General features: G+C 63.4%; 32 protein-coding genes. 12 read left to right on the top strand and 20 right to left on the bottom strand.

The annotated features are described in order from the left end of the window. Positions 1-239: 239 nt before the first annotated feature. Both GE027_RS17000 and GE027_RS16995 read right to left on the bottom strand, forming a co-directional pair. A complete protein-coding gene (locus GE027_RS17000; protein ID WP_202617446.1) occupies positions 240-1,682 on the bottom strand; it encodes a DUF1501 domain-containing protein in 1,443 nt (480 codons plus the stop codon). Further along, the gene (locus tag GE027_RS16995; RefSeq protein WP_153558414.1) at positions 1,679-4,780 is read right to left on the bottom strand and encodes a DUF1553 domain-containing protein; all 3,102 of its coding nucleotides are present in this window, start codon (positions 4,778-4,780) and stop codon (positions 1,679-1,681) included. Before GE027_RS16995 ends, GE027_RS17000 begins: the two co-directional genes overlap by 4 nt. A gap of 276 nt (positions 4,781-5,056) precedes the next feature. Here GE027_RS16995 and GE027_RS16990 point away from each other — a divergent pair, with 276 nt between their 5' ends. Then, the gene (locus GE027_RS16990) at positions 5,057-7,150 is read left to right on the top strand and encodes an FAD-dependent oxidoreductase (protein WP_153558416.1); all 2,094 of its coding nucleotides are present in this window, start codon (positions 5,057-5,059) and stop codon (positions 7,148-7,150) included. A gap of 47 nt (positions 7,151-7,197) precedes the next feature. Next, positions 7,198-8,772 (top strand): alkaline phosphatase D family protein, encoded by a 1,575-nt coding sequence (locus tag GE027_RS16985; RefSeq protein ID WP_153558413.1) that lies wholly within the window; start codon positions 7,198-7,200, stop codon positions 8,770-8,772. Between the two features lie 12 nt (positions 8,773-8,784). Here GE027_RS16985 and mnmA read toward each other — a convergent pair whose 3' ends face one another. Continuing rightward, positions 8,785-9,942 (bottom strand): tRNA 2-thiouridine(34) synthase MnmA, encoded by a 1,158-nt coding sequence (mnmA, locus tag GE027_RS16980; RefSeq protein WP_153558412.1) that lies wholly within the window; start codon positions 9,940-9,942, stop codon positions 8,785-8,787. A gap of 146 nt (positions 9,943-10,088) precedes the next feature. Between mnmA and prfB the strand changes: the two genes are divergently transcribed. Then, positions 10,089-11,199 (top strand): peptide chain release factor 2 gene (gene prfB / locus GE027_RS16975; protein ID WP_390621606.1). Its coding sequence is split into 2 segments (ribosomal slippage): positions 10,089-10,157 and positions 10,159-11,199, totalling 1,110 coding nucleotides; the frame shifts between segments, so codons are not numbered across the junction. A gap of 197 nt (positions 11,200-11,396) precedes the next feature. Here the strand turns inward: prfB and GE027_RS16970 are convergent. Both GE027_RS16970 and GE027_RS16965 read right to left on the bottom strand, forming a co-directional pair. Next, a complete protein-coding gene (locus tag GE027_RS16970) occupies positions 11,397-12,893 on the bottom strand; it encodes a hypothetical protein (protein ID WP_153558410.1) in 1,497 nt (498 codons plus the stop codon). Between the two features lie 192 nt (positions 12,894-13,085). Then, positions 13,086-14,558: a sigma-54-dependent transcriptional regulator gene (locus GE027_RS16965; protein WP_153558409.1), complete on the bottom strand. Its 1,473-nt coding sequence runs from the start codon at positions 14,556-14,558 to the stop codon at positions 13,086-13,088. A gap of 542 nt (positions 14,559-15,100) precedes the next feature. Here GE027_RS16965 and GE027_RS16960 point away from each other — a divergent pair. The 3 genes from GE027_RS16960 (at position 15,101) to tkt (ending at position 19,069) form a co-directional block, all read left to right on the top strand. After that, on the top strand, positions 15,101-16,333 hold the full coding sequence (locus GE027_RS16960) for a sulfatase family protein (protein WP_237607605.1): 1,233 nt from the start codon (positions 15,101-15,103) through the stop codon (positions 16,331-16,333). Positions 16,334-16,346: 13 nt separating this feature from the next. Then, entirely contained in the window at positions 16,347-16,913 is a 567-nt protein-coding gene (locus GE027_RS16955) for an NfeD family protein (RefSeq protein WP_153558407.1), read from the top strand. A 104-nt stretch (positions 16,914-17,017) separates the two neighbouring features. Then, the gene (gene tkt, locus GE027_RS16950; protein ID WP_153558406.1) at positions 17,018-19,069 is read left to right on the top strand and encodes a transketolase; all 2,052 of its coding nucleotides are present in this window, start codon (positions 17,018-17,020) and stop codon (positions 19,067-19,069) included. Between the two features lie 138 nt (positions 19,070-19,207). Here the strand turns inward: tkt and GE027_RS16945 are convergent, their stop codons facing one another. The 9 genes from GE027_RS16945 to GE027_RS16905 all read right to left on the bottom strand — a co-directional run bounded on the left by GE027_RS16945 (position 19,208) and on the right by GE027_RS16905 (position 34,681). Continuing rightward, positions 19,208-20,305 (bottom strand): hypothetical protein, encoded by a 1,098-nt coding sequence (locus GE027_RS16945; RefSeq protein ID WP_153558405.1) that lies wholly within the window; start codon positions 20,303-20,305, stop codon positions 19,208-19,210. After that, positions 20,305-22,143 carry a hypothetical protein gene (locus GE027_RS16940; RefSeq protein WP_153558404.1) on the bottom strand — a complete coding sequence of 613 codons (1,839 nt, stop codon included), beginning with the start codon at positions 22,141-22,143 and terminating at the stop codon, positions 20,305-20,307. The genes GE027_RS16945 and GE027_RS16940 overlap by 1 nt, the downstream gene beginning before the upstream one ends. Before the next feature lie 211 nt (positions 22,144-22,354). Next, complete coding sequence (locus GE027_RS16935; protein ID WP_237607604.1) at positions 22,355-24,655, bottom strand: alpha/beta hydrolase family protein; 2,301 nt, start codon at positions 24,653-24,655, stop codon at positions 22,355-22,357. A gap of 98 nt (positions 24,656-24,753) precedes the next feature. Continuing rightward, positions 24,754-25,629, bottom strand: a complete 876-nt coding sequence (gene lptB, locus GE027_RS16930; RefSeq protein ID WP_153558403.1) for an LPS export ABC transporter ATP-binding protein — start codon at positions 25,627-25,629, stop codon at positions 24,754-24,756. A gap of 30 nt (positions 25,630-25,659) precedes the next feature. Beyond that, positions 25,660-27,450 carry a signal peptidase I gene (gene lepB / locus GE027_RS16925; protein ID WP_153558402.1) on the bottom strand — a complete coding sequence of 597 codons (1,791 nt, stop codon included), beginning with the start codon at positions 27,448-27,450 and terminating at the stop codon, positions 25,660-25,662. Positions 27,451-27,702: 252 nt separating this feature from the next. Next, positions 27,703-28,290: a hypothetical protein gene (locus tag GE027_RS16920; RefSeq protein WP_153558401.1), complete on the bottom strand. Its 588-nt coding sequence runs from the start codon at positions 28,288-28,290 to the stop codon at positions 27,703-27,705. 250 nt (positions 28,291-28,540) lie between these two features. Next, positions 28,541-33,604, bottom strand: a complete 5,064-nt coding sequence (locus GE027_RS16915; protein WP_153558400.1) for an MG2 domain-containing protein — start codon at positions 33,602-33,604, stop codon at positions 28,541-28,543. Then, the gene (locus GE027_RS16910) at positions 33,601-34,209 is read right to left on the bottom strand and encodes an RNA polymerase sigma factor (RefSeq protein WP_153558399.1); all 609 of its coding nucleotides are present in this window, start codon (positions 34,207-34,209) and stop codon (positions 33,601-33,603) included. Before GE027_RS16910 ends, GE027_RS16915 begins: the two co-directional genes overlap by 4 nt. Positions 34,210-34,372: 163 nt before the next feature. Continuing rightward, entirely contained in the window at positions 34,373-34,681 is a 309-nt protein-coding gene (locus GE027_RS16905; RefSeq protein WP_162006776.1) for a hypothetical protein, read from the bottom strand. A gap of 252 nt (positions 34,682-34,933) precedes the next feature. On the opposite strand from GE027_RS16905, the gene GE027_RS16900 reads away from it, so the two are divergent. From GE027_RS16900 to GE027_RS16885, 4 genes are all read left to right on the top strand, one after another. Continuing rightward, entirely contained in the window at positions 34,934-36,730 is a 1,797-nt protein-coding gene (locus GE027_RS16900) for a hypothetical protein (protein WP_153558397.1), read from the top strand. Beyond that, on the top strand, positions 36,727-37,905 hold the full coding sequence (locus GE027_RS16895) for a cadherin repeat domain-containing protein (protein ID WP_153558396.1): 1,179 nt from the start codon (positions 36,727-36,729) through the stop codon (positions 37,903-37,905). The genes GE027_RS16900 and GE027_RS16895 overlap by 4 nt, the downstream gene beginning before the upstream one ends. Before the next feature lie 57 nt (positions 37,906-37,962). Continuing rightward, positions 37,963-38,490: a molybdopterin adenylyltransferase gene (gene mog, locus GE027_RS16890; RefSeq protein ID WP_153558395.1), complete on the top strand. Its 528-nt coding sequence runs from the start codon at positions 37,963-37,965 to the stop codon at positions 38,488-38,490. A 228-nt stretch (positions 38,491-38,718) separates the two neighbouring features. Next, positions 38,719-39,420 (top strand): PAS and helix-turn-helix domain-containing protein, encoded by a 702-nt coding sequence (locus tag GE027_RS16885; protein ID WP_162006775.1) that lies wholly within the window; start codon positions 38,719-38,721, stop codon positions 39,418-39,420. Between the two features lie 66 nt (positions 39,421-39,486). On the opposite strand, the gene GE027_RS16880 is transcribed toward GE027_RS16885, so the two are convergent. Genes GE027_RS16880 through GE027_RS16855 form a run of 6 tightly spaced genes read right to left on the bottom strand, consistent with a single transcriptional unit; the run spans position 39,487 to position 45,777 of the window. Next, positions 39,487-40,485: an AAA family ATPase gene (locus GE027_RS16880; RefSeq protein ID WP_153558393.1), complete on the bottom strand. Its 999-nt coding sequence runs from the start codon at positions 40,483-40,485 to the stop codon at positions 39,487-39,489. Further along, entirely contained in the window at positions 40,482-41,969 is a 1,488-nt protein-coding gene (locus GE027_RS16875) for a hypothetical protein (RefSeq protein ID WP_153558392.1), read from the bottom strand. The genes GE027_RS16880 and GE027_RS16875 overlap by 4 nt, the downstream gene beginning before the upstream one ends. Then, positions 41,966-42,832, bottom strand: a complete 867-nt coding sequence (locus tag GE027_RS16870; protein ID WP_153558391.1) for a DUF4129 domain-containing protein — start codon at positions 42,830-42,832, stop codon at positions 41,966-41,968. Before GE027_RS16870 ends, GE027_RS16875 begins: the two co-directional genes overlap by 4 nt. Next, a complete protein-coding gene (locus GE027_RS16865) occupies positions 42,829-43,809 on the bottom strand; it encodes a hypothetical protein (RefSeq protein WP_153558390.1) in 981 nt (326 codons plus the stop codon). The genes GE027_RS16870 and GE027_RS16865 overlap by 4 nt, the downstream gene beginning before the upstream one ends. 4 nt (positions 43,810-43,813) lie before the next feature. After that, positions 43,814-44,767: a stage II sporulation protein M gene (locus GE027_RS16860; protein WP_153558389.1), complete on the bottom strand. Its 954-nt coding sequence runs from the start codon at positions 44,765-44,767 to the stop codon at positions 43,814-43,816. After that, on the bottom strand, positions 44,764-45,777 hold the full coding sequence (locus GE027_RS16855) for an RDD family protein (RefSeq protein WP_153558388.1): 1,014 nt from the start codon (positions 45,775-45,777) through the stop codon (positions 44,764-44,766). The genes GE027_RS16860 and GE027_RS16855 overlap by 4 nt, the downstream gene beginning before the upstream one ends. 309 nt (positions 45,778-46,086) lie before the next feature. Here GE027_RS16855 and GE027_RS16850 point away from each other — a divergent pair, with 309 nt between their 5' ends. Both GE027_RS16850 and GE027_RS16845 read left to right on the top strand, forming a co-directional pair. Beyond that, on the top strand, positions 46,087-49,755 hold the full coding sequence (locus GE027_RS16850) for a family 16 glycoside hydrolase (protein ID WP_153558387.1): 3,669 nt from the start codon (positions 46,087-46,089) through the stop codon (positions 49,753-49,755). 60 nt (positions 49,756-49,815) lie between these two features. After that, positions 49,816-51,417 (top strand): DUF7133 domain-containing protein, encoded by a 1,602-nt coding sequence (locus GE027_RS16845; RefSeq protein ID WP_153558386.1) that lies wholly within the window; start codon positions 49,816-49,818, stop codon positions 51,415-51,417. Positions 51,418-52,215 lie beyond the last annotated feature (798 nt).

The raw sequence follows: 52,215 nt of genomic DNA, 5'->3' as shown, positions 1-52,215 counted from the left end.
CTGTGGCATAGGCTTCCAGCCTGTGAAACCAGTTTGCTCTCGGCTGGGACAGCCGAGCTACTCTGTGGCATAGGCTTCCAGCCTGTGTAGAACAGCCACGCCAGTGGCGACATGTGGTAGCCCCAGGCGCGAGTCTGGGGTGCAGACACCTGCTCGATTCGATGCGGTTTGGGTTCGCCAACAACCCGGCGAATCGAGTACGAGAATCGCATCCGCCTGCCAGGTGGCTTCGCATCGCATCAGGCTAGGATGTCTCTTAAAACGTGTCCGTGGACGTTGGTCAAGCGGCGTTGGATGCCGTTGTGATAGTGCGTCAAACGCGTGTGGTCGATGCCGAACAGGTGCAGGATGGTGGCGTGCAGGTCATGCCAAGCCACGGGATGCTCGACCGCTTTCCAGCCCAGTTCGTCGGTGCTGCCATAGGTGGTGCCGGGTCGCAGTCCCGCGCCGGCCATCCAACAACTGAACCCGTACCGGTTGTGGTCTCGGCCCGGCCCCACTTCGGTGGCGGCGGACTGGGCAAACGGTGTACGACCGAATTCGGTGGTGAACAGGACCAACGTGTCTTCCAACATGCCACGTTGTTTCAGATCCTTCAGCAGCGCCGCGACCGGTTGGTCGATCCTCGCCGCTTCGACCGTATGGTTCTGCTTGACGTTCTCGTGCGCGTCCCAACTGCTGCGAGGATTGCCCGCGACGGGGCCGCCGGAGAACAGCTGCACGAAGCGCACGCCGCGTTGCAGCAATCGCCGCCCCAGCAGGCAGCGCCGCGCCATATCGGTAGTGACCGGATTGTCGATGCCGTATTCGGCCATGGTCGCGGCCGATTCACCATCGATCCGAGCGACTTCGGGAACCGCCAACTGCATCCGCGCGGCCAATTCATAGCTCTTCATTCGCGACTGCATGAAGCGATTGTCCGGGTCCGCATCCAGGGCTTGGCGATTGACCTGTTGGATGAAATCCAGCACCGCCTGGTCGCCGGCGCGGCGATCGGCGAAGGCCGGGAACAGGTCGCGCACCGGCCGCTCGGCTGCTCCCAGCACGACGCCCTGGTTGGATGAGGGCAGGAAGGCACTGCTCCACGTACTGGCGCCCGTGTTGGGGGCGCCGCGAGCGTCGTTCATCACGACGTAGGTCGGCAGCGAATCGTTCTCGCTGCCCAGCCCATAAGAGATCCAGCTGCCCATCGAGGGAAAGCCGTTGAATTCGAAGCCGCTGTTCGCCAGGAACAGGGCAGGGGTGTGGTTGGCCGAGGCGGAATGCATCGAACGGATGACGGTCAGTTCGTCGGCACACCGAGCGATGTGCGGAAACATCTCCGAAACCATTAACCCGCTTTCGCCGCGTGGATGAAACGCCCAGTCCTCCTTGCGGAGCAGGCCCATCTTGCCAAAGAACAGGTCGACCTGTTCGTCCGTCTCCAGCGATTTGCCATGGAACCGCTTCAGTTCAGGCTTGTAGTCGAAGGAGTCCAGATGGCTCAAGCCGCCGACCAAGCAGATATGGATCGCACGCGAGGCTTTGGCGGGAAAGTGAGGGATCGCGTCGCCGGTGTTGGTCGCCTGCGCCGGATCGCACAACAACTGCAGTAGCGCCGTGGCACCGAGCCCGCGAGCGGCCCAGTCAAACCAACCACGCCGGGTCAGTTCCCGCGTCTCGAGAGGATCAGGACTGGTCACTGGATCACCACAAATTCATTCAGGTTGAAAAGGCCACGGCACAGCGCTTCCAAGCCGTGTTGTTCGACGAGCCGCCGGGACAGTTGCTGTTCCGCGGGCGAGGGGCTGCGAGCGATAGCCAGTTGCCAGGCGCGATCGATTTGGGCGGACACGTCCGCCCCCGCCTCGCGACGAAGTCGAGCGGCGAAGGCATCGGTCATCCGCAGCACCAAAACGTTGTTCAACAAGCTGAGGGCTTGCAGCGGCGTGGTGGTCACGGCACGGCGCGGCGCGGAGGCTGCCGGATCGGGGCAATCAAACGTGTCGAGCAACGCGCTGCGTCCGCCGCGCGGATTGAATCGATAAACCGTACGCCGAAAAACGTCGCCGCCCACCGCATCGATCGGTTCGTAGTAGGTCGTGCCATTCAGATAGGTAACCGAAACGTCGCGGAAACTGGGGCCTCCCGCCGCACGGTTCAATTGGCCCGCGACGCTCAACAAAGCGTCCCGAATCGTTTCCGCTTCCAGCCTCCGCACCGGTCCCCGCCACAGCAAGCGATTGTCGGCGTCCTGTGGGCGAACGGACCGATCAAACGAGGTGTCGGCGATTCGGGTTGTCTGACGATAGGTCTGGGACGTGACGATCTGGCGATGTAGCGGTTTCAGCCGGTAGCCCGCCTCACGAAAACGGTGGGCAAGATAATCCAATAACTCGGCATGGCTCGGACGTCCGCCTCCGAATCCGAAGTCGTTGGGCGTGTCGACGATCCCGGTTCCGAAGTGGTAGTGCCACAGCCGATTGACCATCACACGAGCAAACAGCGGGTTGTCTTCCGCCGTGATCCAGTCGGCCAGTTTTCGGCGCCGCTGTGCTTCACCGGCGTCGGGCTGCAGGCCGAAATCGGCCTTGTCCGGACACAGCGCCGCGATCCCCGCCGGCGCAACCAACGGGCCCACGTTGTCCGGGTCGCCACGCAGCAATACGTGCGTCTGTTCGCCTTTGCCAGGAACCAAGGTGTAGACCTGGCGAGTGGCGGCCGGCTGCAGGCGGTCCTGTTGCTGTTGCAACTGTTGCAAGCGGGCGACCTGCGTTGCTCGCTCGCGACGCTGTTCAGCCGTCAGCACAGCGGAGATCTGCTCGGCGGAAACGTAGGCCGGAGGCCGGGCGGCCAAATCAGCGACCTGCTCGGTCGTAAGGGCCCGGTCGTACAAAGCCGCTCGATAAAGTTTGCCGGCGAGGAACCGCCCCTGGGCGGCCGGTTTGTGACGCAGTCCAAACACGACCTCGGATTGGTTCGCTTGGTATCGCTGCAGCGGTGCTTTGCGTACCGCGTGCCCGTAGCGAATGCCGTTGCGATAAGCGTGAATGGTTCCGTCGTCGTCGTACACGATCGCAATATGAACCGGTTGCCCGTCGGCGACCGTTTCCTCACTTCCTGCGAACGATCCGGTGCGTACAAATCGGTTGCTGCCGGCCATCCAGTGGCCGGGTTGTTGTTCGCCAAACACAACCGCATCAAAAATGACGCGGTCGAGGGTCGCCAGCGAAATCGCCGCGCCGCCGCGCTGCTGAAGATTGTCCAGGCGGAGCCAAACCTCGAACGTCTTGACTTCGATGGGCACGGCCAGGGGAGGCGTGTCGACATAGTTTGTGCCGTCGAGGACCAGGGCCCCATCGTCAAACCGTACGTCTCCGTGAGCTCGACCGTGCAAGCCGCCGACCGCGTCGCGCAGATCGTCGTCGAATTCCCAGGCGGCGATGGGCGCGAGGTGCGAAGTCGGCATGACGGCCGCATCGGTTGCTTGTGCGGCCAGCTTGGCCCGCGCGGCCGCATCGATCCGGGCCACCGCCGCACTCGCCGCCTGTCGCTCGTCGCCGATCCGCTGCAAGCGCTGCTGAACCACGGGGACGGGGATCACGCGTTGGCCAAAGCCAAGGCCTGAGACGGCCGACGCCAACTGGTAGTATTCCTGCTGGGTAATGGGATCAAACTTGTGGTCGTGACAGCGGGCGCAATTGATGGTCATTCCCAAGAAGGTTTGTCCGACCGTTCCCAGCACGTCCTCGACTTCGTCCTGTCGGGCGAGCTTGCGCATGCGGGGGCTGCCGCCAACGACGGTGTTATGAACGCCGGCGACCCAAAATCCAGTGGCCGCGGCACCCTCCCAGCCCGAATCCATTTGATCGCCCACAAGCTGCCAGCGAACGAACTGGTCGTAGGGCATGTCGCGGTTGAATGCATCGATCACCCAGTCCCGGTAAGGCCAAGCGTGATCGCGGGGTTGGTTGCGTTCGAAGCCATCGCTTTCGCCAAAACGAACCACGTCCAACCAGTGCCGAGCCCAACGCTGGCCGTACTGGGGCGAGGCCAGCAAGCGATCGACCAGACGGCGATAAGCCACCTCGGACGGGTCGGCGGCAAACTTCGCAACCGCTTCTGGTGCAGGCGGTAACCCAAGCAGATCGAAGTACAGCCGGCGAACCAGATCGCGGGGCTCGGCCGACGGCAACAGGGGCCCCGCGATCCCCTGGCGTCGGCGAGCCGCCAAGACAAAGTGATCGATGGGATTGCGGAGCCGATTCTGCCGGGCGGCCAATTGGTCAGTCGCGGTTTCTTCTGACGGGGACAGCTCTGGCGGGGACACCGATCGCAACGGCTGCAGTGACCACCAATCCCGGCCGGCTCGGTGTTCGGTGCTGGAGGCGAACGGATCGATCGTCCCGGCGCTCCAGGGGGCCCCCTGTTCGATCCAGCGTCGCAGCAGTTGTTTTTCAGCCGCCGCCAGAGGCTCCTCCGGCGGCATCTGGTCGCTGGCAACCATCTGCCACAGTTCGCTGGCCTCCGGATCCCCGGCCACCACCGCTGGACCGCTGACACCGCCGCGTTGCGCGGTCGCTTGCCGAGAAAGCGACAGATCGCCTGCGGGATCGGATTGGCCGTGGCACTCCAAACAGTGCGAGACCAACAGCGGTACGATCTGACGCTGGAAGTCGACGCCCTGGGCATCATCCGCTCGCCCCCCAGCCGCCCAGCACAAACTGGCCAGGGCGAACAGCAACGCGGGGACGGCCAGTCGTGCCGAGGCACCAGCATCCGGGGCAAGGGCGGTTCGCATAGCGATTCAGGTGGAGCGAGAGGAGCCAGGGGCGGGCCAGCCAGTATAGTCGTTTGCGGACCGCGCAGCGAATCGAGCGTTTGCGGGGCAGCCAACACGGGGGAAACGATCCGCGGGTATTGAATCCGGTCATTCGCCGGCTTAGGCTTGCCCCGCAGACTTCGGTTGTCGCCGCCGAAGAGTCGGCTTGATCGCGGCGACGTCTTTCCCTTTCTTGGTAGTGGTATGCGAAACTGGAATGCGGTGGTGAGTGCGTGCAGATGGCTGGCGGTGTGGATGGGGTGTGGGCTCGCGGCGATTGCGGGCAGCGCGAACGCGAGCGCGGCGGATCCCAAGGTGTACGACGTGGTGGTCTACGGCGGCACGGCCGGCGGGATCGCAGCCGCCATCCAGGTCAAACGCATGGGTGGGTCGGTCGTGGTGATCGAACCCTCGCGGCGGATCGGCGGCTTGACCACCGGTGGGCTGGGACAAACCGACATCGGCAACAAAGCGGCCATCGGCGGGATCGCTCGCGAGTTCTACCAGGGCATCGCCCAGTACTACCAACAACCAGAAAACTGGAAATGGCAAAGCCCCGACCAGTATCGCAGCGGCGGACAATCCAGAACCGTCGATGGCGAAACCACGCAGTGGACCTTCGAGCCCTCGGCCGCATTGACGGTCCTGCAGAACATGGCCGACCAGCACGAGGTGCCGATCGTCTACGAACAGCGACTCGATCGCAGCGGCAGCCGCCGCAGTGGCGAAGTCGGTGACGGCATCCACATGGAAGGCACCACCATCCGCTCGATCCGCATGGAAACCGGCCAGGTCTACCATGGCCGCCGCTTTATCGATGCCACCTACGAAGGCGACCTGTTTGCAACCGCCGGTGTCTCCTACACGGTCGGCCGCGAAGCCAACGCGACCTATGACGAAACCCTCAATGGCGTCCAGACCCAGCGGGCGATCCATCACCAGTTCATGCCCGGCGTCGATCCCTACGTCCGCAAGGGCGACCCCAGCAGCGGCCTGCTGCCGGGCATCGATCCGGAGGGTCCCGGCACCGAAGGGGCCGGCGACCACCGTGTGCAGGCATACTGTTTTCGAGCTTGTCTGACGGATCACCCCGAGAACCGGATCCCGTTTGCGAAACCGGCGGACTACGATCCGCTGATGTACGAGTTGTTGCTGCGGAATTTCGAAGCCGGGCAGACCGGGTTTCCCGTCATCAATTCCAAGATGCCCAATCGCAAGACCGACACCAACAACCGGACCGGCGTGTCGACCGACTTCATCGGCCAGAACTATGCCTACCCCGAAGCCAGCTATGACCAGCGGGAACGCATTGTCCAACGTCATCGTTCCTACATCCAGGGACTGTTCTGGACGATGGCCAATCATCCACGCGTGCCCGAAGCGACGCGCCGCATCGTCAGTCGCTGGGGCACGTGCAAGGACGAATTCGAACGAGCCGACGGCTGGCAACAACAACTCTATATCCGCGAAGCTCGACGGTTGGTGGGCGATTTGGTCATGACCCAGCACCACTGCCAAGGCCGTCAGACGGTGGACGATTCGGTGGGGATGGCCGCCTACACGATGGATTCCCACAACGTCCAGCGATACGTCGACGGGGCCGGCCACGTGCGCAACGAAGGCGACGTTCAGGTCGGCGGCTTTCCGCCCTATCCGATCTCCTACCGCTCGCTGCTGCCCAAGCCGCAGGAGTGTTCCAATCTGTTGGTGCCGGTCTCGCTGAGCGCTTCGCACATCGCTTTCGGATCGATTCGTATGGAACCCGTGTTCATGGTGCTGGGCCAGTCCGCCGCCACGGCCGCCATGCAATCCATCAACAGTCGACGGCCCCTACACGCGATCTCTTACGACACGCTGCGCACCCGGCTGTTGGCCGATTCCCAAGTACTCCAGCGCAGCGACGAGATGCTTCCCGCACAGGGAATCCCCGCGGCCAGTTTGAAGGGCATCGTGGTCGACAACACCAGCGCCGAAACCACCGGCCCGTGGTCGACGGGACACGCCGTCGGACCCTTCGTGGGGCTCGGATACCTGCACGATGGCAACGCGGCCAAGGGCGATCTTTCGGCGGCGTTCACCGGCAAGATCACCAAAGCCGGACGCTACGCCGTGCGCGTCTCCTATTCCAAACATTCCAATCGGGCCACCAACGTCCCGGTCACGGTCCAAGCCGGAGGCGAGACGACGCGTTACAGCGTGAACCAACGCACCGCCCCGGCGGCTGATGGGTTTACCACGCTGGCTGAAGTACACTGGCAGCCCGGCCCCGTCACGGTGACCATCTCCAACGTTGATACCGACGGATATGTGATCGTCGATGCCGTGCAGCTCTTGCCGCTGCACGAATAGTCGACGCGGCCCGTTTTCACTAGTTCGACACCGCAGGCTTTGACACCATGAAATCCGACGCGACCTCTCGACGCGCCTATGGCATCCAGCGACGCGAGTTTCTGGGCTACATGGCCATGGTCTCGGCGATTCCCACCATGGCCCTGCGTGCCGAAGGACAGGTTGTCGACAACCCTTCGTTCGACGGCAACCCGTTTACACTGGGCGTCGCCTCGGGCGACCCGCTGGCCGACGGGGTCGTGATCTGGACGCGGCTGGCCACCGATCCGCTGGCCGGTGGCGGGCTGCCGCCGGTCCCCGTACGAACTCGCTGGGAAGTCGCCACGGACGAAGCCTTCGCCGATGTCGTCCGCAGCGGCGAGGCTCTGGCCATGCCCCAGCTGGGCCACTCGGTGCATGTGGAAGTCGATGGCCTGCAGCCCCATCGCTGGTACTTCTATCGCTTCCACGCCGGCAACGAGACCAGTCCGGTGGGCCGTACCCGCACCGCGCCGGCGGCAAACCAAACGCCGGACCTGGTTCGATTCGCATTCACCTCCTGCCAACACTACGAGACGGGATACTTCAACGGTTATCCCCACATGCAGCAGGAAGACCTCGATCTGGTCGTCCACCTGGGAGACTATATTTACGAATACGGCGGAATCGACAATCGGCCGCGAAAGCATCTCGGCGGCGAACTGAATTCGTTGGATGATTACCGCACTCGCTACGCCCAGTACCGACTGGACCCCGCGCTGCAGGAAACCCACCGGCGGTTTCCCTGGTTGGTCACCTGGGACGACCACGAATTCGACAACAACTATGCCAACCTGGTTTCCGAAGAAGACGGTATTTCGCCCGAAGCGTTTCTGGCTCGCCGCATGAACGCTTATCAAGCGTACTACGAATTCATGCCGCTGCGGCGAAGCTCCTTTCCCCAGGGGCCGCACATGAAACTTTATCGGGGCTGCCAGTACGGTTCACTGGCCAACTTTCATGTGCTCGACACGCGGCAGTACCGCACCGACCAGCCCAACGGTGACCACCAGAAACCGATGACCGGCAAAGCCTTGGACCACCGGGCCACGATGCTTGGCGAAGCTCAAGAGCACTGGCTGATGCGCAGCCTGCTGCAATCCCAGGCGACGTGGAACGTGCTGGCCCAGCAGGTGATGATGGCGCCGCTGAACCGCGGCGAAGGCGACGACCGGCGCTACAGCATGGATCAGTGGCCCGGTTACGAGATCAGCCGTCGGCGGCTGCTACGATTCTTCCACGAGCGGCGGATTCCCAACCCGGTCGTGTTGACCGGCGACATCCATGTCAACTGGGTCAACGACCTGCAGCTGGATTTCCAGGATCCGAACTCGCCGTTGGTCGGCACCGAGCTGGTCGGTACGTCGATGACCTCGGGCGGTAACGGTGGCAACGTGATTGCCGAGTACGAACGCGCCGCGGCGCAGAACGATTTCGTACGCTGGTACAATTCCAACCGCGGATACGTCTCCTGCGAGCTGACGCCCGCCACTTGGACGACGCACTTTCGCGCCACACCGTTTGTCGACAAACCCGACTCGCCGATCGAAACCAAAGCCACATTTGTCATCGAAGCCGGCCAGGCCGGCGCCAAGCAGGCCTAAAGCGGAAAGCCGCTATGGGACGGCCGATTCGATCCAGCCTCCGCCCAGGACGCGGTCGCCCTCATAGACCACGGCCGCCTGCCCGGGAGCGACGCCCTCCTCGGGCTGGTCGAACGTGACGTGGAACACGTCACCGGTGGCGCTCTCGGTGCGAACCGTTGCCGGTTTGGGCGGGCTGTTGTAACGGATCTGCACGCTGCAGGGCAGCGCCGTGCCGGGCGCCGGCGGGTCGACCAACCAGTTGCTGTCACAGGCGACAAGGCCGCTGCAGCGGAGATCCTCGCGCCGGCCCAGCACCACGCGACGAGACTCAGGATCGATCCGCACCACAAAGTGCGGCTCGCCCAGGGCGATGCCCAGTCCTTTTCGCTGGCCGATCGTAAAGGCTTCGTAACCGCGATGCCGACCGACGACGCGGCCTTCCAGATCGACGAATTCCCCAGCGGTCGAAGGCGCGTCGGGGCCGCGGCGGGCGCGCACGAAGTCGCTGTGGTGGCCGCTGGTGACAAAGCAGATTTCCTGGCTGTCCTTCTTCGTCGCCACCGACAGCCCGATCTCGCCGGCCAGTTGCCGGATCTGCGGCTTGGTGTAGCCGCCCACCGGCAACAGCATCCGCTGCAGGCGGTCGCGGCGGATGCCGTACAACACGTACGACTGGTCCTTGCCGCTGTCGATCCCGCGCAGCAGCCGCGGTGATCCGCCCGACTCGTCCGCCTCCAGCCGCGCGTAGTGACCGGTGGCGACAAAGTCCGCGTCGACGCCATCGGCGTAATCGAACAAACGGCCGAACTTGATCCAGTTGTTGCACTGCACGCAGGGATTGGGCGTGCGGCCGCGGGTGTAGTCGTCGACAAAATAATCGACGATGCGGCGGAAATCCTTCTGCAGGTTCAGGGCGTAAAACGGGATGCCCAGCCGATCCGCCACGCGGCGAGCGTCGGCCGCATCGCTGGCCGTACAACACCCCTGCCGGTGGCCCGCGCGCTGGACCACCGGCAGGCCGCCACCGTTACCCTCGCCGCCACCCTCGCCTTCGACACGGCACACCTCACTGGACTCTTCGCCGTGCCGCATGAACACACCGATCACCTCGTGCCCGGCCTGACACAACAGATGTGCCGCCGCGCTGCTGTCCACTCCACCGCTCATCGCCAGTACGATTCGTGCCACGCTTGCTCGTTGTCCTTGTCGGTCGCTGTGCCCGGGGGACGTTATCCCGCAGGGCTGGCTGTTGAAATTGGCTACCTATCGTTATAGTGACACTGCAACCTCAGAAAAGAAACCCGTTCTCTCAAACCGCTGGTGTCGAGCCCCCCATGGAAGCCGATCTGACCCACCGTAGTGACGCGATTCGCGAGCGCCTGGTCCAACTACGAGACAGTCTTTGACTACGCTGCCAAAACGCAGAAAATCAAAGACATCGAAATGCAGATGTCCGAGGCCGGGTTCTGGGACAACAGTGAATCGGCTCAGCAAACGGTCGCCTCGCTGAAGCAGTTGAAGGGTATCGTCGATCCGATGAGCGACGTGCTCGCGGCGGCCGAAGACCTCGATGCGCTGATGGAGATGGCCGACGAGGACCCCGAGATGGCCGCCGAAGTCCGCGCGGAAATCGAGCGGCTGGAGTCGGTGCTGGACGAGCTGGAACTGAAAGCCCTGCTGAACGGACCCAACGATTCGGCCAGCGCCTTGTTGACGATCAACGCTCGCGATGGCGGGACCGACGCCAACGACTGGGCCGATATGATGCTGCGGATGTATTCGGCTTGGGCCGTCGCGCACGAATATAAAATCGAATTGCTCGACCGTCAGGACAACGAGGAAGCCGGCATCAATCACGCCACGATCGCGATCCGCGGGCCCATGGCCTACGGTTATCTCAAGGGCGAAGAGGGCATTCACCGCTTGGTGCGGATCAGTCCTTTCAACAGTGAAGGCAAACGCCAAACCAGCTTTGCGGCCGTCGATGTCTCACCCGAACTGGACGATTCGATCGAGGTCGATATCCAGGAAAAGGACGTTCGCGAAGACCGTTATCGCGCCGGCGGCGCCGGCGGCCAGCACGTCAACAAGACCGATAGCGCGATCCGCCTTACGCACATCCCGACCAATACCGTCGTGCAGTGCCAGAACGAACGCAGCCAACATCAAAACCGGGCCACCGCCTGGAAGATGCTGCGGGCCAAGATGGCGCGGATCGAGGAAGTTAAACGCGAAGCCGAACAGGCCAGCAAATACGCCAACAAGGCCAGCACCGGGTTCGGCTCGCAGATCCGCAACTACTTCCTGCACCCCGACCAACGCGTCAAGGACGCCCGCACCGGTCACTACGTGGGGAACTTCGAAGCCGTGATCGCCGGCAACGAGCTGCAGGGCTTTCTCGATGCCTTCCTGCGTTGGCGTGCCAAAGAGATGGCCGAGAAATAAGCGGCCGAGCCGCCGGGCGGTCGCCGCAGGAGTTTTCTAAGCACGTCGCAACATTTGATTCGGCTTTACCCTCCCGCTGCGCGGGAGGGTGTTGTCGCGGGGTTTCACCGAAAGATTCATGCCGACGTGCTTAAAAAAGGCGACCCGATGCCGGGTCGCCTTGCTTCTGTTTCAGCAGTCTTCGCTCGCCGAGCTGCCTAGTTGAACGGATCGTCTTCGGCGTCGGCGGCGTCATCCATGGCATCGTCGGCAAACGGATCAGCATCGGCGGGCGCTTCCGCTGCATCGTCGGCAGGAGCTGCATCGTCGGCGAAGGGGTCCGAAGTCGCGTCGGCCGCCGGTGCGGGTTCGGCCGCTGGTTCGGCTGCACCAAAGGGATCGGCGCCGGCGTCAGCCGGTTCGGCCGCATCCATCGCTCCGGCACCGAACGGGTCGGCACCAGCGGCATCGGCACCAGCGTCGGCGGGAGCGGGCTGGGCCGCGCCGAAGGGATCGGCGCCGGCGTCGGCCGGTTCGGCCGCATCCATCGCTCCGGCACCGAACGGATCAGCACCAGCGTCGGCGGCACCAGCGTCACCGGGAGCGGGCTGGGCCGCACCAAAGGGATCGGCGCCGGCGTCGGCCGGTTCCGCCGCATCCATCGCTCCGGCACCGAACGGATCAGCACCAGCGTCGGCGGGAGCGGCGTCGGCGGGAGCGGGCTGGGCCGCGCCGAACGGATCGGCGCCGGCGTCGGCCGGTTCGGCCGCATCCATCGCTCCGGCACCGAACGGATCGGCACCAGCGGCATCAGCACCAGCGGCATCAGCACCAGCGTCAGCGGGAGCGGGCTGGGCCGCGCCGAAGGGATCGGCGCCGGCGTCGGCCGGTTCGGCCGCATCCATCGCTCCGGCACCGAACGGATCAGCGCCGGCGGCATCGGCACCGGCGTCGGCGGGAGCGGGCTGGGCCGCGCCGAAGGGATCGGCGCCGGCGTCGGCCGGTTCGGCCGCATCCATCGCTCCGGCACCGAACGGATCGGCTCCGGCGTCGTCAGCCGGCGCCGCTTCGGCAGCTCCGGCACCAACGGGATCGTTACCAGCGGGCGGTTGGCCGAACATATCGGCGGCGTCGGCTGGAGCCGTGCCGGCGGCCGGTTCTTCGGCGGGATCGGCAAAGGGGTCGCCCAGGGCATCGGATTTTTCGACTTCCGGCTCGCCGGCGGCCAGCGGGTCGTCGTTGGTAAACGGATTGGCTCGGGCATCGTCGACGACCGGCGGCGTGGCCGGCGGCGTCGCTCCACCGGCTCGGGCGGCGGGCGGATTGCGGAGCACGCGAGACTCGGCGTCGGCCGCTTCTTCATAGCGAGCCCGCGCCCGAGCGTTGGCGTTGGCCTGCTGTTCCAGGCGGACCTGTTGGCGGATCGCTTCGATCTCCAAGCGGCGGTGTCCCTGGACGCGCGACAGCGATTGATTGACCAGGCTGCTCAGTGCGCCCAGCGTCTCCAGGCGAGCCCCCTCGCGGAAGTCGGCTTCCGCTTCGTATTGTCGTCCGGTCGAATCCAGCACCAGGCCGCGGAAGAAGTAGGCGCGAGGATCCTTGGTTCCGTTGTCGATCGCCATCGACAGGTATTTGTGGGCATCGATGTAGTTGCCCGCGTAGTAGCTGTGGACACCGCGTCCATACATTTCGGCCAGCACATTGGTCTGGGCCACGGCGGAAGTTGCCAGCAGAACGCTGGCTGTGACGCTAAACAAGATAGCCCGGAACATGGTGGGTGGTCCCCCGAAAAGTTTTTGAGTGTGTCGCGATTGAACCTACGCTGAATCCTAATTGTAGGGTTTGGGAAAGGCAATCATTGCCGGAAAAACCTCTTTTGTCAGTTCCAGGGCCACTCCGACACGTCGCTACGGTTCGGTGTTTTCGCCGGCGGCCTTCTCGTCTTGGTTCTTGTAGTGATCCAAGCGGCGGTACAGGGTGCGGGCCCCGATCTTTAACATATTGGCGGCTTCCTCGCGGTTGCCGTTGGTCATTCGCAAGGTTTCTTCGATCGCCCAGCGTTCGATTTCCGCCAGCGGCCGGCCCAGCAGGCTCGTGGGCCCGGCGGCGATGGCGGCCTGGGGTTCCTCCTCCTCGACGCCCTCGTACAGCTCCGGCGGCAAGTCCTCCACGCCCAGGCTCGCGTCGTTGTCCAGCACGACCATGGTTTCCACGAAATTGCGCAGCTGGCGAACATTGCCCGGCCAATCGTAGGCAAAGAAACGCTTGGTCACGTCGGGCGTGAAATGCGCCGCCGGTTTGCCGTGCCGCTTGAGAAACTGTTTGCGAAAATGATCCATCAACGGAATGATGTCGTCGCGGCGATCGCGCAGCGGGGGCAGCGTGACCGTGACCACTTTGATGCGGAAATACAGGTCGTTTCGGAACGTACCGGCTTCGACCATCTCCTCCAGTGGGCGGTTCGTGGCACTGATCAATCGCACGTTGACCTTGATCGGTTTGTTGTCGCCGACGCGAGTGATTTCGTGCTCTTCCAGGACCCTCAGCAATTTGATCTGCGTGCTCATCGGCATATCGCCGACTTCGTCCAGAAACAACGAACCGCCGTTGGCGTATTCAAAAGCCCCCACGCGATCGCCCACGGCGTCGGTAAAAGCGCCTTTGACGTGGCCGAACAACTCACTCTCGACCAGGTTTTCCGAAACCGCCCGGGTGTTCAGCTCGACGATGCGTTTGTTGCGTCGCGGACTGTTTTGATGAATCGCCTGGGCAATCATCTCCTTGCCCGTGCCACTCTCGCCGGTGATCAACACGGTTGCATCGGTGGGCGCGATCCGCTTCAAGCGGTCGATGACGCGGTGCATCTCCTGACTGGCGTAGATAATGCCTTCGAATCCGAAGCGTTCATCCAAACGCTGGCGAAGTTCGGTGTTCTGCCGTTTCAGCTGGACCGCCGAGACGGCTTTCTCGGTCACCGCCCGCAAGCGCTGGGGCGTGATCGGTTTCTCCAGAAACGTGAACGCACCCTCCTGCATCGCTTCGACCGCCGCCGGCACGGTGGCATGGCCGGTGACCAGGACGACTTCCGAATCCGGCAAGCGCTGTCGCGCCAGGGCCAGGATTTTCATGCCGTCGACGTCGTTCATCACCATGTCGGTGACCACCACGTCGAAGGTCTCACGCTCGATCAATCGAGCCCCCTCCGGACCGCTGGTCGCCACCGTACAGCGGTAGCCCACGCGTTCGAGACTCTCGGTCATCGCCCGCGCATGCGCCGGATCGTTGTCGACGATCAACAGCGAAAAGTCCGAGCGGATCAATTCGTCGGGTTGCTCGGACGCCGAACCAGAGCTTTCCGAAGTATTCGATTTCTCAGCCATGATGTATCGATCGATGCGGGCGGAACAGACAAGTTATATCGGTTACTTTGACGCATATCGAATTCTTTGTGCAGAGGGGCTAGCACGCCGATAGAACTCGAGCTAGCTTTTGCTTGCCACGGGGGTTTGCGGTGTTTATGCTGACGCCGATCAACGGGGCGAATGGCATGGTCGGATTTCGAATTTTCGAAATTTGTTTCCAAAAAAGTCATTTCGCCTCTTTCCATCGCTTGCCCCCCTGTTACAATGACCACTCATCCAGTCGCGTTCACTGCCCCGATCGCGACTGGAGTTGTGAGCCCCCTCGAGTACCTGCCCCACCCGAGGGGGCTCTTTTATGCGCTTTTGGCGCCTGAGCGGTCGACTTTGAGGAGATCGCTTTCATGAAGAGCACGCTTTGCCTCGCGAACGCTTCGCGAATCCTGGGTTGGTTGATCGTTCCCATCCTATCGATCCCTGGCCTGAGTCTTTCCGGTGCGGCCCAGGGTCCCGAGGATGCCGCGGCCGCGGACAAATCGTCTGACAAGGCGCCGAATGTGGTGATGTTGATCAGCGACGATCAAGCCTGGGGAGACTATTCCTTTATGGGCCACGAGGCGATTGAAACGCCGCGACTGGATGCGTTGGCTCGGCAGAGTCTGACGTTCACGCGTGGCTACGTGCCGGACAGCCTGTGCCGGCCCTCGTTGGTGACGATCATCAGCGGCCTGTATCCGCACCAGCACGGCATCGTCGGCAACGACCCGCCGCATCCCAATCCGAAATTGACCGGGCGAGCACGCTTCGCCGATCCGGCCTACCTGGCTCGGCGGCTGGAGTACCTCAAGCACATCGATGCCGTCGAAACGTTGCCCGACCGGTTGGCGTCGCTGGATTACCTGAGCCTGCAGACTGGTAAATGGTGGGAGGGAAACTATCGCCGCGGCGGATTCACGCACGGCATGACCCATGGCGACCGCACTCGAGGTGGCCGGCACGGTGACCTAGGGCTGAAGATTGGCCGCGAGGGGATCGCGCCAATCGAGGAGTTTCTGGACCTGTCGGAGGCCGAGGACAAACCGTTTTTCATCTGGTACGCCCCCTTCTTGCCGCACACGCCTCACAACCCGCCCCAGCGTCTGCTGGACAAATACTCGCAGCGCACCGATTCGCTTCCGGTCGCCAAATACTGGGCGATGTGTGAATGGTTCGACGAGACTTGCGGCGACGTCCTGGATGCCCTGGACGAACGCGGCTTGGCCGAGAACACGATCGTGATGTACGTGACCGACAATGGCTGGATCAATCGCCGCGACGCCAGCCGTTACGCGCCGCGCAGCAAACGCAGTCCGCACGAGGGCGGGATCCGCACGCCGATCATGGTCCGTTGGCCCGGCAAGATCGAACCGCGGATGGACAAGGAGACCTTGGTTTCCAGTATCGACCTGGTTCCCACGGCGTTGGCCGCCGTGGGATTGCCCGCCGACGCGGCCCTGCCCGGCGTGGACCTGCGGGATTCGGCGGCGCTGGCCCGGCGGGATGCGATCTTTGGGGAAATCCTCGAGCACGACATCGTGCACATGGACGATCCGGCGCCCAGCTTGCGTTATCGCTGGGTGATCGAAGGCGACTGGAAACTGATCGATCCCGTGCCGCGGCTGGACGAGCCGGTCGAGCTGTATGATTTGAGCCGGGACCCGCACGAGCAGCAGAATCTGGCCGAGCAACATCCCGAGCGGGTGCGGGCGCTGCGCCAGCGGCTGGACCACTGGTGGGCGCCCTCCGTAGTGCGGTAAGCTTGACGCCAGCATGCTGTACGTCATTTTGCTGGTGTTTCTGTTTCTGGTGCTGTTCGCCCTGGAGTTTTTTGTTCCCAGCGGCGGCGTGATTGGGCTATGCGCCGCAGCGGCGTTGATTGCGGCGGTGGTGATTGCGTTTCTGCACAGCGCGACGATGGGCCTGGCCACGTTGTTGGTGGGCATGGTGTTGGTGCCGATGGCGTTCGCGATCATGATTCGATTGTGGCCCCGCACCTCGATTGGCCGAGGTATTCTGGGCACGCCGGTGGTCGCCGAGCGGCGTTCGCAGTACCAGGACTACCTGAACCGAGTGGGCATTGCTAAAACCGATCTGCTGCCCAGTGGAATGGTCGAGATCGACGGCCGCCGGTTGGATGCGGTCAGCACGGGGGTGGCCGTCGACAAGGGCACGGTCATCGAGGTGATCAGCGTCGATGGCGGCCGGATTCATGTGCGGCCCACCGAGCGTCCCTTGCCCAGCCCCGCGGCCCCGCGCGACGATTCCGGCCAAGGCCCCAGCCTGGAGACGCCGGTCGATTCGCTGGGGCTGGACGACCTGTCGGATCCGCTCGGCTGAGTGGCAGGGGGTGGGGTTGGCGAATGTACCCCGGCTTTGCTTTACGGCCATTTCCGCGTACGCTTTGGGCGAATAAATAACCCTTCTTACTGTGTGGTACTGCAATGTCTGTCGCGACTGATATCGAAAAAGCCGCTATTGATACGATCCGTTCCCTCAGCATGGACGCCGTGCAAACGGCCAACAGCGGGCACCCCGGCACACCGATGGCCCTCGCGCCGGTGGCTTACCAGGTGTTCAACGACGCGATGCGCTACGATCCGGCCGACCCGCAGTGGCCCAACCGCGACCGTTTCGTGTTGTCCTGCGGGCACGCTTCGATGCTGTTGTATTCGGTCCTGCACCTGATCGGCGTCAAAGCGACCGACGCCGAGGGCAAGCCCACCGACAAGCCCGCCGTGTCGCTGGACGACATCCGCAAGTTCCGCCAGATCGACAGCCCCTGTGCCGGTCACCCCGAATACGGTTTCGCCGCCGGCATCGAGACCACGACCGGTCCGCTGGGTCAGGGCGTGGCCAACAGCGTCGGGATGGCCATGGCGTCGAAGTGGTTGGCCGCTCGCTACAACACCGACTCGCACACCCTGTTCGATTACGACGTGTACTCGCTGTGCAGCGACGGCGACTTGATGGAAGGCATCTCCAGCGAAGCCGCTTCGATGGCCGGGCACCTGAAACTGTCGAACCTGTGCTGGTTGTACGACGACAACAACATCACGATCGAAGGCGACACGGACCTGGCGTTCAGCGAAGACGTCGGCCGCCGTTTCGAAGGGTTGGGCTGGAACGTCGTGCACGTCGATGACGCCAACGACACCGCCAAACTGGGCGAAGCCCTCCAGCAGTTCAAAGCCTGCGACGACCGGCCCACGTTGATCGTTGTCCGCAGCATCATCGGCTACGGCGCCCCCAACAAACAGAACACCCACGGCGCCCACGGGGCTCCCCTGGGCTGGGACGAAGTCGCCCTGGCCAAGGCCAGCTATGGCTTGCCGGAAAACGAAAAGTTCTTCGTTCCCGAAGGCGTCCGCGAACACTTCGACGACAACATCGGCAAACGCGGTGCGGCCGCGTCGGCGGATTGGAAACAGGTTTGGTCGCAGTACCAACAGGACCACGCCGACAAGGCTGCGGAACTGAAGACGATGTTCGCCGGTGAATTGCCCGAGGGCTGGGACAGCGAGATCCCCACGTTCGAAGCCAGCGAGAAGGGCGACGCGACGCGAAACAGCAGCGGCAAAGTGCTGAACGCGATCGCGGCCAAGGTCCCGTTCATGATCGGCGGTTCGGCCGACCTCGCGCCGAGCACCAAGACGCTGCTGAACTTCGAAGACGCCGGTCATTTCCTGCCCGGCAACCCCGGCGGCCGGAACCTGCACTTCGGCATCCGCGAGCATGCCATGGCGGCCGTCTGCAACGGTTTGTCGCTGTCGGGGCTGCGGGCCTACGGCGCGACCTTCTTCGTCTTTACCGATTACATGCGAGCCTCGATGCGGCTCAGCGCGATCATGCACCAACCGGTGTGGTACGTGTTGACGCACGATTCGATCGGCGTCGGTGAAGACGGTCCCACGCACCAACCGGTCGAACACCTCTCGGCGTGCCGAGCGATCCCGGGGTTGAACGTCTTCCGGCCCGGCGACGCCAACGAAGTGGCCGCTTGTTATCGCGCGGCGATGCAGATCAGCGACCAGCCCTCGGCGTTCGTCCTGTCGCGTCAAAACATGGCCACCCTGTGCCGCGACAAATACGCCGCCGCCGACGGCTGTGCCAAAGGCGGTTATGTGCTGGCCGATTGCGAAGGCCAACCCGACGTGATCCTGATGGGCACCGGCAGCGAACTGTCGCTGTGCGTCGAAGCCTACGAGCGTCTGACCGCCGACGGCGTCAAAGCACGCGTCGTCAGCATGCCTTGCCATGAATTGTTCGAACAGCAAGACGAAGCGTACCGCAACGCGGTGCTGCCCCCGGCGTGCACCGCCCGCGTGGCCGTCGAAGCGGGAATCCGGCAGAGCTGGGACCGCTACCTCGGATTCGAAGGTCGCTTCGTGGGCATGAAGGGTTACGGCGCTTCGGGCCCCTTCGATGCGGTCTACTCCAAGTTCAACATCACCACCGACGCCGTGGTCACCGCCGCCAAAGAGTCGGTCGGATAACCGGGGCATCAGCGTCGCCTTTCGCTCCGCCGAAAGTTAAGCGAAAAGTAGCACGGCTGTCCCAGCCGTGAGCGAGGTTGGTTTTCGGCTGGGACAGCCGAGCTACTCTGGGCTGCCGAGCTACTTTGGCCTGCCGAGCTACTTTGACTCGGACGATTCGCCGGCCCACCAGCCTCGTAGGCCGGCGACGCCGCGGTTGACCATGCGGCCACTCAAGAAATCTTCGGTCCAGGTCACCCGCTGGTCGCCGAAGTTGTTCCAGACCGCTTCCAGGTACGGCTCGCTGGAGCGGTTCAGGGTCGCGTACAGGCCGGCGCTGCGGATCTCGGCCAGGCCCGCGACGTAGTGGCGAAGGATGTGTTGATCCAGCAGGTTTCCGGCCACCGTCACACTTGATAACGCTCCTTTGCCAACCAGCGTCACGCGGTTCATGGCAAACATGGTCATCGTCGTGCTGACGTCCAGGATGCCCACCTCGGCTTCCTGGGCGGCGGTTTCCATCTCGTCCCACAACCTCGCGATCTCCGCCTGTGGGATCAATTGCGTGGGATCCACCTGCTGGATGCTCTGCCGCGTCTGTTCGATCGTCTGCCGCAGTCCGTCGAGATTAATTGGCGGCTGGTCCAGGGCATCGGTCGCTTGATTGCTGGCCGTCTGCAGGGCGTCCAGCAGATCCGAAACGTGGTCGATGGAGGTGCCAGAATCGATCACGCCTTGGCGTTTCAGTTCCGCGCTCAGCTCCCGCAGGTAGTGGCTGGAGCCGTAGGCCAAATCGCTGAACGCTGCCAGGACGGTCATCGGCGAGAGGTGCAGCGTCGAGAGGCTAGCGATGTCCAGCATGCCGCCGACCGCTTTACGAGCCAGGTCCACCTCCTGCGGCGAGCTGGCCGGCGAGGCTGCGGCGTCAGCGGCCGTCGCTCTTTCTGGGGCGGGCACGCCGCCGAAATCGTGCACCGCCATGTCCAAGGCTTGCTGCACAAACAGGGCGTAACTCTTGGAGCTGCGAAAGGCCGTGGGAATTAAACGTGCGGCGGTTTCGTTCAGCAGGCCGCCCGCGACGGCCGACAGGCTGCGGACGGTCCGCTCGGGCAGCGACAGTCCGTAGAACAGATAGCCCAGCAGCGAGGCCTCGCCTGCCGCGTCGGCCTCGCCGGTCGGGCTCGCCGGCGTGTCATCGCCCGCCGCCGCATCGTTGGCAGCTGGGGGCGGGTCGGTAGGCGTGTCGTCGTCGGCCATCACTGGGCTTCCACATAACGGATCGTACCGCGACGCTCGCCGATCGGCCCTTCCAATTTGGCCAGCACGTACACATCCTTGCCCAGCCACGCCTCGGGATCCAGCTGGTTGGCCTGCCAGCCGTCCATCGGCACCGTGATGGTCTCGGATTTATAGGGCGGCATCACCAACACCACCTGCTCACCGTCCTGCTGCAGCGTGCCGGAGGCGAACACCCCTTGTTTGACCAGATTCCCTTCGGCCACCCAGCGGCTGCCGAACTGAGACATCAACTCCAGATGACCGGCGCCCCGCATCTGGGAGAACAAAGCTTCGTACGCGGCCGTGGCGGCCGGATGCCCTTCCTGGCCGACTTCGGCCAGCGAGTAATAGAACTGCCCCAGCAGACGCCGGCGAGTGGACGCGTCGTCGCTGGCCGAGAGCGCCGCGTTCAGCTGCTCCGACTGCGTTTCCGCTTTCTCGATCGCGTCCAGCAGCTCCTGCGAAACTTCCGCTGACGCCCCGGCCGGGGAATCGGCGCCGGCCGGCGCGGTAGCGTCGGTTTCGGGCGCGTCAGCTTCGGGTGTGTCGGTTTCGGGCGCGTCGGTCTCGGGCGAGTCAGCTTCGGGCGTGTTCGTTTCGGGGGCGTCCGCGTCAGGTGAATCCATTTCGGGCGAATCCACATCGGACTCGTCGGCCGGGCTGGCCGGTCCCGGCGCGGGCAACTCGCTGACTGTCGGCACGTCCGCCTCCGGATCGGCGCTGCCGTCGCCGGCCAGGGGGCTAGCCAAATCGCCACCGACATCGGGGATCGCCACTTCGGGCATTTCCGGCATGTCGGCCACCGGAGGCACCGTGCTGTCACCGGCGGGCTGCTCGTCCAGGACGCTCAGGTCGCCGTCGCCCATTTCCGGATCTCCGCCATCCAACGCCGGTTCGCCGCTGTCTTCGGCCGGTTCGTCGGCGTTAAAAGCCGAAGCGGCCTGATCGAGCGCGTCGCCGGGGGTTCGGACGGTTTGGTCGGGGTCGCCGGGCAGCGAGCGGGGCACGAATTCCCGCTCGGAGCCGTTGGCCGCAAAGGGCATTACGCCGTCGTTCAGTTCGCGAGGTGGGGACGCCGCGGCATCGGGGTCCGATGGCTGGGGTTGGGTAGGCGGGTCGACGTCCATCGGTGCGGCGGCGGTCCTTCGCGGACCCCCGGCGGTGCCGTCGAAGGGATAGAAGCCAAAGTCGAAGGTTTTCCAGCCCATCGCTTGGATCGCGTAGAGGATGACGCCGGTCAGCGGAATCGCCACGGCGCCGCCCAGCAGCATCTGGATCATCGTCTTCAGCGGCGACGCGGACTTTTGGCTGCGTCGATGGGGACGCATCGCGGGGGCCTCGAAGCCGCGACGGGCCGGGCCGACGCTGTCCAATTGGTCAAGCGTGTTGATCTCGGCCGCGTCGTCCGCGGCACCCACCGCCGGGGCGCTGAATTCGGCCGGTGCATCGGAATCGGATTCGGAATCGGAAAAAGCCTGGAAACCACCCAGTTCCGACGCCTCCTCGTGGCTCGGTTCAGGCGACCAGCCCAGGGATTCAGAGTCCGTCGTCGGACTGGAGGCTCCCGCAGCCGAAGGATCCTCGTAGGCTGTGCCCATGGACGTGCCGGCAGCGCTTCCGACCAGGGCGCCGGCGCTGTAGGGGATCGGTTCGCCATCGCTGTCGACCCACTGCAGCATCGGCGGCATGCGGTTTTCCAGCTCGCCAAAAGAGAAGGTCTCGTGGCACCAGGGGCATTTTGCTGAGGCGTCGGCCGGCGGCATCGCTTCGGGGACGCGGATGGTTTCGTCACAACGCGGACAGGCAACTTGGCTCATCGAAACTCTCTAACAGAAGGGAACGCACGCCCTAATTATGGTCACCGCAGAGGCAAAAGTCAGCCTTGCGGTCCCGGATTCGCCACCAGAACGCAAAATCCTCTCGCTACGACCCACAACGCCCCGCGTAGACGAAGTCGCCAGACTTCGAATGGTGGCCCTTTTCGTCGCTGAAGCGCCCGCCGCATGCCCTCACCGAGCGGCCGGCAAGCTACTCGCCGTTCGGCTTTAAATGCTTGTCCAGGAATTCGAAGGTACCTTGGCCGTGGATGGTGTGGGGGCCGACGAAGGTCTCGATTTCGCAGCGTTCCGGAAGGTCCAGTCGCGCGGCGTACAGATGTCGGACCTTGGCGAACTCGTAGGCCACGTCCTCGTCGGAACCGACGCCATCGAAATGACCTCGTTCGACCATAAATGGACGCGGCGCGATCAACGCAGCCATCTCCGCATAGTTGAAGGTACTGCCAAGATCGAACTCAAAAATCTCATACTCGCCCGTCCAGACATAGCTGTAGGGCGACCGCGTCGAGGCGTTCTTGCCGACCCATTCATTGAAGTCGGCCGAACAGATCGAGAGGCAATAATCCGGAACCAGCGGCGGGATTCGCATGGCGCTCTTGCCGCCATAGGAAAGCCCATAGAAAGCGATCCGCTGGCCATCGACAAAGGGCTGCGTCTGAAGCCAATCCACGATCTGTTGATGCTGGGGAACCATCAACGAGAACAATGTCTTTCCGATCGGATTGGCTTTCCGCTGCAACGTGCGGAACTTGTCCTTGCCGATGTACAGGTTCTGCGGCGCGAAGGTGATGTAGCCGCGTTCGGCCAGCTTCGATGCAAAGTCATGATACGCTCGATGGTCTCCCGTCACGACGTCCCGTGGCCGCCCCTCCAAACCGTGCTGACAGACGACGACCGGACGTTTTTCGCCGGGCATCAGATCCTTTGGCAGACAAAGAATCCCGTACGCGAACACGTCGGGAAAGACGTCCAACACGACTTCATAACCCTCCCAGGTTTCATCGTCGTAGACCTTTCGCGAACGTGCGTTGAAGGGCAGCGGTTGCAGATCGAAGTGGCCGATGATCTCTTCGCGAAACGTATCGCGAAAAGGTTCGATCGATTTCTGGTAGGCCTCGATGGAGGAGGTGTCCAGTCGATTGCGGCCATCGGCGTGGTCCCGCGACGTCCGGCCGATGTTCATGAAATCTTGACGCACGTAAGGGCTCTCGCCCAGCAGCCACTGGTTGTGCTGTTCGATCTCGCGGACCTGTCGACGCTGGCGCTCGGCCGTGTCGATGCCCAGCCCCAGCGGCCGGACGTCCCCATGGCTGGCAAGCGGCGTGTCGTTCAGCAGGCTTTGCAAGGCCGCTTGCGAAACCAGGGTGGTGTTCTCTGTATCGTTGGTCGACACGACCAGCGCGGACAGATTCTCCGCATCCACGATGCCCCGCAATCGCTCCAGTTCACCTTGAACCTCGTGCGCGCTAGGCGTGCCAAGCCGCGCCTGGGCGGCCCCCGTACCGTTGATTTGAACGTTGGGATAGGGTCCGATCGAAAGCACCAGTTTGCGCGGCAAAACCATTGCGGCAAGTTCCGCATCCCCGAACCGCTCGAGCAGTCCGAAGACATTTCTAGAAATCGGCTGTTGCCAAAGGGTTTCGCGTGGACCGAAATAACCGGCTACGCAGGTGCGGTCGATGCGGGGGTCCAGCGCCGCGGCGTACAACGCCAACATCCCGCCTTCGCCATAGCCGACCACCGCGGTGGGGATCGCCGAAGCCTCTTGTCCAGCATTACCCTGTGATTCTCGCTCATACCAGTCGACGCCGGCCAGGATTTTTTGCAACTCGAAGCCGATCAGATGGCGTCCCAAGACAAACCCGCTGCGGTACAAGTATTCGCGATTTGTGAGGTCGACCCGTCCGCCACGGCGGTGAACCTCACGGCTGATCAACGTGGGCACCAAGACCCGGCAGCCCGATTCAGCCAGCCGGCGGGCAAATTGGCTTTCGCGGGATAGTCCCGGCTCGAGACCACAAATCATCTCGGGCGTTTGATCGGCGTCCGGTATCGCGATCGCGTTGGCCACCGGCGGTGCATCGGGGACCAACAACAAGCCTTCGCCGTGCACGTTGCGGATCACCGGCCAGCGTACGGCGAAAATTTTGTAGCCGGCTGCTTGGCCAACCTCATGGGACCGGGCCGTCGTCGCGACCAGTTCCAGAGCGTCGAAGGAAAGCCGCGGATCGCGGACGCCCAAGATGTGAGCCAGCCGCTGGCGATTGGATTCATCACGATTCCTGTATTCCGCGCGGCGAGCGACCGAGCGTTCCAGTTCGCGGAGCAGAAACGCGTCGGCGCCAGCAACCATCTGAGCCGCGAGATCGCCGTCGGCGGTCAGCGGCTCGGTGCCGGGCAGCGGCGGAGCGTCGAGGCTGGACTGCGCGAAAGCAGAACCAGACAGCAGGACCGACAACGAGACGAACAGCACGAGAACAGCTTTCGGCACGGGCACGTCTCACGTACAACGAGTTGGGAATGGGTGTCTCGTGACATGATAGCCGCTCTCCCGGGGCGCAGGCGGTTGTAGGCGATTCGCCGGAATGCTCAGACGTCCGTGACGCGGCGTCGCGGGGCTGCGCCAGGCCGTGCTGCGCCAGCCTGCGTCGAAGGACCCGGAGGTGGCGATCCAGCGCTGACGGGCGCGGTCTGCAGATGCGGAGCGGGGATTGTGCTGCCGGTCGCCACCGTGGCGGCGCCGTCCATGTCGCCCAGGTACTCTTTGCGCACCTGGGGGTGCCGCTTGACTTCCTCGGGGCTGCCGTCGATCAACACCTGTCCCTTGCTGATCACATAACAGCGATCGACCGTGCCGAGGATCTCGCGGGCGGCGTGGTCGGTGATCAGGACCGCGATCCCGGCGTCGCGCAGCTGATGGATCACGCCCTGAATCGACTGGACGGTCACCGGATCGATCCCCGCAAACGGCTCGTCCAACATGACGATCCGCGGATCCGAGACCAAGCAGCGTGCGATCTCCAGTCGTCGGCGTTCGCCTCCGGACAATCCGGCCGCGCGGCTGCGGCGGATATGGGTGATATTAAACTCTTCCAACAACTGGTCGGTGCGTTGTTTGCGTTCGCGGCGGCCCAGTCCCAGCAGTTCGAACAGCGAGGAGATATTCTGTTCGACCGTCAATTTGCGGAAGACGCTGGGTTCCTGAGGCAGGTAGCCCATGGCGCCATCGCGAGCGCGGCGAAACATCGGCCAATCGGTCACGTCCTGACCGCTCAAGAACACGCGTCCGCGGTCCGGTTCGACCATCCCGCAGATCATCCGGAAACTGGTCGATTTGCCGGCGCCGTTGGGGCCCAGCAGTCCCACGATTTCGGCTTCGCCAACGTGCAGATTCACCCCATCGACGACGCGTCGCCGGCCATAGGTCTTTTGCAGCTCGAGGGCTTGCAGGATGGGTTCACCCATGTTGCTTCCTTGCAGACTCGGGGGGGGGGGTTATCGAATCAGTTTCATGCGTTTGAAATTCGGCGTGAAGGGAATCGGTCGATTCCAATGGTGAGGCCAAAACACCAACAGCGCTTTGCCAACCAACAGGTCCCGCGGGACGTGATGGTAGCGTGCAAATTTGTAAGCGTCTTCGTCGGGCACCGGCGGCAATCGATCGTTCCCCCAGCTGCGGGCGTCCTTGCTCTCCGGGCTGTTGTCGCCCATTGGAAAGAATTGGTCCTCGCCCAGTTCAAAGGCGATCGCCCGTCGCCGCTCCCAAAGCGCGGCTTCGTCCCACTGCGAAGGCTCGTCCAACAGCCCCATGATGGCCGAGGCCTCGACGCCCCAGGGGTAGTCATGCATTTTCTGGTTGGATTTCGCAGCGATGTAGTACTGATCGCGATACAGCCGAAAATCTCGCAAAACGGCTTCCCCGCCGCGGACCGCGACGCCCACCGGAGCTGCGTCCAGCGGATGGTCCTTGGTGTAATGCGGGCGATCGTTGTGCGCGGCCTGAAACGAGCTGGGATCGTAGTACGCCGGCTGTTCAAAGGCGATCACATCATCATCGACCCACAGACGCAACTGGCTGTCGACGTTGGAAAAACGAATCTGCCGCGCCTGGCCGGCTCGGATCTCCGTGGCGGCCGTCAACGTTTCCGCGCCGCTTTCGAACGCTTCGGCTTGCTCACCCAGGATCGCCAGAGTCGCTTGACCGCTGGCCAGATCGATCGTGCAACGATAGCGGATCCCGGCTTCGACGATCTCTAAAATCGCTTCGCTGGCATCGGCCGAAGTCTGCAGGGCGGTCTCAAACGTCAGATCGCCTACCCAGTGAAGTCCGCTGGATTCCCAAGGCGAATGCTGGTTGTTGATGAGCGGCTGGGGGACGTAAGAATCGTAGGCGTAGAAGTCGGTGATCGCTTCGCTGCGGTAGGGATCCACCGACTGCATCGAGACGCCCTCGGCGATCAGCCGTCGCTGCTCGTCGCTGGGCAGGTTATGGAAATAACGCAGCCACCGCGGCGTATCCCCAGCGGTAACCGTCGCGGTCAGTCCCAGGGCGTCCCGCTGGATTTGCCACGAATCCTCCGGCGGCACTTCCGCTCCGCGATCCCAGGGCTGCAAACGACTCGGATAATTCGCAGCCAGCAGGTCCTCGGCCAGGTAGGAACTGTTGTAGACAAGATGCGCCAGCGGCATCACCTTGCGATCGGGCTTCCGCATGATTCGAAATGGCTCATCCTCGCTGGTGCGCGTGTACACGTCGCCATGCCAGATGCGAAGCGTTTCGTTGGGCAGTCCGACCAAGCGTTTGATGTAGTTTTGCTTGGGGTTGCCGGGATACTTGAAAACGATCACGTCCCAGCGCTGGGGGTCCTGGATCGCGTAGGCGAACTTGCTGACCAAGATCCGGTCACCGTTGAAGGTGGCGTGATTGGCTTCGTCTGCCAGTCGCAGCACGTTGCGTTTGCGGCAATTCGGACAGCGTCCGGCGACCACCCTTGTGGAGGAACCCTTGTTCTCGACGCTAGCACCGACGCGAAAGTTGTAATCGCACTCTTCGCAGGACAGGTCCTTGTGAGCCCCCATCAGCGTCGGTGCCATCGAACCGGTGGGAATAATAAACGCTTCGGCCACAAAACTGCGAAACAGCAGCGCCAGGATGATCGCCACGCAGATCGATTCAACCGTCTCGCGGTACCCGGCCAGGGCGGCCGGCCGTTGGACGGGGGAAGTCGAGTCAGCGTCGGTTTTGCGGTTCGCCGCACGCGTGCCGGAAGGGGAATTCTTTGCCATGGTTTGCCGGTAAAAGAAGCGAGGCCAGAGGGTCAAAGTTTAGCGGTTCCCCCCTGCTCGCGATACTCCGATCTGCGAGCGGCCCAGAGGGTGTTCGCCGCCGCGGCGGTGACCTTGGCAGGCGCAACGAAACCTTGCTAAGGGCAACGAAACAAGGGACTCGCGGCGGTGGCCGGGAGTCCCTTGGCGAATTTGTGGTGCAGTATCGGTCGTGTCAGACCTGTGGTGGGTCCTGCCGGAGGCCGCCGACCGCTACAGGGTGGGCGTCTGGTAGGGTTCGACGTCGCCCACCATGTGGAAGTGGTTGTGGTCGATATAGATCGTTTCGACCGCTTCCTCGTCATCCAGCGAGTGGGGGACGGGGTAGCCCACGATGTCGCGTTGGCTGTAGTAAATCGTGCACTTGTAGTGTGCGTGGTGCAGCTGCGCCGGGCCGATCAGCGGATAGAAGCGGGGCGGATCGACGTAGTCGGCGATCTTTTCCTTGATGATCCGCACGTTGTTCCGCTGACGCTCGTACAACAGCGGGATGCCGCCACCGACCGGGTTCGCCCGTTCAAACGCTCGCATGACTTCGTCGTCGGTCGGCGGGTCCAGGGCGACGGGATCGCCGCCGGCGGTCGTCGGTCCCAGGATCGGCACACGCTCGTACCGCTCGTACCAACGCTGTTCGTCTTCGGCTTTTTGCTGGTAATAGGGGCTGACCGGAATCGGAATGCTGAAAATGCCCAAGCTGGGGCCTTGCGACAAGCCGATACAGCCGGCACTGGTCACGGTGGTGACGGCGGCCATCAATCCCAAAATGGTACGGGTCAATAATGTTCGTGTTGAGGTCGTCATCCGACATCCTTGCTTAGGGTCGACACGTCTGCAGGCGGAACAAGCCAAAAGCTCGCGCCGATGGTTTTCTATATCGTGTAAAAGTAGAGGGGTCTTGCGGGTTTTCCCGAAGAATCCGGATAATCCGCAAACACGATTTGCTAGCAGCGGTACCCCAGGCTCGCGTCTGGGGCTACCGCATGTCGCCACTGCCGTGGCCGCTTGACCAACAACCAAAGTCGGGCGAGTTCAGCTACGGGGGCGAGTTCAGCTACGGTTGTTCACGGGCGATTGTGACCGTCAGGGGCGGCGTCCAGTGGACCTTTTCGGCGGTGTAGTACAGGTAGGCTCGCGAGGCGGGGCCGGTGTAGCGGCCGGGGATCTCGGCGGTGACGTGGAAGCGGAACTCTTTGACGTCCTCGGGCGGTAGATTGCGCCAGTAAAAGACGACTTCGCGCGGGCGGAGTTCGAAGAAGTCGATCACGCCGGCTTCGCGCAGCTCGTTTAATTCTTCCACGCGCGGTTCGACGCCGCCGGGCAATCCCACCGCGGCCACCGTCATCGGTTGGCCCTCGGACGTGACGTTTTCCAGCTGGACATCGATGGCCACCACGCCTCCGGGCGGGACGTCTTGCGAAGCTTCCATCTGGACGTCCAGGCGGACCGCGGCGTCCTCCGCGGTGCCGGGCGTTGGCGAGTGGTAGGCGACGTCGATCGTGCAGGGCAACCGCAGAGCTTGATCGGTGCCGATTGTCAATTCCACCGTGCTGGGATCCAGCCCGTGATCTTGAAGTCGTTTGGCCAGTCCGGCGATCTCGATCATACCGCCCTGCCCTGCCTCGTCCGGAAGCGCCGCTTCGGCGAGCGTGACATCGCCGGCGCGGACATACAGGGTCCCGCCGCCAGTGTCTGCTTGCTGGCCGTAAGCCAACAACGCTTTCAGGGCCAGGACGGTCGCTTGCGTGCTGCCAAATCCACCCCGGCCCTCACGATTCTGGACCAGCCACTCGACGGCTCGGCGACACGGCGTTTCGAAACCGTCCAGCTTGGTCCATGCCAGGGCGGCCAGGGCGGTGGTTTCGACTCGCAACGACTTGCCGCCGCTTTGCGTGACCGAGCTTCGGCCACGCAAACTTCCGTCGGAGGATTGCTGAGCCAGCAGATCGGTGGCGATCTGCTGGGCGGCGCTGGTTCGCTGGACATTGGCCAAGGTGGCGGCCGACAGGGCCAGCAGATACGCGTCCTCGCTGTCCCGAGCAACCGCCTGCAAACGGTCCAGTTCGTCACTCAGCTCATCGGCCAAGGGACGCTGCCGGGGCTTGTCGCGGTCGGCTTCGCTCAACGCCCACAGGATGTAGGCATTCACAACGTCTTGCCGGACCGACCACTGGTGCAGGTGCCGGGGATTGCGGTGCCAACCGCCTTTGCCGTCGCGCCGATCCAGCAACCATTGCCGCGTCCGCTGGATCATCGCCGGATCCACCGGCATGACTTGACGCATGTCCCAGAACTGCATCAATCCGAATGCCGACAAAGCTTCGTGGCCCGGATCGGCACCGAACCATTCGTATCCTTGTTGTTGGCACTCGAACTGGGTCAACCGCTGGTAGCCGCGTTGGAGCATCCCGCTGGCTCGCTGGGCGACCTCCGGATTCGCAACGCCGGGCTGGGCCAGGTACTGCAGCGCCAGGGCGTTGGGATAGTTGGCCGCGGAGGCTTGTTCAAAGCATCCGTGGGGTTCGGCCAGCACACTTTCGACCCCCGCCATCAAATCCGCCAGCGGCGAAGGGTAGCCGCGGAGGGTGATCTGCACCGACCCTTCAATGGTTTCCGGCGGAACGCCCAAACGAACGGTCTGCGGCTGCTGGAGCATTACATTGATCGAACGCCGGCGAGGATAACCGTCGCTGATCACTCGCACGCTGCGGCGGACCGTATCGGCCAGCGCCGGACCTTCCGCGGATGCCTGCGATTGCAGCGCCACCGTGATCGGCACCTCCGCGTTCTGCGCCGCTTCGTCCACCTCGATCGGAACAAACCATCGCTGTCGCTGGCCGGCCTGCAGCGACAGAGCTCGAGTGGCTTCTCCGGCATCGACGCTCAGTCCCGGTCCGGTCCTCACCGACAAGGCGGCATTCAAATCGCGATCGACATGGTTACTGATCGCCAGCGGCAGCTCGATGCGGTCGCCCGCGGTGACCGCCAACGGCAGCTTGGGTTCGATCTGCAGCGGCAACCGCGTGACCACGTCCGCCTCGCCGCTGCCGATCCGGCCGTCACTGCTGTGGGCATCGGCATGGATACGAAACGCGGTCGCGGCGTCGGACAGGTCGAACCGGATCGTGGCTCGGCCTTGGGAGTCGGTGGAGAGCATGGGGTGCCAGTACAGCGTTTCGGCAAAATCCGCTCGCACGGTTCCTGGGCGATGGCGGTGGGCGTACTGGCGGACCGGAAAACGCAGCTCTTCAAACAACCGCTCGGCCAGGCCCTCTGCGTCGATGCCTCGCGCGGCCAGCAATCGCCGCAGGTCCTCGGCCGTCATCGCGGGCTGCTGCGAAAGTTCGGCTGCGGCCCCATCGGCCGGCCCGGTGGTCAAGGTTGCGGACGGATCCTCCACACGGCGGCTCCGCGGCTGCGTTGCGGCCGAGTGTTCTGGCGGAGCCTGTTCCGCGTCGTCGGCTGTTGGACGGTCGATCGGTTCCAGGACCTCCCCAGCGCCGCCTTGGGTGGCCTTCGGCGGCTCGGACCCCGACTCCTCATCCGCCTGGCTCATCACAGCCGTCGACGCGCTCTCGGGAGCCCCGCAACCGACCACGCCCACCGTGCCAAGTACCGCGACCAAAAGACTGGCCGCCGCGACCGTACTCCAGCGAGCTCGCAACCATCCGGCCAGGGCCCACAACAGGAACAGCGGCAGCAACAACCAACGGAGCTCGTCCAGGAAGTGTGTCCAGGCGCGATCCAGATCGGTGCGGTACTGCGTCCACTGGGCCGCCAACTCGCGGCCGTTGGATACCGGCGTGATCGCCGCTGGCGGCGGCCCGTCCAGTTCGAGCAGACGCTGGACCATTTGATCCAGCGACTCGGCATCGACGCTCTGGCGCTGTACGAACCGGCGCCAGCCTTGAGTGCCCAACAAAAGATCCAGCGCAGCGGCCGTTTGGGGGGAATCGTTCAAGTAGAAGTTCGCGTGTTCCAGGTCCTCGGGCCGCTCAATTTCACTGGTCAGCAAAAAATGCGTGGTCATCGATGCCCGCGGCTTGGCCCGCAGCGACAGAGCGGCTTGATCGACCACCGCAACGCCCAACACGGCCGCCACGGGCTGGTCCTGTTGATCGGTCACCTGCAGCGTGACCCGCAGCGGCGTGCCCGGCGTTTGCTGCTGGAGCGCAGCGGATTCCAACACGCGCACCTTCAGCCGCCCGTCGCTGCGGCGGTAGACCAAGCGTTCGGCGACCGGACGCCCCGCAGCGGCATCGAAGATCGTCAAGCGGATCACGCCCTCGGCGCCCTCGCCCACGGGCAACCGCACACGGTTCGTGCCGGAACGCAAATGCGTCTCGGCGCGGCCCACCACGACGCCGCGGCAAACCGCTTCGATGCGGACAGCCATTTCCGCGGTGCTGCGGAGTACGAAATCCAGGGGCGCGTCGGCAGCGAACACCCCCGGTCCGGTGTCCAGCACGGGGCGGTCCGCAACGACCGGCGGCAACATGGCCGACGTAGTGACATCCAGCGGTTTATCCAACCGGACGACGTAGCGTTGTCCCGGCTCGGGAACAAAGGCGAACCGCCCCATGCCGTCGGCTGTGGTCTGCAATCGAGCGACCCGGCGGCCGCCTCGCGTCATGACTTCACCCTCGACGTGCATCGGTTCGCCTTGGCTGCTGCGGACGGAAAAATACACCCGGTTGCGAAGCCCTTCGACCAGGAATCCGCCCTCGGGATAGAAATCGAATTGAACGCGACCGGTTTGAATCGGCAGCGTTTTGGAAAAGGTCTCGCGAGCGCCGCCATCGTCGACGACGATTGAAACGTAACCACGACCGACGTCGATGAACGGGGGCAGGGAGAACCGCCATTGGCAGTGGCCCTGCGAATCGGTCCGCAGCCGCCCACGATGGATCACCTCTCCGTCGACGACCGCGGTCGCTTCCACGCTTGCACCTGCGAGCGGTTCGCCTTCGACCCGCCACAGCCGGGCGTCACACCGAACAGGTTCGTCCGGGCCGTAGCTGCGTTGGTGGAACCGGAGCTCGTGTTTGAATCGCGGCAATCGGTACTGACGGATTTCAATCGTTGTGCGTTCTTCGGGAAAGACGCCGTCCAGGCTGGAAGCGACCAGGGTGTACGTCCCCCCGGCGATGTCTTCGGGCAGCGTCACCGCCCCGTTACCGACGCCTCGCTCGGTAACGCCTTCGATGGTCGTGCCCGGTACGGCGGTCTCCGCCGGATCGAGCAACCGGTAACGCACCGGCAGGGTGTACTCGCCGAAGAACGTTTTGCGGTTCAACGTAAGGGACCGAAAGTAGATCGTTTCGCCCGGCCGGTAGACGGGACGATCGGTGTTTAAATAGGTCAAGCACCGCGTCGGCTGTAGAGGCAAATGGACTAGCGCCGGGGTGGTCTCGCCGGCCGCCGCACGCACCTCCAGATGAGCTCCCTCGGGAACGATCAAATCTTCGGGCACGCGAAACGCGGTTTCGCCCGGCGTCGTGGCACGCTCCTGATAGACAAGAGCCCCTTTGGCGAAAATGGAAAAAGTCAGCGAGGCGGGGGTCAACGGCATGCCCGCAGCCATCGAGGACGGCGCATCGGCCAGCGACGCAGCGGTCTGGCGATCGGTCGCGAGCGTGGCGATGCGAAACGCGTTGGACGCACCGCCGCTCGCTGTGGCGTCGCTTTGCGGCCCGTCACTCTGGCCGGTCAACGGTTCGGCGCGGAGCAGCATCGCCGCGGCGGGCCGCTCGGGCAACGCGCCGATCAGACGGATCCCACAGATGATCGTCAGCAACGAGGCGGCCAGGGCAAAGCTGCGCCAGTGGCGGACCAGCGACCGCCGCCGGAGTGGAACCGGCGAGGACGGTGCACGCTCGGGCGGCGGCGGCGAGGCTTTGACGTCGGCGAACAACCGGTCCAGGTTCGAGGTATCGTCGGTTTGACCGGTGCCGACCAAGCGAGCGGCGCTGGCAAAGCGATCGGCCACCTGCAGCGTCTCGGCCCATAGTCGCGCGACTTCGGGATCCCGCTCGATGCGTTCTCGCAGAGCCTCGGCTTCGGCATCCTCGAGCAAGCCGTAGTGCAGCTCCAACAGCAATTGTTTCATTTCGTTCATGACGATTCCCCCACGGCACAGCGAAGATGACCGATGGCGGCACGCATTCGCGTCTTGACGGTGCCCAGCGGAAGGGACATGGCATCAGCGATCTCGGCATAGCTCAACCCGCCGTTTTGGCGAAGCAGGAACACCTCCTGCTCCTCGCGGCGAAGATGAGCGACCGCCTCCCGCACTCGGCATAACTCCTCGTCGCGGATCAGCTGGGCGTCGGGACGCTGCGCTGCGTCGGTTTGGTGGATCGATCCCATGGCGGTTTCCGGATGGGAGGCCGGATCGGCGATCAGCGATCGGCGGCGCCGATTCCAGGCGGTTTTGCGGACATCACGCCCCGTGTTCAGAGCGATCCGAAACACCCACGCTTTCAGGTTGCCGACCTCCGGCACCTCGTGGCGGTGTCGCCAACACTTCAGAAAGCTTTCCTGCAGCGCGTCGTGCGCGTCCTCGAGGTTTCCCACGAGGTAGTACAGCGTGCCCAACAGTTCGCCGTGGGCACTGCGAAACAACTGCTCCAGCCGCTGGGCCGAGCAGGTGTCGCCGGGGCTGCCGGCGCTGCCGGCGCCCCGGGCTTCGCAGGAAGCATTCGCGGTGGGCGGATCGTTCATAGGCGTACCATACCCCTAAAGACGATCCAGCCAGCCAAACGGATTTGGCTTTGTTTAGAAAAATGACGTCCGGCAAGCCGTAGCTGAACTCGCCAGAGTTTGCTGGGGTGGCGAAGACGCGGAGGGCGGCGCGATCCAAAGTCTGGCGACTTCGGACAATGCCCTACGCGGTGGCGGCGCGCTGCATGCCGGGGAAGGCCAAGGTGGCCGGAAGCGAGTTTTCGGAGGCGGCGACTGCCGAAGGGCGGGCCGAGCGGGAGGGCACCAGACCCAAGGTCTGCCGCAGACCGCCCACCTGGTCGCCGGTCAACTCGATCCGACTCTGCATGAACCACCCGACGGCTTGGCTGAACGATTCCTGGCGAAGCTCAATCGTCGCGCCGTCGTCGCCATGGCGCATCGCAACGACCGTCCGTACGTCGTCGGATTGACCGGGAAGAATCGAAAGAATCGTCTCGAACTCTGAAACCATTTCCATTTCCAGACTGCAAGCAAAACGAATTGACACAAGTAGTATTGTCAAAACGATTCCGCCGGACAAGAACCTAATGAGAACGATTCTCATTTTCTTTAACCGCGGGCGGTCCGCTCGCCGCCCCCCCCCCAGCGGAGCTGGCTGCCGCCTTTTGACGCAGCCCCAACGCCCGCGGCGGGTTGGACTATCATGAAGGGAAGCTCCGCCGGCGCGGGGCGGTGATTCTGTCTCCTTTACCTGCTACGAACGATGCCAAAGAAGATAGCCCTCGACTGGGACGCGACCGAGCTGAGACTGGTGGTCGGTCGCACGTCGACCTCGGGCGTAACGATCACGGACATGGCGGTGGTGCCGATTGCCGAGGGGGAATCGCAAGGCGTGGAAGCCGTGGTTCGGGCCGCCTTGGAAGAGCGTCAGTACGGCAAACTGCCGGCGTTGGTGACGATCGGCCGAGGCAAAGCGGAGCTGCGGCAATTGCAGCTGCCGCCGGTTCCCGACGAAGAACTACCGGACATGATCCGCTTTCAAGCGGTCCGCGACTTTGCCGCCGCCGGCGAAAAGGCAATCATCGACTTTGCCCGCGTTCGACAGAACGATCAGGGTGTGGAAGTTGTGGCGGCGGCCATCGCACCGGAACAAATCACCGAGATCGCCAAGGTCCGGGCGGCCGATGCGCCGGCTCCGGAGCGGATGGTGCTGCGGCCCCTGGCCGCGGCCGCCCTGTACGTGAAACATCGCGACACCGACGGCGACGTGGTGCTGGTCGACCTGCTGGCCGACGACGCGGACATCGTGGTCCTCCGAGACGGCAAACCCGTTTTCGTGCGTTCGGTCCGGTTGCCCCGCAACCCAGCGGGCCGTCCCGCGGCTTTGGCCGGCGAAGTCCGCCGCAGCGTCATGGCTTCCAACGCCGGAAACGTGGAGACGGGCAGCCGCCGAATCGTTATCTGGGGTCGCCGTGAGGATCACCTCCAGGACATCCAGCAGTTGTCCGAACGGATCGGATTGAGCGTGGAAACGGTCGATCCGCTGTCGCTGGTCTCCACCGACGATGCGATCAGCCAATCCGGCGGCAGCCACGTCGGTCGCTTTGCCCCCCTGATCGGCCTGCTGGACGTGGACGCGTCGGGCAGTCCGCTGTTGATCGATTTCCTCAATCCCCGCAAGCGGCCCGAGGCGCAAAGCCAACGAGGAAGATTGATTCTCTACGGCGGGGCCGCTGCCGCCGCCGCGCTCCTGCTGGGCTGGACCGCTTGGTCCTCACTGAACTCCCGCGATCAACGCATCGAACAACTCAGCAGCGAACTGGCCGCGTTGAAACCCATCGTTGCAGCAGCCGAAGTCGAGATCGGACGCACCGAACGCGTCGATACCTTCCTCGATGGCAACGTCATCTGGCTGGAAGAACTGGCTCGCGTCGCCGAAGCGATTCCGCCCGCTAAAGATCTGATCCTGACCAGCGTCAGTGCCAATCTACCGCAGCGACGCGGCGCCGAACTGACCCTCGCCGGACGGGTGACCCAACCCCGCGTCCTGGATACCATGCTCGATCGCCTGCAGGATGATCAACATCGCGTCATCGGAGCGGGCATTAATCAGGAGTCGACCGAGGATCCTTACCCGTGGGTCTTTCAGGACTTGAGGATCGTGATCGAACCGGAAGTCGTACGTGAAATGCGCGACGCCAAACGTTATCTTGCCGAACAAGACGCCTCCGAGCCGGACACTGCCTCCGAGCCGGACACTGCGGTGGAGGAGGACACTTCGCCGGAGCCAGACACTGCGGTGGAGGAGGACACTTCGCCTGAGTCAGACACTTCGCCCGAGCCGGACACTTCACCCGAGCCGGACGCTTCGGCTGAGTCAGATACTTCGCCCGAGCCGGACACTTCGCCCGAGCCGGACACTTCACCCGAGCCGGACGCTTCGGCTGAGTCAGATACTTCGCCCGAGCCGGACACTTCGCCCGAGCCGGACACTTCGCCCGAGCCGGACACTGCGGCATCGGTTGCCGATTCGGCTGAACCGCAGGAGGATTCCCAGTGACTCAGCGAGAACGAATCCTGGCGATTGCCGTGGGCGGCGTGCTGGTACTGATCGGCATGCAGTGGGCTCTGAACCGATTTCGCGACGCCCGCTCCCAGCGTGATCTGGAGATCAGCCGTTTGGAGTCGGAGCTGCAGACGGCCCAGAGCATGCAGTTGGCCGGCTTGGCGGCGGCCGACCGGATGAGCGGCTTTATCGAACGCTCGCTACCGGCCAACGCCGACGCGGCGGTCAATGCCTACATGGAATGGCTGTACACACTGATGGACGCTTCGGGCGTCAGCGGCACCGATGTCCGCAGCCTGAACAGCACCGCCAGCGGCGACCTGTACCGCGTCTACAATTACCGCGTGTCGGCCAGTGGAGACATGGAAGAGATCGTGTGGCTGCTGCACGCGTTTCATCGCACCGACTACCTGCATCGCATCACGACGCTGGGCATCAAACCGAACCGCGGCTCGTCGCTGTTGAATTTGTCGATGAGCATCCAGGTGTTGGCAATGAACGACGCGGCCGAGAAACAACCGCCGCCCGAGCGTCCCTCACCGTTGATCGACGACGACGTAGAGAAATACGTTGCGACGATCGTCAATCGCAACTACTACGCTCCGCCCAACCAGCCGCCGCGATATAGCGGCGAAGCGACGGTCGAAGCGGTCGTCGACGCGGATTTTCGCTTCAAGCCGAACTTTGAAGATCCGGACGGCGACGAGGTATCGCTGCGTTTGATCGGCGACGTGCCCGACGGCGTCGGGATGGACGAGGCCAGCGGCGAGATTCGGGTCCGCCGCGACGAGCTGGGCGATCTTACCTTGTTGGTCGAAGCTCGCGATTCCGGCCGCCCGGCGCGCATCGTCGAACAGGAACTGACGATCAGCGTCGTGGAGCCGCCGGCAACGGAGGAGCCGATGCAGACGGCCTTCGACGACGCTACGCAGGCTTTTGTGACGGCGCTGATCTACAGCCGCGGCAGCTGGAAAGCGTGGGTGACGGTACGCACGCGCGGCGAGAAACTGGAACTGCAGGCCGGTGACGATTTCGAAATCGGCGAGTTGAGCGGCAAGGTCGTCGACGTCACGCAGCGGTTTGTGGAGCTGGAGGTCGACGATCGTCGGTTCACCGTCGGTCTGGACGGAAACCTTGCCGAGGCGGCCAAGCAGTCTTTGGTCGATTGATCACCCCGGGGTTAGGTGCTTGACCGAACCGATGATGTCCCCAACAGGTCGCTAGAGGTGAAACCATTGAAGATCGGAATCCTGACCGCCTCGGACCGTGCCACGCGCGGCCAGTACGAAGATCGAAGCGGACCGGCGATCGTCGATTACTTGGCCGAAGTTGTCGTCAGTCCGTATCAAACGGTCTCGCGCTGCGTCGAAGACCGCTTGGAGACGCTGGTCGAGACGCTGGTCACGCTGGTCGACGAGGAAGGATGCGGTTTGGTGATCACGACCGGCGGAACCGGCCCCACGCCGCGAGATGTCACCCCGGAGGCGACCGAGGCGGTATGCGACAAGATGCTGCCCGGCTTTGGGGAACAAATGCGGCGTGTTTCTTTGCAGTACGTTCCCACCGCGATCCTTTCTCGGCAGACCGCGGGCCTCCGGGGGCGGACGCTGGTCGTGAATCTTCCCGGCCAACCACGCGCGATCGCCCAATGTCTCGATGCCGTCTTTCCGGCGATTCCCGCGTGTTTGAAACTAATCGATAGCGATGAAATCCGAACAAATACTTCACGTTTCGTCGCTCACCCGACGAAGTAGTAACTGTGCACCCCCCACTGCCCCGAACCAAAGGGGGGTGCCGACCTTCTTGCTCCAGAAGGTCCGGGAGTCGCGTGAGGGGCTCGAGCAATGCCCCTCGGGCCCCTCACAACTCCCAAATCGCGATCACTGCCTGTACAATCGTCCCAGCTCGCGAAACGGCCCTCATGCGGGAGTGGTCATCGACGAGCGATACAGCATGCGACACACCGGGATGAGATGATCAGCTTGTTAACGACCAACTCGACGATGACGGGCGAGGTCAGCCTGTTTATGGCGGAAGGCAACGCCATCTATGCGGTGGTGGCTGAGGCCATCCGCAACGGCAACCCACTGGAAGACATTCTGGAGCCGATGCCCGATGCGATCTATCTGACCAGCCGAGACGGCCGGTTGGAATGGGCCAATTCGTCCTTTCTGTACCTGTTCGCCGGTTCGCTCGACCGCACGGTCAAGTTGGCGCCGGTCGACATCACCTACGACCCCTTGGCCCGGATGTCCGACGAGATGGTCGTGGCCGGATGCGAGGCGATTGAATTTCAACACCACAGCTACGATGCGCGTCACCGCGCGGTCGTGCTGCGAACGATGAAACGATCGCTGGCCGAATGCGGCGATCCGCGGATCGCGATCTTTGGGATGACGCGGATTGTCGAAATCGTCGACCCCACGGGAGAAGACCCCGCGGCTCGGTTGCGGCAGCAGTGGGGATGTTTCCAGGAACTCAGCGAACGCGACCAGGGCGTGCTGACGGGACTGGCTCGCGGCGAGAAGCTGAAGGACATCGCCACGCGGATGCGGATCACCGAAAAGACGGTGGACAACCGCCGCAAATCCGCGCTGAAAACACTGGGCCTGAAATCGCAAGTCGAACTGATCGCCATGTTCGTCCGTTTCCACGACCGCGGCTACGGCGACTTCGGGTTTTAATTCCGGCGAGTCCCGGAAACGCCAAACGGCTCTCACAACCGCTCGAGACGTGTTGTTCAGCCGGTTTTAGTCCCGCGGTACCTCCACGCCCCGGATCAGCATCCGCAGTTCTTCGTCGACGTTGCGGCCTTCGACTTCGGCTTCGGCCGTCAACTGCACCCGGTGCCGCAGGGTCGGCAGAGCGATCTCGACCACGTCGTCGGGGGTCGCGAAGTCGCGGCCCGAGAACGCGGCCAGGGTGCGAGCCGCTTGCATCAGCGCGATCCCGGCTCGCGGCGAGGCACCGATGTGGAACGAGGTCCACTGGCGCGTCATCCGCACGATCTTGTTGATGTAATCGGTCAGCCCGTCTTCGATCCGGACGCCTCCGCACTGGCCGATCGCCGCCATCAGGGTTTCGGGATTCGTAACCGTTTTGACTTCATCGCGAAGACGGTCGTTCAAATCGATCTGCTGGGAATGCATTCGCAGCACGTCCATCTCTTCGTCGGCCGAGGGGTAATCGACGTGCAGCTTGAACATGAAGCGGTCCAGCTGCGCCTCGGGCAGGTTGTACGTCCCTTCGCTTTCCAACGGGTTTTGCGTCGCCATCACCAGGAAGGGACGCGGCACATGGTGGCTGATCCCATCGACCGTGACACGGTACTCCTGCATCACTTCCAATAGGGCCGCGTGCGTCTTGGCCGGCGAACGGTTGATCTCATCGGCCAACAACAGCTGCGTGAAAATCGGTCCCGGACGAAAGCGAAACTCCGACTCCTTCATGTCGTACACCGGCGCCCCGGTGATATCCGAGGGCATCAAGTCGGCGGTGAACTGGACACGTCCAAACTGACATCCCAGGACCCGTCCGAGGGTGCGCACGAACAGCGTCTTGCCCAGCCCAGGAACGCTCTCGATCAAGACGTGCCCACCGCTGAACAGCGCCGTCAGGGTTCCCAGTAACAGTTCGTCCTGCCCGACGTACAGCTTGCGGATCTCGGTGGTAATCTCCTGGTACAGCTCGCGGAGGTTCGCAAAACTGTCGCTGGTCGGGGTGGTTTGTCGATACAGTTCGTGCGTCAAGGTGCTCTCCTGTTGGGACCCCGCGGGGCGGGGTGATCGGATGATTCGGCGGGTTTGTTGGAGGGATCGCTGGTTCGGGCTTCACCGTCACCGCGGGCGCCGGTCGGTGGCTCAATTCGCGAAACCGATTCCGCCGCCGCGTTTGGATCGGGTTCACGCTGCACCCAGGGCCCGGTGGTTTCGCCGCGGACCCGGCGCAGGTATTCGCTGATGCGTCTGCGAGCGTACCGGTCGCTGTCCTGTCGTTTCAACATCGCCGCGATCGCGTCGATATGGTCGGCGAAATCGCTCTGGCTGGGCTGTACCTCGCGACGCGGTCGACCGAAGATCGGCGAGATAATCAGACACACGATCAATCCCAGCAGGGCCAGGTGCATGGTCACCAAACTGAGCGGCCAGACGGTCAACAGTTCCATGCCGGTTTTGCGGTTCTTGTCTGCTTCGCCGTCGGTAATTCGCACCCCATGCTGGTCGGAAACCAGGAATCCGATTTCTCCCGCTGAACCGCTGGCCGCAATTAACTTGGCTGCGGTGTGCCGTCCCCAGGGCGTGGACAATCCGTAATTATTGACCAGGCCACTGGCCGAGACGACGAAGACCTGCGAACGGTTCCAGGCCGGCGAGCTGATCCGCGTCACCAGCGGGACCCGTCCATCGCTGACAAGCATTGCCTGCAAGCGGACGCGGGACTCGGCCTGCCAATCCTCCTCCTGGTCAGACGTCTGCGCCGCCGGGGCGATGCGAAACACGTTGGGTTTGGTCGCCTGGGGCGTTTCCTGATCGGAATCGTCCTGTTTTCTTTTGACGCGGTACAAGACCTGTGCATGTCCCTGCGGCAACCGAGACATCACGGCGGGCGTCGCTTGCGCCGCCTGTGCGGCCGCTGCCGACACCGGACTGGGGTCCGCCGTTGTGGTCGGCGGCATCCACGGCCCGGCCGGGTTCTCCAGCGGCTTGGGGGCCGCAAGCAATTCGGTGCGGAACCAGCCATGATTGTGAATGCCATTGCGGGCGTGGCGGTACTGATCTCGTGCGAACTGGGCACGGGCGATTCGGCGGCGGTACTCGAACCGTTGTTCCGGTGGCGCGAACCGGGCGGCGTTGCGCCAGTAATCGGCTTCGCTGCCTCCGTCGTACACCACATAGATCAGCGTCTTGTCGCCGCCGCGCAGCCAGTCTTCGAACCACTGTGTTTCGCTGGCATAAATCGAACTGGCTTCGACCGGCGTCCAGAAAATCGCGTCCAAGCGCAGCATCCGGTCGCCCAGGCGATGAATGGTTCGCGAATCCCAATCGGCTGCGTGGTACCCTTCGCGCAGGGCCCCGAAGCCATTGATGCTGTTGCGACCGGTGCGGCCATGCGAATCGCCGTAGCTGGTTTGCAGTGAACCGCTGCGGCCGCAGCCCACGGCCGCGCACAACAACAGCATCGCCAGCAGCGCCGTGAGCAAGCCGTCACGTCGGAGTACGAGTGCATCGTTCACGCGGCGACCTCGTGCTGTTGGCGGAGCAGCTTTTCCAGTTTTTCGTTCTCTTGCCACAGGTATTTGAACCGCTCGACCGTCACGCCGTGGCGGCCAAAGTAGGACGCTTCGAAACTGTCGACGGTCTGCTGCAGCATCCGTCCCGCTTCGCCATGCGAACGGACTTCGCGAACGTACTGGCGATTGGTCTTGCCGCGAGCCAACCGTAACATCTGGCAACGATCGAGCTGCAGCAGTTGATGACCGAACAGAAAAATGATGGCTCGGTCATAGTCCCCGGCGCTCATCAACCGCTGGGCTTCGCCGCGCATATCGGTCGCTCCCTGTCGCACTTCGACCGGTAACTGTTCCATCCGCTCGGTCAGCTCTTCTTGCTCGCGCTGGCGGGTCCGCGAACCTTTGTGTTGGGAGGTGAGGTCGACCTCCAGCTCGCTCTTGCTGAAGAAATAAATCAGCATGGCGATCAGGGCCACGGCCAGGATGATCATCATGGTCCAGCCAAATAGATTGCCAAACTGCATACTGGCAAACAGGTTGCGCAAGCGACTGAACAATCCTTGGTTCGACTGACGGACGCGTTTTGGTTTGGGCAACCAGCGGCTGTCCCGGTTGCTGGCGTCGTCCAGTCGTTCCCGCACCGTAACGGGCCGCAGCTGTTGGCCGTCGCTGTCGTACCAAGGCGTACCGGCAATGGTTTCCACCAATTCTTGTTCAACCGGATCGGCGGCCGCGGCGGCCGACGGCAGCAGGACCGCCGGCAGCACTAGAACGGCCAGCCCGAACATCACGATCGGCCGCACGCGATGCCAGGACTCGGTACGAGACCAGAGCGAGGGGGAGGTGAGCCTCTCATATGTCGTCATCTGGCGGCCTCCGTCTGTGGCGGCGAGAGGATTGGCGAGGCCTCGGTGCCGAACTGCCGCAAGGCTTCGGCCCGCACGGCCAGCTCCACCTCCCAGCCCTCCAGCCGAATCCGGGCGTCCAGATAGCCCAGAAATCGCATGAAGGTTGCCAACCCCGCCGCGATCCACAGCGCCAGCGGGATCCACAGCAGTTGCACGTCGGCAAAGCGAAAGGATCCGAACTGAATGGTCCAGTTCCACTGCGTCGTCAGGAATCCGCGGACGGCCATGATGCCGTAGAAAAAGGCCAACGCCAACGCTCCGATAATCGCCGCGGTCATCAGGTAACGTCCCATCAGATCGCCGCTGATCGGGCCGTGCAGCAGACCGCTGCGACGCGAGGCGGAGATGCCTCCGGTCCTGTCGGCGTGGCGTGCCAGCACCGGGCACCGTTCCAACAACAGAATCTCCGGCATAAAAGGCCGCAGGCTGCGGATCGTCGCGGCCCACAACACGATCACCGTCAACCAGAACACCTCTCGGCCGGGCGCAAAGACACCGCCCCAGTTGGTCGCCAATATGACCATCGCCACCAGCGGCCCACGCACGACGCCCAACACCCACAGCAGCGGTACGACGGATTGCCAACAGGCCCTGCCGACCATCCGCCACGGCGGCCGCTCCTCAAACACCGCTTGTCCGATGTAATAGGTGGTGAACATCCCGGCGATGGGCGCCTGCAGAAACACGAGCGCGGCCATCAGCCAAACATAGCGGGCGCGTTCGTAGTAGGTTTGTTCGTCGATGATGCCATCGCGGGTCTCTTCGATGGGAATGAACCCGATCAACAGAAAATTTAAAATCGCCCAGGGCAGCACGCCCAGCGTGAATCCGATCGCCAAGGCCCCAAAGTAACGGCGCACCAACAGCAGCGACAGATCGCCGATTTCTGCCAGCGAGCGAGCGCGCACTTTGACATGGGTTCGGTCCAGCTGCATCGCGTCAACTCGGCTCCTGCCGGGGAAAACCCAGCACGACGAAATAAAACATCAACAACCCCGAGGACAGGATCGCCCAACCGGCCTTGAACGGATAGTACAACGGGCTGGGCGAGATAAACCCTTCGGTAAAGGCGGCCAGAAAGAACAGGATCGCCGCGGCGACCATGATCGGGACCGCCTGCACCGCATTGGCTTTCAACGATGCGATCCGAGTCCGTCCCTCGGTTCGAAACAAGCCCATCCCCAGCCGCAGTCCGGCGCCGGCCGACAGCGCGATCGCCGTCAACTCGAACGGGCCGTGGGCCGTGACAAATTCCAAAAACGTTTCCCCGCCCGGCGTGTCTTCGCGAATCATGTAGCCGAAACTCGCGCCCAACGCGACCGCGTTGTAACACAAGATGAATACGCAGGGGATCAACAGGATCCCATAGGCAAAGCACTGCAAACCGATACTGGTATTGTGCTTGATGTAGAAACCCGCCATTCCGATGTAATGGCTGAGGTTGCCGTTCAGCCCCGGTTCAAAACTCGCTTCCATCTGCTCCAGCGCTGCCGTGCCGACGATATCCTGGGCATAGTCCGGAAACGCCGTTTCGTTGTAAGCCAGATAGGCCGACAACGAGAACAAGGCAAAAAATAACAGCGTGGCGATCCGCACACAGGGGTCGGCGAAAATCTGTCGCGGTGCTGTGACAAAAATCACATCGAACCACGTCATCGGATCAAACCGGTGGCTGCGGTACAAACGGCTGTGGGCCCGGCCCACCAATCGGTGCAGGTAGGTGACCGTACCGGGCGGTAACTGATAGGCGCTGGCCAGGGCCAAATCCGCACAGGCCGCGCGATACAGCGCCGCAAACCTGGCCGTCGCTTCGGGCGAACCGGTTCCGTCGCACAACATCTCCAGCTCGGCCCACTGCGCCCGTCGTTTTTCGACCAATGTCGCTACGTTCACCGCACGTCTCCTTGTTCCGGCCGGGCGGCCAGTTGTTCGGGGCTCGCGGCCGAGTGTTCGGGGTTTGCGGCGGACGCCATCGGAGTCGCCTGAGCCACCGGCGGGGCCGCGGCCGGGGGTTCGGCAACCGGACGATCCATATCTTTGCGCAGCGGGCTGAACGCGGCCAAGGCTCCCAGGTCCGGCGGTGCGGCGTTGTCGGCGGCCAGGAAGGTTTGATAGTACAAAGCGTACATCAGCAAGTCCGGATCGATGTCGGGTCGAAATTCGAAACGATCGACCAAGGGGTCGGTCAAGTGGCGTGCGACCTCGCGGCGCCGAGCCGGTGTCAGGTAAGCGCGACGTTCGGCATAGGCGGCCAGGGTTCGAGCCATCGTGGGGGTGACGCGATAGTCGCCCGGCACATACGTGGCCAGGGCCGCGACGCGCAGGTCATCGACTTTGGCCACCGGCAACCGCCAGCTCTTCTCGTCCACAACCACCATCGTCCCGGCGGCCAGATCGCCCAGTCGCTGCATCCGCGGCGTCAGGATCACCGACAACAATCCGATCAGCGCCGTGGGAACGGCCATGACCGGAGCGATCTCGCTGTCGAATTGGCCCAGGGCCGCCGGCGGGGCCAGATCGGCCACGCGGAGCAGATTGCGGATCGTGGCCTGCATGCCCGACAGGGGCCGACCGTCGACGCTGATTACCCGCAGTCCGCAGATCCACTTGCCGATCGTGCGGCCGTTGAAGTACGTCTCGCACAGGGCACCGTAAAACCACCCCAGCACGAACCACACCAGCAAACCCAAAAAACCGTATACCGACAGCGCCAACACCGATCCGGTCAGGAAGCCCAGATACAGCCCCACCATCACCACCACAGCCAACGCGGCCGAATACACAAACACATCCAACACATAGGCTGGCAGGCGACGAAAGGGTCCGGCCAACTGGTACTCGAACGCAATGTTCTCCGGCGTCACCACTTTGATGGTTGTATCGAGAGGTGCCGCGTCTGCCATGAACCTGCGCTTGCGAATTGGATGGATGAGCCGAACGTGCCCGTCGATTATCAGGGCTGGAGCACCCGCAGGCAAGTCGCCGGCAAGTCGCCGGCAAGTCGCCGGCAGGGTCGCCGGCAGGGTCCACCGGCCGAGCACCCTGCACGCGATCCGCCGCGATGCCCCAGCGGCCCCCCCCTCGTAGACGATATAATCGCGGCCTCGAAGCGTTCCTCTTTCGGGTTCCAGTTCTCTTTCAGGTTCCTTCGTCCCGCCCTACGTCTGCTTTTCTTTTCGCGTTTTCCTACCTTGCTGTCGATTGGTTCGTTGATGTCCTTCCCGCCCGACTCTGCCGATGCCTACCCGGGGCTTTCCGCCCCGGCCCGCGCCACCGAGTCCTTGCCGCGTCCCACGCTGAACACGCTGGCTCGGTTTTCGCCCTTTCTCGGTTTGGTGTTGGGACTGGCCTGCCCGGCTCTGGTCGTGCCCGTGGCGCACGCTCAAACGTTCGACACCCCGCAAGCGGCCGCGGCGGATCCGGACTTTGCGATCCAGGGTGAGTACGCCGGTGGCCAGCAAGCGCTGCAGGTCGTTGCCCGTGGGGCGGGCGAGTTCGAAATCGTGGTCTACGAGGGCGGACTGCCAGGAGCGGGCTGGGATGGCGTCTCGCCCCGACGTTTCGATGGCGACGCCGACGTGGTAGCGGACCTGGTCGAATCGATGGAACTGGAACGCGTCGAACGCCAGAGTCCGACGCTGGGCGCGGCGCCCCCGCCGGCAGCGATCGTGCTGTTCGATGGCAGTTCCCAAAGCGTGCAATCCAATTGGAATCCCGGCGCCAAGCTGAGCGAGCAGGGTTGGCTGCAGCAGGGCGCAACGACCCGGCAGTTGTTCGGCGATTACACCCTGCACCTGGAGTTCCGCACGCCCTTTATGCCCGCCGCCGAAGGGCAAGGACGTGGCAACAGCGGCGTCTATCACCAGGGCCGGTACGAAACACAAATCCTCGATTCCTTCGGCACCGGCGGCGCCGACAACGAAGCCGGCGGCATCTATGGCGTCCACGCGCCGACGCTGAACATGTGCCTGCCGCCGCTGCAGTGGCAAACCTACGACATCGACTTTACGGCGGCTCGGTACGACGCGTCGGGCCAAAAAACACGTGATGCACGGCTGACGGTTCGGTTGAACGGACGCGTGGTTCAGGCCAACGTTCCGGTTCCCGCCGCGACGCGGGCGGCACCGCAGGGCGAATCGCCCCAGGACGGTCCGCTGCACTTGCAGGACCACGGCAATCCGGTTCGGTTTCGCAACGTGTGGTTGCTGCCGCGGGACGCCGAAGCCGAGGCACGTCGACCGCGCATCCCCGCTTTCGAACGCTTCTTCGCCGGCGGGATTGGTGATCCGGCCGACGGCGGCCAAGTCCTACTGGCCGGCTTGTCCTGCACCGCTTGCCATCAGGGCGACCTCCCCATCCCCGACAAGCGAGGCCCCGATCTGAGCGAAGTCGGTCGTCGCGTACGCCCGGATCATCTGTTGGCCATGATCGCCGACCCCCACGGCACCAAGCCCGGCACGACGATGCCCGACGTCTGGACCGGCGTCTCCCAAGCAGAAAAGCTTCGGCAAGCGAGAGCGATCGCAAGCTTCCTGGCCGCCGGCAAACAACCCATCGATCGGCCCGGCGACCGATCGGCGGTCGAACGCGGGGGCGAGCTGTACCGCACGATCGGTTGCTTGGCCTGTCACGATTCGCAAGACAAGGACGCTCGAAACCTGGCGACGTCGGTTCCGCTGGGACAACTCGACCAAAAGTACACGCTGGACTCGCTGACCGATTTCCTGCTGGACCCCCACACGGTGCGTCCCGGCATGCGCATGCCGCGTCTGGTAGCCGACCGCATCGAAGCTCGCGACATCGCTTCCTACCTGTTGCAGGATGTGGTGATCGTTCCGGGCAGCGAAAAATTTGCTTACCGCGTCTACGAAGGCTCGTGGGACAAGCTGCCGGAATTCGAAACGCTGAAACCCGTGGCGACCGGCCGCAGTCACGAACTGGACATCGCCGTTGCCGAGCGTCAAGACGCTTTCGGTATGGTCTTCGAAACCTATCTGCCGATCGCCACGGCCGGACAGTACACCTTTCATGTGGCCAGTGACGACGGTGCCCGGGTGTTGGTGGGTTCACAGGAGGCCGTCGTACATGACGGCATCCACCCGGCAACCCGCCGGTCGGGCTCGCTGGAACTCGATGCCGGAGTCCATCCGCTGAGGATCGAATACTTCGAAAAAGCCGGCCAGCAGGAACTGCGACTGAGCGTCGATGGACCGGACTTTAAGGAGGCCGACATCACGTCGTTGGTGACCAGCGACCCCGACGGCCAATCGAATCAGCAACTGATCGAGCCGACGTTTCGGCCGGATCCGAATTTGGTCGAAACCGGCGCGGCGGCCTTTCGGCAGATGGGCTGCGTGGCCTGTCACGCCGTCGGTTCGCTGGAGCCTGCCGCCGGACGGGCGCCGTCTTTGGCGGCCCTGAAGAACGACGCCGGGGAAGGATGCTTGGCCGAGACCCCACCGGCCGGAGTCCCCAATTATCGACTCTCGCCACAGCAGCGTCACGCGATCGTCGCGGCTCTGGCGAAGGTGGGCGAAGCGACACCGCCGCAGCAGCGGATCCGGCAAACCATGGCCGGTTTGAATTGTTATGCCTGCCACGAGCGAGATGGGCGGGGCGGCCCCGAAGCCAGCCGAGACGCTTCCTTTCAAACCACGACGCCCGAGATGGGCAACGAGGGTCGATTGCCGCCCAGCCTGACCGGAGTGGGGGACAAATTAAACGACGCCTACCTCGCCGACATCCTACAAAACGGCGCCGAGGAACGACCCTATATGAAGACGCGTATGCCGGCCTTCCAATACGAGCCGCTGCGGGGTCTGCACGAGGACCTGCGTGCGACCGATCGCCAGGCGTTGGCTCAGATCCCCAACAACCCGCATTCCCCCACCCTGATCGCCTCGCAGGGCCGAAAACTGGTCGGCGATAAAGGCTTGGCCTGCATCAAATGCCACACGTTCGGCGGCATCGGTCTGGAAGGCATCGGCGCCCTAGACGCGCTGCACTGGCCCAAGCGACTGCGACGCGATTGGTTCCACCGCTACCTGCGAGATCCCCAGCGGTACCGGCCGGGCACGCGGATGCCGGCCAGCTTTGTCGATGGCAAGTCCGCCCTGGAAACCGTTTACGACGGGGACCCAGGACTACAGATCGATGCGATCTGGGCGTACCTGAACCAGGAAGATCCCAAACCGCCCCGCGGCCTGGTTCCCGGGGCGATCGTCCTGACGCCCCGTGACACACCGATCATCTACCGCAACTTCCTGACGCAGCTCAGCCCGCGTGGGATCGCCGTGGGCTACCCCGAAGACGTCAATTTGGCCTGGGACGCCCACCGCATGGGCGTGGTGTTGATCTGGCAGAACGAATTCATCGATGCCAGCAAGCACTGGGTAGGCCGCGGTCCTGGCCAACAGGCACCGCTGGGCGATGCGACGATCGTGATCGATACCCACACGCCACTGGCCGTGTTGCCTTCGCCCGCTGCCTCGTGGCCGCAAACCGAAGGTCGTGAGCGCGGATACCAGTTCCTGGGTTACCGCCTGAACGAGTCTCGCCAGCCCGTGTTCCGCTACCGCTTTGACGGCAACGAAGTCGAAGATTTTTGCCAGCCCATCGCCGGCACGGCGGATGAACGTGGCTTTGACCGCACCCTGCGAATCGTCAACGACGATCCGCAAGCGACGCGTTACCTGTTGGCCGGATCCGGTGCTTCGATCCAGCCCCTGGGCGAGGGCGTGTACCGCGTCGAAGGCGGTGCCAAGGTCCGCGTCGAAGGTGCAGGCCAGGGACACATCGTCGCCGGCGACCACGGCCAACAACTGCGCTACGCCCTACCGGCCAACGCCACCGTAACGATCCGTCAGACCCTTCGCTGGTAACCCTGCCCGTCCCTGCCCTGCCCGCTTCCACCACTTCGCCTACCCAGTGCACGAACGATCATGAAACCTTTGATTCGATATTCCCGGACGACGCCCGCTACCGCTACCGCTACCGCGACCGCGACCGCGACCGCGGCTACCGCGACGGCGGCCATCCGCTGGTCTGGGGCGCGCGGATCCCGTGGGCAAGGCCTCCTCGCGGGGCATCTGCTTGCCGTGTGCCTGCTGGCCATCGTGTGGCCTCTGGACGCAGGGGCGCAGCCACCCCGCGAAGCGGACTACTATCGCATCACCGAACTGCAGATCCCCGACGATGTGGTTTTGGAAGTGGGCGATTTCCAGTGGATGCCCGACGGTCGCCTGGCCGTTTCCTCTCGTCGCGGTGAGATCTGGATGATCGACGATCCGCTGGCCGACGTCGTTCCCGCCAGCAGCTTTCACCGCTATGCCCACGGCCTGCATGAGCCGCTGAGCCTGGAGTATGCCGATGGCTGGCTGTACGTCACCCAGCGTCCGGAGCTGAGCCGGTTGAAGGATGTCGACGGCGACGGCCGCGCGGACCTGTTTGAGACCGTCTGCGATTCGTGGGGCATCAGCGGCGACTACCACGAGTACGCGTTTGGCTCCGAGGCGGACCGGGACGGCAACCGCTGGGTAGCGTTGTGCTTGACCGGGTCGTTCAGCAGCAAAGTACCCTTTCGCGGCTGGTGCGTGCGCATCACCCCCGAAGGGAACATGGTACCGACGACCAGCGGCGTGCGTTCTCCCGGCGGCATCGGCTTCAACGCCGAGGGCGACCTGTTCTATACCGACAACCAGGGACCGTGGAATGGATCGTGTTCTTTGAAACCGCTGCGTGCGGGCAAGTTCGTCGGACATCCCGGCGGATTCGAGTGGTACAAGTTGGCCGAAGAGGCGATGGGTAAGCAACCCGACCAGCCGACGTCGGACAGCCGGATCATGATCGAAGCGGACAAGATCGAAGAACTGGAACCGCCCGCGGTAATCTTTCCCTATCAGAAAATGGGGCAGAGCGCCTCGGGCATCGCCTGCGACACCAGCGGCGGGAAGTTCGGCCCGTTTGAAAACCAGTTGTTTGTCGCCGATCAGACGCACAGCACGATCATGCGAGTGTTTTTAGAACGTGTTGGCGATCATTACCAAGGTGCGTGCTTTCCCTTCCGAGCCGGGTTTGGTTCGGGGAACGTAGGCGTGACGATGACGCCCGACGGCAGCCTGTTCGTGGGCGGAACCAACCGAGGCTGGGGAGCTCGGGGACCGAAACCGTTCGCGATCGAACGGCTGAACTGGACCGGCAAACGGCCCTTCGAAATCCATGAAATGCGAGCCGTCCCGGGCGGGTTTGAGTTGACGTTCACCCAGCCGATCGATGCGGAAACGGCCCGGCGCGTCGATAGCTACGAACTGGAAACCTACACCTATCTGTACCGCGAACAATACGGCAGCCCCGAAGTGGATCACACGACGCCAACGGTTACCGAAGCCAAAGTGGCCAAGAATCGCAGCAGCGTTCGACTGTCGATCGACGGATTGCAGCGCGGCCACGTGCACGAGTTGCGAGCGGCCGGCATCCGCAACGAGCAAGGCCAACCGCTGCTGCACAACGTCGGCTACTACACGCTGAATTATCTGGCGGATTAGGGGGGTGTTGGTTGTTGGTTGTTGGTTGTTGGTTGGTGGTTGGTGGTTGGTGGTTGGTGGTTGGTGGTTGGTGGTTGGTAGCCGAAGTCGCCCACCGTAGCTGAAGTCGCCAGACTTTGGATGGGTGTCGCTAATCGCTTGGCAATTTCAGATCTCCTGACTCCGGCGGAATCTTTGTACAGAGACGAACGTCCTCGAATCGCGGAGCGATTGTCTGTGGTAGCCCCAGACGCGAGCCTGGGGAAACGGGATACATACAAGCGAAAGCCCTGGAAGGGCGACATAAAGGATCGCACCGAACTCATGCCGTCCCTCCGGGACTCTCATCGGGTGTGAGTGTGAGTATCGGCACCCCAGGCTCGCGCCTGGGGCTACCGCATGTCGCCACTGCCGTGGCTGCTGCGCCCGAGCTTCGCACGCCATGCATAGAATCCGCCGGAGTCAGCAAATCTGAAATCGCCTGACTCCGCCGGAATCTATGTAGGGATCGGAGCGGTAGAAGGCAGGGTTTTCTCCCCTCTCCCCCGCGGCGCCGCGAGCGTCAGCGAGTGAAGCCGTGGTGGGAGAGGGGCCGGGGGTGAGGGGGCTCGGGTGCAACGGAATGACTGTTTGCGTACATTTCCCAAGCCGCGCACCGTATCGAGACACCGCGCTGGTGGTGCTGCTCCTCTGTTCCCCCTCACCCCCAACCCCTCTCCCCCGAATCCTGACTCGCTTAGGCTCGCCAGGCTTCGGGGGAGAGGGGAGTAAACGATTCTTTTCATCCATCGATTCGCCGGAGTCAGAAGGTTTGCGGTT

The organism is Roseimaritima sediminicola (assembly GCF_009618275.1).
Lineage (GTDB): Bacteria > Planctomycetota > Planctomycetia > Pirellulales > Pirellulaceae > Roseimaritima > Roseimaritima sediminicola.
This window is presented reverse-complemented; position numbering and strand designations above follow the sequence as displayed.

Excerpts from the sequence above, each read along its gene's own strand:
- lptB (WP_153558403.1), bottom strand. The coding sequence starts at position 25,629 with ATGGGTGAACCCATCCTGCAAGCCCTCGAGCTGCAAAAGACCTATGGC.
- GE027_RS16995 (WP_153558414.1), bottom strand. The coding sequence starts at position 4,780 with ATGCGAACCGCCCTTGCCCCGGATGCTGGTGCCTCGGCACGACTGGCC.
- GE027_RS16850 (WP_153558387.1), top strand. The coding sequence starts at position 46,087 with ATGTCCTTCCCGCCCGACTCTGCCGATGCCTACCCGGGGCTTTCCGCC.
- lepB (WP_153558402.1), bottom strand. The coding sequence starts at position 27,450 with ATGGCAAAGAATTCCCCTTCCGGCACGCGTGCGGCGAACCGCAAAACC.
- GE027_RS16915 (WP_153558400.1), bottom strand. The coding sequence starts at position 33,604 with ATGAACGAAATGAAACAATTGCTGTTGGAGCTGCACTACGGCTTGCTC.
- GE027_RS16900 (WP_153558397.1), top strand. The coding sequence starts at position 34,934 with ATGCCAAAGAAGATAGCCCTCGACTGGGACGCGACCGAGCTGAGACTG.
- GE027_RS16910 (WP_153558399.1), bottom strand. The coding sequence starts at position 34,209 with ATGAACGATCCGCCCACCGCGAATGCTTCCTGCGAAGCCCGGGGCGCC.
- GE027_RS16870 (WP_153558391.1), bottom strand. The coding sequence starts at position 42,832 with ATGACGACATATGAGAGGCTCACCTCCCCCTCGCTCTGGTCTCGTACC.
- GE027_RS16865 (WP_153558390.1), bottom strand. The coding sequence starts at position 43,809 with ATGCAGCTGGACCGAACCCATGTCAAAGTGCGCGCTCGCTCGCTGGCA.
- GE027_RS16945 (WP_153558405.1), bottom strand. The coding sequence starts at position 20,305 with ATGGCCGACGACGACACGCCTACCGACCCGCCCCCAGCTGCCAACGAT.
- tkt (WP_153558406.1), top strand. The coding sequence starts at position 17,018 with ATGTCTGTCGCGACTGATATCGAAAAAGCCGCTATTGATACGATCCGT.
- GE027_RS16940 (WP_153558404.1), bottom strand. The coding sequence starts at position 22,143 with ATGAGCCAAGTTGCCTGTCCGCGTTGTGACGAAACCATCCGCGTCCCC.
- GE027_RS16920 (WP_153558401.1), bottom strand. The coding sequence starts at position 28,290 with ATGACGACCTCAACACGAACATTATTGACCCGTACCATTTTGGGATTG.
- GE027_RS16955 (WP_153558407.1), top strand. The coding sequence starts at position 16,347 with ATGCTGTACGTCATTTTGCTGGTGTTTCTGTTTCTGGTGCTGTTCGCC.
- GE027_RS16965 (WP_153558409.1), bottom strand. The coding sequence starts at position 14,558 with ATGGCTGAGAAATCGAATACTTCGGAAAGCTCTGGTTCGGCGTCCGAG.
- GE027_RS16960 (WP_237607605.1), top strand. The coding sequence starts at position 15,101 with ATGTTGATCAGCGACGATCAAGCCTGGGGAGACTATTCCTTTATGGGC.
- GE027_RS16990 (WP_153558416.1), top strand. The coding sequence starts at position 5,057 with ATGGGGTGTGGGCTCGCGGCGATTGCGGGCAGCGCGAACGCGAGCGCG.
- GE027_RS16855 (WP_153558388.1), bottom strand. The coding sequence starts at position 45,777 with ATGGCAGACGCGGCACCTCTCGATACAACCATCAAAGTGGTGACGCCG.
- GE027_RS16845 (WP_153558386.1), top strand. The coding sequence starts at position 49,816 with ATGAAACCTTTGATTCGATATTCCCGGACGACGCCCGCTACCGCTACC.
- GE027_RS16905 (WP_162006776.1), bottom strand. The coding sequence starts at position 34,681 with ATGGTTTCAGAGTTCGAGACGATTCTTTCGATTCTTCCCGGTCAATCC.
- GE027_RS16985 (WP_153558413.1), top strand. The coding sequence starts at position 7,198 with ATGAAATCCGACGCGACCTCTCGACGCGCCTATGGCATCCAGCGACGC.